Source organism: Saccharopolyspora sp. NPDC050642 (assembly GCF_040654735.1).
GTDB classification, from domain to species: domain Bacteria; phylum Actinomycetota; class Actinomycetes; order Mycobacteriales; family Pseudonocardiaceae; genus Saccharopolyspora; species Saccharopolyspora elongata.
This window is the reverse complement of sequence record NZ_JBFAIN010000043.1, coordinates 1-54,870: the sequence shown is the minus strand read 5'-3', so window position 1 is coordinate 54,870 and position 54,870 is coordinate 1. Positions and strand designations below refer to the sequence as shown.

The 54,870-nt window shown below is 69.6% G+C and carries 61 protein-coding genes and 1 tRNA gene (1 of these 62 only partly in view); 29 read left to right on the top strand and 33 right to left on the bottom strand.

Going from position 1 to position 54,870, the window contains the following annotated elements:
• A protein-coding gene (locus tag AB0H93_RS37930; protein ID WP_358580224.1) for a hypothetical protein crosses the window boundary here: on the top strand, positions 1–931 show its 3' portion. 263 nt of this gene lie to the left of the window's left edge; the window shows 931 of its 1,194 coding nt (coding positions 264–1,194); its start codon lies off the left edge, out of view; its stop codon occupies positions 929–931.
• A gap of 29 nt (positions 932–960) precedes the next feature.
• Here the strand turns inward: AB0H93_RS37930 and AB0H93_RS37925 are convergent, their stop codons facing one another.
• Positions 961–2,271, bottom strand: coding sequence for a thymidine phosphorylase (locus tag AB0H93_RS37925; protein ID WP_358580258.1), 1,311 nt, complete (start codon positions 2,269–2,271; stop codon positions 961–963).
• Between the two features lie 70 nt (positions 2,272–2,341).
• Here AB0H93_RS37925 and AB0H93_RS37920 point away from each other — a divergent pair, with 70 nt between their 5' ends.
• Positions 2,342–2,623: a hypothetical protein gene (locus AB0H93_RS37920; protein WP_358580221.1), complete on the top strand. Its 282-nt coding sequence runs from the start codon at positions 2,342–2,344 to the stop codon at positions 2,621–2,623.
• 119 nt (positions 2,624–2,742) lie between these two features.
• On the opposite strand, the gene AB0H93_RS37915 is transcribed toward AB0H93_RS37920, so the two are convergent.
• From AB0H93_RS37915 to AB0H93_RS37895, 5 genes are all read right to left on the bottom strand, one after another.
• Positions 2,743–3,123, bottom strand: a complete 381-nt coding sequence (locus AB0H93_RS37915) for a cytidine deaminase (protein ID WP_358580219.1) — start codon at positions 3,121–3,123, stop codon at positions 2,743–2,745.
• Positions 3,123–4,391 (bottom strand): ABC transporter permease, encoded by a 1,269-nt coding sequence (locus tag AB0H93_RS37910; RefSeq protein ID WP_358580217.1) that lies wholly within the window; start codon positions 4,389–4,391, stop codon positions 3,123–3,125. The genes AB0H93_RS37915 and AB0H93_RS37910 overlap by 1 nt, the downstream gene beginning before the upstream one ends.
• Positions 4,388–5,482, bottom strand: a complete 1,095-nt coding sequence (locus tag AB0H93_RS37905) for an ABC transporter permease (protein WP_358580215.1) — start codon at positions 5,480–5,482, stop codon at positions 4,388–4,390. The genes AB0H93_RS37910 and AB0H93_RS37905 overlap by 4 nt, the downstream gene beginning before the upstream one ends.
• Complete coding sequence (locus AB0H93_RS37900; RefSeq protein WP_358580213.1) at positions 5,479–7,029, bottom strand: ABC transporter ATP-binding protein; 1,551 nt, start codon at positions 7,027–7,029, stop codon at positions 5,479–5,481. Before AB0H93_RS37900 ends, AB0H93_RS37905 begins: the two co-directional genes overlap by 4 nt.
• A 169-nt stretch (positions 7,030–7,198) precedes the next feature.
• Positions 7,199–8,278, bottom strand: coding sequence for a BMP family ABC transporter substrate-binding protein (locus AB0H93_RS37895; RefSeq protein WP_358580256.1), 1,080 nt, complete (start codon positions 8,276–8,278; stop codon positions 7,199–7,201).
• 534 nt (positions 8,279–8,812) lie between these two features.
• Here AB0H93_RS37895 and sdhC point away from each other — a divergent pair.
• From sdhC to AB0H93_RS37875, 4 genes are all read left to right on the top strand, one after another.
• The gene (gene sdhC / locus AB0H93_RS37890; protein ID WP_132493609.1) at positions 8,813–9,247 is read left to right on the top strand and encodes a succinate dehydrogenase, cytochrome b556 subunit; all 435 of its coding nucleotides are present in this window, start codon (positions 8,813–8,815) and stop codon (positions 9,245–9,247) included.
• Between the two features lie 5 nt (positions 9,248–9,252).
• The gene (locus tag AB0H93_RS37885) at positions 9,253–9,672 is read left to right on the top strand and encodes a succinate dehydrogenase hydrophobic membrane anchor subunit (protein WP_358580210.1); all 420 of its coding nucleotides are present in this window, start codon (positions 9,253–9,255) and stop codon (positions 9,670–9,672) included.
• Positions 9,673–9,745: 73 nt separating this feature from the next.
• Positions 9,746–11,536, top strand: a complete 1,791-nt coding sequence (gene sdhA / locus AB0H93_RS37880; RefSeq protein WP_358580208.1) for a succinate dehydrogenase flavoprotein subunit — start codon at positions 9,746–9,748, stop codon at positions 11,534–11,536.
• Positions 11,536–12,336, top strand: a complete 801-nt coding sequence (locus AB0H93_RS37875; RefSeq protein ID WP_358580205.1) for a succinate dehydrogenase iron-sulfur subunit — start codon at positions 11,536–11,538, stop codon at positions 12,334–12,336. The genes sdhA and AB0H93_RS37875 overlap by 1 nt, the downstream gene beginning before the upstream one ends.
• Before the next feature lie 100 nt (positions 12,337–12,436).
• Here AB0H93_RS37875 and AB0H93_RS37870 read toward each other — a convergent pair whose 3' ends face one another.
• The gene (locus AB0H93_RS37870; protein ID WP_132493613.1) at positions 12,437–12,664 is read right to left on the bottom strand and encodes an SCO4848 family membrane protein; all 228 of its coding nucleotides are present in this window, start codon (positions 12,662–12,664) and stop codon (positions 12,437–12,439) included.
• Between the two features lie 92 nt (positions 12,665–12,756).
• Between AB0H93_RS37870 and AB0H93_RS37865 the strand changes: the two genes are divergently transcribed.
• From AB0H93_RS37865 to AB0H93_RS37855, 3 genes are all read left to right on the top strand, one after another.
• The gene (locus tag AB0H93_RS37865; RefSeq protein WP_358580201.1) at positions 12,757–14,037 is read left to right on the top strand and encodes a D-alanyl-D-alanine carboxypeptidase family protein; all 1,281 of its coding nucleotides are present in this window, start codon (positions 12,757–12,759) and stop codon (positions 14,035–14,037) included.
• Positions 14,038–14,115: 78 nt separating this feature from the next.
• On the top strand, positions 14,116–15,588 hold the full coding sequence (locus AB0H93_RS37860) for an FAD-dependent monooxygenase (protein WP_358580199.1): 1,473 nt from the start codon (positions 14,116–14,118) through the stop codon (positions 15,586–15,588).
• Entirely contained in the window at positions 15,585–16,211 is a 627-nt protein-coding gene (locus tag AB0H93_RS37855) for a TetR/AcrR family transcriptional regulator (RefSeq protein WP_358580197.1), read from the top strand. The genes AB0H93_RS37860 and AB0H93_RS37855 overlap by 4 nt, the downstream gene beginning before the upstream one ends.
• A gap of 69 nt (positions 16,212–16,280) precedes the next feature.
• Here the strand turns inward: AB0H93_RS37855 and AB0H93_RS37850 are convergent, their stop codons facing one another.
• On the bottom strand, positions 16,281–17,234 hold the full coding sequence (locus AB0H93_RS37850; protein ID WP_358580194.1) for a YafY family protein: 954 nt from the start codon (positions 17,232–17,234) through the stop codon (positions 16,281–16,283).
• Between the two features lie 103 nt (positions 17,235–17,337).
• Between AB0H93_RS37850 and AB0H93_RS37845 the strand changes: the two genes are divergently transcribed.
• Complete coding sequence (locus AB0H93_RS37845) at positions 17,338–18,063, top strand: alpha/beta hydrolase (protein ID WP_358580192.1); 726 nt, start codon at positions 17,338–17,340, stop codon at positions 18,061–18,063.
• 83 nt (positions 18,064–18,146) lie between these two features.
• Here AB0H93_RS37845 and yhjD read toward each other — a convergent pair whose 3' ends face one another.
• The 4 genes from yhjD to AB0H93_RS37825 all read right to left on the bottom strand — a co-directional run bounded on the left by yhjD (position 18,147) and on the right by AB0H93_RS37825 (position 23,461).
• Positions 18,147–19,211, bottom strand: a complete 1,065-nt coding sequence (gene yhjD / locus AB0H93_RS37840) for an inner membrane protein YhjD (RefSeq protein ID WP_358580190.1) — start codon at positions 19,209–19,211, stop codon at positions 18,147–18,149.
• Between the two features lie 62 nt (positions 19,212–19,273).
• Positions 19,274–20,317, bottom strand: a complete 1,044-nt coding sequence (gene trpS, locus AB0H93_RS37835; protein ID WP_358580188.1) for a tryptophan--tRNA ligase — start codon at positions 20,315–20,317, stop codon at positions 19,274–19,276.
• A 61-nt stretch (positions 20,318–20,378) separates the two neighbouring features.
• Complete coding sequence (locus AB0H93_RS37830; protein WP_358580185.1) at positions 20,379–20,597, bottom strand: hypothetical protein; 219 nt, start codon at positions 20,595–20,597, stop codon at positions 20,379–20,381.
• Between the two features lie 278 nt (positions 20,598–20,875).
• Positions 20,876–23,461: a bifunctional FO biosynthesis protein CofGH gene (locus AB0H93_RS37825; RefSeq protein WP_358580183.1), complete on the bottom strand. Its 2,586-nt coding sequence runs from the start codon at positions 23,459–23,461 to the stop codon at positions 20,876–20,878.
• A 173-nt stretch (positions 23,462–23,634) separates the two neighbouring features.
• Between AB0H93_RS37825 and AB0H93_RS37820 the strand changes: the two genes are divergently transcribed.
• Together AB0H93_RS37820 and AB0H93_RS37815 are read left to right on the top strand one after the other, a co-directional pair.
• Positions 23,635–25,128: a S8 family serine peptidase gene (locus AB0H93_RS37820; protein WP_358580180.1), complete on the top strand. Its 1,494-nt coding sequence runs from the start codon at positions 23,635–23,637 to the stop codon at positions 25,126–25,128.
• Between the two features lie 155 nt (positions 25,129–25,283).
• Positions 25,284–26,519, top strand: coding sequence for an FAD-dependent oxidoreductase (locus tag AB0H93_RS37815; protein ID WP_358580178.1), 1,236 nt, complete (start codon positions 25,284–25,286; stop codon positions 26,517–26,519).
• A gap of 16 nt (positions 26,520–26,535) precedes the next feature.
• Here AB0H93_RS37815 and AB0H93_RS37810 read toward each other — a convergent pair whose 3' ends face one another.
• Positions 26,536–27,105, bottom strand: coding sequence for a TetR family transcriptional regulator (locus AB0H93_RS37810; RefSeq protein WP_358580175.1), 570 nt, complete (start codon positions 27,103–27,105; stop codon positions 26,536–26,538).
• Between the two features lie 90 nt (positions 27,106–27,195).
• Here AB0H93_RS37810 and AB0H93_RS37805 point away from each other — a divergent pair, with 90 nt between their 5' ends.
• The 4 genes from AB0H93_RS37805 (at position 27,196) to AB0H93_RS37790 (ending at position 30,208) form a co-directional block, all read left to right on the top strand.
• Positions 27,196–27,771, top strand: a complete 576-nt coding sequence (locus tag AB0H93_RS37805) for a dihydrofolate reductase family protein (RefSeq protein WP_358580172.1) — start codon at positions 27,196–27,198, stop codon at positions 27,769–27,771.
• Between the two features lie 172 nt (positions 27,772–27,943).
• A complete protein-coding gene (locus tag AB0H93_RS37800; protein ID WP_358580169.1) occupies positions 27,944–28,387 on the top strand; it encodes an SgcJ/EcaC family oxidoreductase in 444 nt (147 codons plus the stop codon).
• Positions 28,388–28,572: 185 nt separating this feature from the next.
• On the top strand, positions 28,573–29,913 hold the full coding sequence (locus AB0H93_RS37795) for a serine/threonine-protein kinase (RefSeq protein ID WP_358580167.1): 1,341 nt from the start codon (positions 28,573–28,575) through the stop codon (positions 29,911–29,913).
• 28 nt (positions 29,914–29,941) lie between these two features.
• Positions 29,942–30,208, top strand: a complete 267-nt coding sequence (locus AB0H93_RS37790) for a hypothetical protein (protein ID WP_358580164.1) — start codon at positions 29,942–29,944, stop codon at positions 30,206–30,208.
• On the opposite strand, the gene AB0H93_RS37785 is transcribed toward AB0H93_RS37790, so the two are convergent.
• The 4 genes from AB0H93_RS37785 to AB0H93_RS37770 form a co-directional block, all read right to left on the bottom strand.
• Positions 30,186–30,614 carry a hypothetical protein gene (locus AB0H93_RS37785; RefSeq protein WP_358580162.1) on the bottom strand — a complete coding sequence of 143 codons (429 nt, stop codon included), beginning with the start codon at positions 30,612–30,614 and terminating at the stop codon, positions 30,186–30,188. The two genes, AB0H93_RS37790 and AB0H93_RS37785, sit on opposite strands and share 23 nt — an antisense overlap.
• A 168-nt stretch (positions 30,615–30,782) precedes the next feature.
• A complete protein-coding gene (locus AB0H93_RS37780) occupies positions 30,783–31,577 on the bottom strand; it encodes an exodeoxyribonuclease III (RefSeq protein WP_358580160.1) in 795 nt (264 codons plus the stop codon).
• Positions 31,578–31,652: 75 nt separating this feature from the next.
• A complete protein-coding gene (locus tag AB0H93_RS37775) occupies positions 31,653–32,999 on the bottom strand; it encodes a HAMP domain-containing sensor histidine kinase (protein ID WP_132486281.1) in 1,347 nt (448 codons plus the stop codon).
• On the bottom strand, positions 32,996–33,673 hold the full coding sequence (locus AB0H93_RS37770; RefSeq protein ID WP_358580156.1) for a response regulator transcription factor: 678 nt from the start codon (positions 33,671–33,673) through the stop codon (positions 32,996–32,998). The genes AB0H93_RS37775 and AB0H93_RS37770 overlap by 4 nt, the downstream gene beginning before the upstream one ends.
• 150 nt (positions 33,674–33,823) lie before the next feature.
• On the opposite strand from AB0H93_RS37770, the gene AB0H93_RS37765 reads away from it, so the two are divergent.
• Positions 33,824–34,309, top strand: a complete 486-nt coding sequence (locus AB0H93_RS37765; protein WP_358580154.1) for a hypothetical protein — start codon at positions 33,824–33,826, stop codon at positions 34,307–34,309.
• A 24-nt stretch (positions 34,310–34,333) separates the two neighbouring features.
• Here AB0H93_RS37765 and AB0H93_RS37760 read toward each other — a convergent pair whose 3' ends face one another.
• Entirely contained in the window at positions 34,334–35,161 is an 828-nt protein-coding gene (locus tag AB0H93_RS37760; RefSeq protein WP_358580151.1) for an SAM-dependent methyltransferase, read from the bottom strand.
• Positions 35,162–35,363: 202 nt separating this feature from the next.
• Between AB0H93_RS37760 and AB0H93_RS37755 the strand changes: the two genes are divergently transcribed.
• From AB0H93_RS37755 to AB0H93_RS37745, 3 genes are all read left to right on the top strand, one after another.
• A complete protein-coding gene (locus tag AB0H93_RS37755; RefSeq protein WP_358580149.1) occupies positions 35,364–36,230 on the top strand; it encodes a helix-turn-helix transcriptional regulator in 867 nt (288 codons plus the stop codon).
• A gap of 241 nt (positions 36,231–36,471) precedes the next feature.
• Positions 36,472–36,705 (top strand): DUF397 domain-containing protein, encoded by a 234-nt coding sequence (locus tag AB0H93_RS37750; protein WP_132486291.1) that lies wholly within the window; start codon positions 36,472–36,474, stop codon positions 36,703–36,705.
• A 66-nt stretch (positions 36,706–36,771) separates the two neighbouring features.
• Positions 36,772–37,128 carry a hypothetical protein gene (locus tag AB0H93_RS37745; protein WP_132486293.1) on the top strand — a complete coding sequence of 119 codons (357 nt, stop codon included), beginning with the start codon at positions 36,772–36,774 and terminating at the stop codon, positions 37,126–37,128.
• 308 nt (positions 37,129–37,436) lie between these two features.
• Here AB0H93_RS37745 and AB0H93_RS37740 read toward each other — a convergent pair whose 3' ends face one another.
• From AB0H93_RS37740 to AB0H93_RS37720, 5 genes are all read right to left on the bottom strand, one after another.
• The gene (locus AB0H93_RS37740; protein WP_358580146.1) at positions 37,437–37,910 is read right to left on the bottom strand and encodes a hypothetical protein; all 474 of its coding nucleotides are present in this window, start codon (positions 37,908–37,910) and stop codon (positions 37,437–37,439) included.
• Positions 37,911–38,166: 256 nt separating this feature from the next.
• Positions 38,167–38,871 (bottom strand): HAD family acid phosphatase, encoded by a 705-nt coding sequence (locus AB0H93_RS37735; RefSeq protein WP_358580143.1) that lies wholly within the window; start codon positions 38,869–38,871, stop codon positions 38,167–38,169.
• 26 nt (positions 38,872–38,897) lie between these two features.
• Entirely contained in the window at positions 38,898–39,830 is a 933-nt protein-coding gene (locus tag AB0H93_RS37730; protein WP_358580141.1) for a ribokinase, read from the bottom strand.
• A 13-nt stretch (positions 39,831–39,843) separates the two neighbouring features.
• Entirely contained in the window at positions 39,844–40,824 is a 981-nt protein-coding gene (locus tag AB0H93_RS37725) for a nucleoside hydrolase (protein WP_358580139.1), read from the bottom strand.
• A 165-nt stretch (positions 40,825–40,989) separates the two neighbouring features.
• Complete coding sequence (locus AB0H93_RS37720) at positions 40,990–41,733, bottom strand: GntR family transcriptional regulator (RefSeq protein ID WP_358580137.1); 744 nt, start codon at positions 41,731–41,733, stop codon at positions 40,990–40,992.
• A gap of 204 nt (positions 41,734–41,937) precedes the next feature.
• Here AB0H93_RS37720 and AB0H93_RS37715 point away from each other — a divergent pair, with 204 nt between their 5' ends.
• The 5 genes from AB0H93_RS37715 (at position 41,938) to AB0H93_RS37695 (ending at position 45,540) form a co-directional block, all read left to right on the top strand.
• Complete coding sequence (locus AB0H93_RS37715) at positions 41,938–43,071, top strand: adenosine deaminase (RefSeq protein WP_358580135.1); 1,134 nt, start codon at positions 41,938–41,940, stop codon at positions 43,069–43,071.
• Positions 43,072–43,202: 131 nt separating this feature from the next.
• Positions 43,203–44,318 (top strand): sialidase family protein, encoded by a 1,116-nt coding sequence (locus tag AB0H93_RS37710; protein WP_358580133.1) that lies wholly within the window; start codon positions 43,203–43,205, stop codon positions 44,316–44,318.
• The gene (locus AB0H93_RS37705; protein WP_358580130.1) at positions 44,315–44,614 is read left to right on the top strand and encodes a MoaD/ThiS family protein; all 300 of its coding nucleotides are present in this window, start codon (positions 44,315–44,317) and stop codon (positions 44,612–44,614) included. Before AB0H93_RS37710 ends, AB0H93_RS37705 begins: the two co-directional genes overlap by 4 nt.
• 198 nt (positions 44,615–44,812) lie before the next feature.
• Entirely contained in the window at positions 44,813–45,127 is a 315-nt protein-coding gene (locus AB0H93_RS37700) for a hypothetical protein (RefSeq protein WP_358580127.1), read from the top strand.
• Positions 45,128–45,258: 131 nt separating this feature from the next.
• Entirely contained in the window at positions 45,259–45,540 is a 282-nt protein-coding gene (locus AB0H93_RS37695) for a hypothetical protein (RefSeq protein ID WP_358580125.1), read from the top strand.
• A gap of 312 nt (positions 45,541–45,852) precedes the next feature.
• Here AB0H93_RS37695 and AB0H93_RS37690 read toward each other — a convergent pair whose 3' ends face one another.
• Together AB0H93_RS37690 and AB0H93_RS37685 are read right to left on the bottom strand one after the other, a co-directional pair.
• Entirely contained in the window at positions 45,853–46,176 is a 324-nt protein-coding gene (locus AB0H93_RS37690) for a hypothetical protein (RefSeq protein WP_358580122.1), read from the bottom strand.
• 267 nt (positions 46,177–46,443) lie between these two features.
• Entirely contained in the window at positions 46,444–46,740 is a 297-nt protein-coding gene (locus tag AB0H93_RS37685; RefSeq protein WP_358580120.1) for a hypothetical protein, read from the bottom strand.
• A 476-nt stretch (positions 46,741–47,216) separates the two neighbouring features.
• On the opposite strand from AB0H93_RS37685, the gene AB0H93_RS37680 reads away from it, so the two are divergent.
• Positions 47,217–47,633 (top strand): hypothetical protein, encoded by a 417-nt coding sequence (locus AB0H93_RS37680; protein ID WP_358580118.1) that lies wholly within the window; start codon positions 47,217–47,219, stop codon positions 47,631–47,633.
• A 285-nt stretch (positions 47,634–47,918) separates the two neighbouring features.
• On the opposite strand, the gene AB0H93_RS37675 is transcribed toward AB0H93_RS37680, so the two are convergent.
• Positions 47,919–48,317, bottom strand: a complete 399-nt coding sequence (locus tag AB0H93_RS37675; protein WP_358580116.1) for an SSI family serine proteinase inhibitor — start codon at positions 48,315–48,317, stop codon at positions 47,919–47,921.
• Positions 48,318–49,079: 762 nt separating this feature from the next.
• Between AB0H93_RS37675 and AB0H93_RS37670 the strand changes: the two genes are divergently transcribed.
• The gene (locus AB0H93_RS37670; protein ID WP_358580113.1) at positions 49,080–49,343 is read left to right on the top strand and encodes a hypothetical protein; all 264 of its coding nucleotides are present in this window, start codon (positions 49,080–49,082) and stop codon (positions 49,341–49,343) included.
• A gap of 127 nt (positions 49,344–49,470) precedes the next feature.
• On the opposite strand, the gene AB0H93_RS37665 is transcribed toward AB0H93_RS37670, so the two are convergent.
• The 6 genes from AB0H93_RS37665 to AB0H93_RS37640 form a co-directional block, all read right to left on the bottom strand.
• Positions 49,471–49,773 (bottom strand): hypothetical protein, encoded by a 303-nt coding sequence (locus AB0H93_RS37665; protein WP_358580111.1) that lies wholly within the window; start codon positions 49,771–49,773, stop codon positions 49,471–49,473.
• Positions 49,774–50,055: 282 nt separating this feature from the next.
• The gene (locus AB0H93_RS37660) at positions 50,056–50,505 is read right to left on the bottom strand and encodes an RICIN domain-containing protein (protein WP_358580109.1); all 450 of its coding nucleotides are present in this window, start codon (positions 50,503–50,505) and stop codon (positions 50,056–50,058) included.
• A gap of 353 nt (positions 50,506–50,858) precedes the next feature.
• Positions 50,859–51,764, bottom strand: coding sequence for a hypothetical protein (locus tag AB0H93_RS37655; protein ID WP_358580107.1), 906 nt, complete (start codon positions 51,762–51,764; stop codon positions 50,859–50,861).
• Between the two features lie 212 nt (positions 51,765–51,976).
• Positions 51,977–52,051 (bottom strand) — tRNA-Val (locus AB0H93_RS37650).
• A gap of 68 nt (positions 52,052–52,119) precedes the next feature.
• Positions 52,120–52,299, bottom strand: coding sequence for a DUF4177 domain-containing protein (locus AB0H93_RS37645; protein WP_358580105.1), 180 nt, complete (start codon positions 52,297–52,299; stop codon positions 52,120–52,122).
• Positions 52,300–52,361: 62 nt separating this feature from the next.
• A complete protein-coding gene (locus AB0H93_RS37640) occupies positions 52,362–52,670 on the bottom strand; it encodes an SH3 domain-containing protein (RefSeq protein ID WP_358580102.1) in 309 nt (102 codons plus the stop codon).
• A gap of 153 nt (positions 52,671–52,823) precedes the next feature.
• On the opposite strand from AB0H93_RS37640, the gene AB0H93_RS37635 reads away from it, so the two are divergent.
• Positions 52,824–53,177: a VOC family protein gene (locus AB0H93_RS37635; RefSeq protein WP_358580099.1), complete on the top strand. Its 354-nt coding sequence runs from the start codon at positions 52,824–52,826 to the stop codon at positions 53,175–53,177.
• Between the two features lie 7 nt (positions 53,178–53,184).
• On the opposite strand, the gene AB0H93_RS37630 is transcribed toward AB0H93_RS37635, so the two are convergent.
• A complete protein-coding gene (locus AB0H93_RS37630) occupies positions 53,185–54,093 on the bottom strand; it encodes a TIGR03620 family F420-dependent LLM class oxidoreductase (RefSeq protein ID WP_358580096.1) in 909 nt (302 codons plus the stop codon).
• Between the two features lie 99 nt (positions 54,094–54,192).
• Between AB0H93_RS37630 and AB0H93_RS37625 the strand changes: the two genes are divergently transcribed.
• Entirely contained in the window at positions 54,193–54,750 is a 558-nt protein-coding gene (locus AB0H93_RS37625; RefSeq protein ID WP_358580094.1) for a helix-turn-helix domain-containing protein, read from the top strand.
• Positions 54,751–54,870 lie beyond the last annotated feature (120 nt).

Genomic DNA, 54,870 nt, shown 5'->3' with positions numbered 1-54,870 from the left:
CGTCGACGGCCTGGTCGACAAGCTGGCCAAGCCGTTCGCGCAGCTGGACGGGCGCCTGGACGGGGTCGCGGGCCGGATGGACGGCGTTTCCGGCCGGATGGACGGCCTGGAGGACAAGCTCGGCCACATCCACAAGCGTCTCGACGAGCTCGGCCTGCACCTCGACAAGCAGGACGGCCGGCTGGAGACGCTGCCGACCGCGGTGCACGGGCCGGTGCGCGAGCGCATCGACTCGCTGGAGACCAGCCTGCGCGGCCGCTTCGCCGAGATCGACGAGGGCGTGCACGAGCACCTCGACGGCACCCGCGAGGCGCTGCAGCGCGCGGTCACCGACTCCACCGCCAACGCCCAGAACACGCTCTCCGAGGCGGTCTCCGGCACCCGCGAGCAGCTGGACGCCAAGCTCGACCAGCTCGCCGCGCGTCCCGCCGTGGACCCGACCGACCGGCTGGACAAGCTGGCCGAGCGGCTGGAGCAGCTCACCAACCGGCTGGACCAGGTCTCCGGGCACCTCACCCAGGTCGAGGACAACGTCAACACCCGGATCGACTCCGTCGAGCAGGGCTTCACCAGCCGCCTGGGCACCGTCGAAGAAGGCGTCAAGAACGGCCTCGGCGAGCTCGGCGGCACGCTGTCGAAGAACCTGTCGCAGCTGTCCGGCACGCTGGCCGCACGTCCCGACAGCGACTCGCTGGGCGCCCTGGTCCGCGAGGCCAACGAGGAGAGCGAGCGGCGGCACGCCGGTCAGCTCGACGAGGCGATGGCGACCTTCGCGGAGCTGATCCTCGGCGGCAGCGCGCCTTCCGGCCCGCCGCCGCCCACCACGCTGCCCCGGCAGCAGCGCCGCGGCCGGTCCAAGAGCGCGAAGCGCGACCCGGACAAGGCCCTGACCGCAGACGGCGACGAGGACTTCACCGCCGAAAGCGCCTAGTCCGGACCGCGCGCCGGCCGTCCCCTGGATCAGGGTGGTCCGGCCGGTGCGCGGTCCGCGACCACCCGATCCAGGATCAGCGGCGTCGACACCTCGTCGGCGCCGCTGATCTCGTATGCACCCACCAACGCCTCCCGGGCGCCGGCGACGGTTTCCGGCCGGTCGGTGTGCAGTTCCAGCAGCGGTTGGCCCGCCGTCACGCGATCGCCCGGCTTCGCCAGGCACAGCACTCCTGCGGCGTGCTGGACGTCGTCCTCCTTGCGGGCCCGGCCAGCTCCGAGACGCCACGCCGCGATCCCGACCCCGTACGCGTCAAGCCTCGCCAGCGTCCCGGTTTCCGGTGCGGTGACGACCTCGACGTGCTCGGCTCTCGGCAACGCGGCCTCCGGGTCGCCGTCCTGGGCCCGGATCATCCGGCACCACAAGTCGTACGCCCGCCCGTCGGCCAGCACCTCGGCCGGGTCCACATCGGACAGACCGGCGTGCTCGAGCATCTCGCGGGCCAGTGCCAGCGTCAGTTCCACGACGTCCGGCGGCCCGCCGCCCCGCAGCACCTCCACCGCCTCCGCCACTTCCAGCGCGTTGCCGACCGCGCGGCCCAGCGGAACCGACATATCGGTGATCAACGCGCTGGTGCGCAGGCCGTTGGCCGTGCCGATCTCCACCAGCGCGGTGGCCAGCTCCCGCGCCTGGTCCAGGTCCTTCATGAACGCGCCCGAACCGCACTTGACGTCCAGCACCAGCGACTGCACGCCCTCGGCGATCTTCTTGCTCATGATCGAGCTGGCGATCAGCGGGATCGACTCGACCGTGCCCGTCACGTCGCGCAACGCGTAGAGCTTGCGATCGGCGGGGGCCAGTCCTTCCGTCGCGGCGCACACCACCGCGCCGACGTCGTCGAGCCGGTCGCGGATCTCGTCGGGCGACAACCGGGCGCGCCAGCCCGGGATCGACTCCAGCTTGTCCAGCGTGCCGCCGGTATGGCCGAGCCCCCGGCCGGACAGCTGCGGCACCGCCGCGCCGCACGCGGCGACCAGCGGCGTCAGCGGCAGCGTGATCTTGTCGCCGACGCCGCCGGTGGAATGCTTGTCCACAGTGGGCCTTCGAACCCCGTCCAGCACCAGCGTTTCGCCGGAGGCGACCATCGCCGCCGTCCAGCGCGCCGTCTCCGCCGGAGTCATACCGCGCAGCAACACCGCCATCGCCAGCGCGGCCATCTGCTCGTCGGCGACCTGACCCCGGGTGTACGCGTCGATGACCCAGTCGATCTGCGCATCGCCGAGCACCTGCCCATCGCGCTTCGCGCGGATCACGTCAACAGCGGAATGCACCGCAACCACCTCCACGGCTCGCAACAACTTCCCGCCTATATAGAGGAACGAACCCCGCCAACAGATACACCTCGAAAGGGTGATCATCGCCAAAACCCGCACGCACGACCGAGAATGTGCAACTTACCCGCGTGCACTGCGGATTTCGACGGCCAGTCGGAGCACGTTCCCGAAGCGCCGCTACGAACTCCCCAGAGGAGCTGCGTTCCAGATCGAACATCTGCCGGGAAGTCACGAGGCCCTGCTCTGGGCGGCGGACATCGTGGCTGGTGCTGTCCGGACCGGCAAGGAAGGATCGAACAGCTGCCGCGAGCTCCTGGATGCTCGGCTCTACCAGATCGATTTGGCGATCGACTGCTGACGACCTCCGGGCATGCGCAAGGCCAGGGTCCTGGTCTGCCCCCAGGAAGCACCTGGCCTTGCGACTCGCCCGACACCCGCGGTGCGGCGCTCTCCGTACACGCCTTGCGCAACGGCCGCCTAAAGCTCGAAGGCGTCGGGGAGGACTTCGCTCATCGGCAGGACTCCTCGGGGCGTGTCGACCAGGCAGTCCGGGCCGCCCAGTTCGAAGAGGAGCTGGCGGCAGCGGCCGCACGGCATCAGCAGGTCGCCCGTTCCGCTCCGGCAGGCCACCGCGACGAACCGGCCTCCGCCGGTCAGCCGCAGTTGGCCCGCCATGGTGCACTCCGCGCACAACGTGAGTCCGTAGGAACCGTTCTCCACGTTGCAGCCGACGACCACCCGGCCGTCGTCGCACAGCGCCGCAGCTCCCACCTGCAACTTCGAGTACGGGCAGTACGCCAGCGCCGCGGCCTCCACCGCCGCGGCGCGCAGCGCCTCCCAGTCCACAGTGGTCGTCACTAGTCCTCGCCCCTGCGGTATTGCAAGCCGTCCGCCGCGGGTGGTCGTAGTCGTTGTGATGCCGCCGCGAGGATCACCAGCGTGACGAGGTGCGGGGTGTAGGCCGTCAGTTCGTCCGGGAGCTCGTCGGTGAACCAGTACACCGAGTACGTGACCGCCGCGAACACCAGGGCCACCCCGGCGCCGAACCACATCCGCCGCCACAGCTGCACGGCCACCACCACGATCAGCAGCAGCGTCGCCGCGTACAGCAGCGCGTGCACGCTGGTCTCGCCGCTGCGCAGCTGCAGGCCGTCGGCGTAGCCGAACAGCGCCGCGCCGCCCAGCAGGCCGCTGGGCCGCCAGTTGCCGAAGATCATCGCCGCCAGGCCGATGTAACCCCGGTTGTTGGTCTGGCCCTCCAGGTAGCCGGCCTGCCCCGGGTTGAGGATCAGCGCCGCGCCGCCGATCCCGGCCAGCGCGCCGGAGATGATCACCGCGAGGTACTTGTAGCGGTAGACGTTCACGCCGAGCGACTCCGCCGCGACCGGGTTCTCGCCGCAGGACCGCAGCCGCAGCCCGAACGGCGAGCGCCACAGCACCAGGTAGCTCACCGGCACCAGCAGGTACGCCAGCATCGTCAGCGGCGAGACCTCGGTGACCAGGCCGCCGAGGATGCCCGCGAGGTCGGAGATCCCGACCCGCTGCAGGTCCTCCAGCTGCTGCAGCCAGGTGCCCAGCGGCTGCGCCGAGTAGGTGTCGAACTTCGGCACCGGCGGGGATTCCCGCGGGTTCCGCGAGATCGGCTCGAACAGCAGCGTCGACAGGTACTTCGCGGTGCCCGCGCCGAGCAGGTTGATGGCCACACCGGACACGATGTGGTTGACCCCGAAGGTCACCGTCGCCACGGCGTGCACCAGGCCGCCGAGCGCGCCGAACACCGCGGCGGCGACGAGCCCGGCCAGCGGTCCCCACTGGTAGCCGGCCCAGGCGCCGCCCCAGGTGCCCAGGATCATCATGCCTTCCAGGCCGATGTTGATGACCCCGGCTCGCTCCGCCCACAGCCCGCCGAGGGCGGCCAGCAGGATCGGGATGCCCAACCGCACCGCAGCCTGCACGGTGCCGGACGAGGTCAGCTGCGGCACGCCGGTCTGGTACGAGGTGATCGACACCGCCAGGAAGCCGACCGCCACCCACAGCAGGACGCGGGCCCAGCCGGGCATCCGGCGGCCGAGGACGCCCGATTTCCGGTCCGCCGGGGCCGATGATTTGGTCGCGACCGCGGTCATGCCCGCTCACCTCCGGTTCCGGCGGCGGCCGGGGCGGCCGCGGTGCCCAGCGCACGCCCCACCCGCCGCTGCTCGGCGGCGAGTTCGCGGCGGCGCACCAACTCGTACGCGACGACGACCGACAGCACGATCGCGCCCTGCAGGATCGTCACGATCTCCTTGGGCACCCCGATGTTGTCGAGCGTCAACGAGCTCTTGTCCAAGAAGGACCAGAGCAGCGCGCCGAACGCGACGCCGATCGGGTGGTTGCGGCCGAGCAGCGCGATGGCCAGGCCCGCGAAGCCGTACCCGGTCGGGAAGTTGAGCGTGAAGGTGTGGTCGCGGCCGAGGATCTCCGGCAGGCCGGCCAGTCCCGCGACGGCGCCGGAGATCAGCATCGCGGACATGACCATGCGCTTGGAGTTCACGCCACCGGCGGTCGCCGCGGTCGGCGACAGGCCGGAGGCCCGCAGCTCGAAGCCGTAGCGGGTCCGGTCGATCAGCACCGCGTAGCCGACGCCGACGGCGGCCGCGAGCAGCACGAGGCCGAACATGGTGCCCGCGCCGCCGAGCGGGACGCCGGGCACCTGGCCGCTGTCCGGGATGATCTTGGTGCCCTGCGTGTTCCCGCGCAGCTCGCCGAAGGTCGGGACGAGGTAGGCGACCACGCCGATCGCCAGCATGTTGAGCATGATCGTGGAGATCACCTCGGACACCCCGCGGTAGACCTTGAGCAGCGCCGCGATGCCGCTCCACGCGGCACCGACGACGGCGCCGACCACCACGATCACCACGGCGTGCAGCCCGAACGGCAGGCTGATGGCGCCGCCGACGATCGCCGCCACGCAGGCGGCCAGCTTGTACTGGCCTTCGATGCCGATGTTCAGCAGGTTCATCTGGAACCCGATCGCGGCCGCGATCGCCACCAGGTAGTACGCCCCCGCCGTGTTGACGATGTCCACGGAGGTCGTGCCGCGGGCGACCTGCGCGATCATCTCCGCCAGCGTCGCGAGCGGGTTCGCGCCGGAGACCAGCAGCACCACGCTGCACAGCACCGCGGCGAAGACGATCGCCAGCGCCGGTGGCAGCAGCCGTGCGCGCCACGTGTTCATGCCGCCTCCCCTGCACCGGTCATCGCCGCACCGAGGTCCTCCGGGGTGACCGAGCGCGGGTCGGCCGTCGCGACCAGCCGCCCCCGGAACATCACCCGGATGGTGTCGGACAGGCCGATCAGCTCGTCGAGATCGGCCGAGATCAGCAGGACCGCCAGGCCGGCCGAGCGGGCGGCGCGCAGGTGGCCCCAGATGCCCGCCTGGGCGCCGACGTCCACGCCTCGTGTCGGGTGCGCGGCGATGAGCAGCGCCGGGTCGCCGGAGAGCTCCCGGCCGACCACGAGCTTCTGCTGGTTGCCGCCGGACAGCGCGGCCGCGTCCACGTCGATGCCGGGCGTGCGGACGTCGAACTCGTCGATGATCCGCTGGGTGTCGGCCTTCGCGCCCGCCCGGTCCAGCCAGACCCCCCGGGCCGTCGGCCTGCGGGTCTGGTAGCCGAGGATCCTGTTGACCCACAGCGATTGCTGCAGCAGGAGGCCCTGCCGGTGCCGGTCCTCCGGCACGTAGCCGATGCCCGCTTCCCGCCTCGCCAGAGTGGACAGACCGGTCAGGTCGCGGTCGCCGAGCACCACCCGGCCGGCGGTGACCGACCGCATGCCCATGATCGCCTCGACCAGCTCGGTCTGGCCGTTGCCCTCGACGCCGGCGATGCCGACGACCTCGCCGGCCCGCACCGTCAGGTCGACGTCCGAGAGCACCGCCCGGTCCTGGTCCGATGCGGACAGACCGGTGACGACCAGCACCTCGCGGTCGGTCACGGTGGATTCGCCGTGCTCGGGCACCGGCAGCTGGCTGCCGACCATCATCTCGGCGAGGCCGCGGCTGCTGACCTCCGCGGCCGGCACCGTGCCGACCGTGGTGCCGCGCCGCAGGACGGTGATCGTGTCGGCGATCGCCCGGACCTCGTCGAGCTTGTGCGAGATGAACAGGAACGTGAAGCCCTGTTCGCGCATGGTGCGCAGGGTGTCGAACAGCTCGTCGACCTCCTGCGGGACCAGCACGGCGGTCGGCTCGTCGAGGATGATGATCCGCGCGCCCCGGTACAGGACCTTGAGGATCTCCACCCGCTGCCGGTCGGCCACGCCGAGCCCTTCGACCAGCGCGTCCGGGCGCAGCTCGAAGCCGGCCTGCTCGGCGAGCTCCAGCACCCGCCGCCGCGCCTTCGCGCCGATGCCGTGCTCGCGCTCCGCGCCGAGCACGACGTTCTCCAGCACGGTCAGGTTGTCGGCGAGCATGAAGTGCTGGTGCACCATGCCGATGCCGGCCCGGATCGCCTCGGCGGGCGTGCGGAACCGGATTTCCTCGCCGTGCACGCGGATGGTGCCGGAGTCCGGCGCCTGCATGCCGTAGAGGATCTTCATCAGGGTGGACTTGCCGGCACCGTTCTCGCCGCACAGCGCGTGCACCTCACCGGCGCGCACCATTAGGTTCACGTCGGAGTTGGCGACCACGCCGGGGAAGGTCTTGGTGATGCCGGTCAGTTCGACGGCCGGTGCCCCGGCCGCGCCGGGTGGGCCGCCGGATTCCGGCGCAATCGAGGTGTTCATGGGGCTCCGTGGGACGTCGACACCGGCAGCGAAGCAGAAGGACGCACAACAATGGACGGTTTCGGCGAGAACGTGACGATCTTGGCGCGAACCCGCCAACCGATCCGTTGACGGGCGAGGGGCACCCCCGACGCGTCGTTCGCGCCGGGAGTGCCCCTCGCCTCGGATGTCACGGCTTGTCGGAAACCTTGATGTCGCCGCGGGCGATGGCCGCCTTGTAGGCGTCCACCGTGGGCACCAGCTCGTTGATCTTGCCACCGGAGGTGGAGTAGCCCACGCCGTCGATGCCCAGGTCGAACTTCTTCGGCAGCGAGCTCAGGTCGTTGCGCGCGACCGCCGCGATGTAGTCGTACACCGCGAAGTCGACCCGCTTGAGCATGGAGCTGATGATCACGTCCTTGTACTCCGCGACCGTCGGCTGGTTGTACTGGTCGGAGTCCACGCCGATGGCCTGCGCGCTCGAGGACTTCACCGACGAGAACACGCCCTTACCGGAGGCGCCCGCCGCGTGGTAGATCACGTCGGCGCCGGACTCCAACTGGCTGGTCGCGACCTCGGATCCCCGGTTCGGGTCCTGGAAGCCGCTGAAGTCACCGGCCGGCGACAGGTACTTGCTCTCGATCTTGATGTCCGGCGCGGCGGCCTTGGCGCCCGCCACGTACCCGGCCTCGAACTTCTCGATCAGCGGCGTCTTCACGCCGCCGACGAAGCCGATGTGGCAGTTCTTCGACCGGTGGGCGGCGATCACGCCGACCAGGAACGAGCCCTGCTCCTCGGCGAACACCAGCGACGTGACGTTCGGGATCCCCTGCACGTCCTCGTCGATGATCGCGAACTTGGTGCCCGGGAACTCCGGCGCGACCATCTTGATCGAGTCCGCGTAGGAGTAGCCGACCGCGATGACGGGGTTGTAGCCCTCGCGCGCCAGCTGCCGCAGCCGGGTCTGCTTGGCGTCCTCCGGCTCACCGGCCCCGGCGTCGAGCTCCTTGATGTCGCTGAAGCCCATCTGCGCCTTGGCGCGGTCCAGGCCGGCGACCGAGGCGTCGTTGAACGAGGCATCCCCGCGGCCACCGATGTCGAAGGCCAGCCCCACCCGCATCCCGGCGGCCTGCGGGGCGGGCTGCTGCTGCTCGTTGCCCGAAGTGGTCGGTGCGGCCCCGGCCGGCGGCGCGCTCAGCTGGCACCCCTGGCCCTGGGCGTTGTTGGTTCCCCCACCCCCGCTGTCCTTGGCACAACCCGCCAGCGCCATGGCGCCGGTGAGCAGCACTGCGACCACTGTGGCGCCGTTCCGGCGCACTCCTCCGGCACCCGAGCGCCTTCCCCAAGTCGGCGTTCGCCGCATGCCGTTCCCCTTTCCTGTCGGTCCCACCGCGCCCCCATCGCCGCTCCGGCTTTGACCGGAGGTCCGCGGCGCCGGGTGAACTCCACACGAAGGTGTTGTCTCCGGTGAATTGTTCTTCCGGGGCGCGGCGCACGCCATTCGGTGACGTGGCTCTCGAAATTAAGTCTTGACGCTGCCGCTTGGGCATTGCTCGCATGTCACGAAATGGTTTCTACATCGATCAACCGAGATGGGGCGCTTGTCTGGTCGATCACAGACGGCGCAGGCGAGTAGGCCGGGGCGATTCGTCGGGTCTAGCATCCGATGAGTCAAGGCCCCAGTTCGTGGCCGGTGACGGGCGTGCACCCAATGCCAATTGGGACCAACTGCAACTCGGGGCCGGTCGCCCCTTGTTCCCGAACGGGGCCGTCAGTCCACCAGCGAGGTTGGAGGCCTTCCACCATGGCCAGCACCACCGCCTCCGCGGCCGAGGCCCCGCAGCGCGCCACCGCACCGCGCGCAAAGGGCCGCCTCTACCGCGGCGATCTGGGCATGTGGTCGTGGGTCGCCCACCGGATCACGGGCGTACTCACCTTCTTCTTCTTGTTCGTACACGTCCTGGACACGGCCCTCGTCCGGGTTTCGCCGAACGCGTACGACACGGTCATCGAAACCTACAAGCACCCCGTGATGATCCTGTTCGAGCTGGGTCTGCTGGCGGCTGTGCTGTTCCACGCGTTCAACGGCATCCGGGTCATGCTGGTCGACTTCTGGGCCAAGGGCACGAAGTACCAGAAGCCGATGCTGTGGACGGTCGTGGTGCTCTGGCTGGTGTTGATCATCCCGGCCGCGATCAGCCTGATCAGCCGCGCAGTCACGGAACTCTTCGGGGGTTGAGCAAAATGACCGTCACCGACGCATCGCTTTCCGTGGAGAAGCCGCGCACCCCGTCGCGCCCCGCCGCGCGCCGCAACAACTTCGAGCTCTACAGCTGGTTGTTCATGCGGCTGTCCGGTGTGCTCCTGCTGTTCCTGGTGCTGGGCCACCTGCTGATCATGCTGTTCCTGGACGGCGGCGTTCACAAGATCAACTTCGCGTTCGTCGCCGGCCGCTGGGCGTCCCCGTTCTGGCAGTTCTGGGACCTCACCATGCTGTGGCTGGCGGGCCTGCACGGCGGCAACGGGCTGCGCACCGTCATCAACGACTACTCCCGAAAAGACGGCACACGCTTCTGGCTGAAGATGCTGTTGTACGTCTCGGTCTTGCTGACCGTGGGTCTGGGCACCTTCGTTCTCTTCACCTTCGACCCGAACATCGGCTAGCGCCGCAGACGACCACAGCGTGGCGAGATCGACGCCCCACCCGCGGGTCCCGCCACCGCCCGAGGAGGCGACCATGCAATTCCACAAGTACGACGTGGTCATCGTCGGCGCCGGCGGCGCCGGCATGCGCGCCGCGATCGAATCCGGCCAGCGGGCCCGCACCGCCGTGCTGACAAAGCTCTACCCCACCCGTTCGCACACCGGTGCCGCCCAGGGCGGCATGTGCGCGGCGTTGGCCAACGTCGAAGAGGACAACTGGGAGTGGCACACCTTCGACACCATCAAGGGCGGTGACTACCTGGTCGACCAGGACGCCGCCGAGATCATGGCGAAGGAAGCCATCGACGCGGTCCTCGACCTGGAGAAGATGGGGCTTCCGTTCAACCGGACCCCGGAAGGCAAGATCGACCAGCGCCGGTTCGGCGGTCACACCCGCGACCACGGCAAGGCCCCGGTCCGCCGCGCCTGCTACGCCGCGGACCGCACCGGTCACATGATCCTGCAGACGCTGTACCAGAACTGCGTCAAGCACGGCGTGGAGTTCTACAACGAGTTCTACGTCCTGGACATCATGCTCAGCGACGGCCCGGACGGCCAGCAGGTCTGCTCCGGCGCGATCGCCTACGAGCTGGCCACCGGCGAGATCCACGTCTTCCAGGCCAAGTCCGTCATCTTCGCCACCGGCGGCTTCGGCAAGGTCTTCAAGACCACGTCGAACGCGCACACCCTCACCGGCGACGGCATGGGCATCATCTACCGCAAGGGCCTGCCGCTGGAGGACATGGAGTTCTACCAGTTCCACCCGACCGGCCTGGCCGGCCTGGGCATCCTGATCACCGAGGGCGTCCGCGGTGAGGGCGGCATCCTGCGCAACGCCGACGGCGAGCGGTTCATGGAGCGCTACGCCCCGACGATCAAGGACCTGGCGCCGCGCGACATCGTCGCCCGGTCGATGGCCCTGGAGGTGCTGGAAGGCCGCGGCGCGGGTCCGAACAAGGACTACGTGCTGCTGGACGTGACGCACCTCGGCGAGGAGCTGCTCGAGGCGAAGCTGCCGGACATCATGGAGTTCTCCCGCACCTACCTGGGTGTGGAGCCCACCAAGGAGCCGGTGCCGGTCTACCCGACCGCGCACTACGCGATGGGCGGCATCCCGACCAACATCGTCGGCGAGGTGCTGCGGGACAACGAGAACGTCATCCCCGGCCTGTACGCCGCCGGCGAGTGCGCGTGCGTCTCGGTGCACGGCTCGAACCGGCTGGGCACCAACTCGCTGCTGGACATCAACGTGTTCGGCCGCCGGTCGGGCATCGCCGCGGCCGAGTACGCGCTCGGCCACGACCACGCCGAGATCCCGGAGGAGCCGACCAAGCTCGTGGAGGGCATGGTCGACCACCTGCGCACCGCGCACGGCGGCGAGCGGGTCGCCACGATCCGTACCGAGCTGCAGCAGACGATGGACGCCAACGCCTCGGTGTACCGCACCGAGGAGACCCTGAAGACGGCGCTGTCGGACGTGCAGGCTCTCAAGGAGCGCTACGGCCGGATCTCCGTGCACGACAAGGGCAAGCGGTACAACTCCGACCTGCTGGAGGCCATCGAGCTGGGCTTCCTGCTCGACCTGGCCGAGGCGCTGGTCAACGCCGCGCTGGCCCGCAAGGAGTCCCGCGGCGGCCACGCTCGCGAGGACTACACCGCCCGGGACGACGTCAACTTCATGCGGCACAGCATGCAGTACAAGGTCCTGCCCGAGGAGGAGGACCCGAACGCGCCGCTCGGGTTGACCGGATTCCAGGCCGACATCCGCCTGGACTACAAGCCCGTCGTCGTCACCCGGTACCAGCCGATGGAGCGTAAGTACTGATGACCGCCGCTACCACGAAAAAGAACAACGACCACCTCACAGCGTCTGATCTTCCGGCTGACGCACCGCCGATCCCGGACGGCGCGACGATGGTCACCGTCAAGATCCTCCGGTACAACCCGGAGGTCGACGAGGACCTGCACTGGGAGTCCTACCGGATCCCGGCGCTCCCGTCGGACCGCGTGCTGAACCTGCTGCACTACATCAAGTGGTACGTCGACGGCACGCTGACCTTCCGCCGGTCCTGCGCGCACGGCGTGTGCGGGTCCGACGCGATGCGGATCAACGGCGTCAACCGGCTGGCCTGCAAGGTGCTGATGAAGGACCTGCTGGCCAAGGGCGGCGAGACCACGCTGACCATCGAGCCGATCAAGGGCCTGCCGGTCGAGAAGGACCTGCTGGTCGACATGGAGCCGTTCTTCGAGGCCTACCGGGCGGTCAAGCCGTACCTGATGACCACTGGCAACGAGCCGACCCGGGAGCGCATCCAGTCGGTCGCCGAGCGGGCCCGGTTCGACGACACCACCAAGTGCATCCTGTGCGCGGCGTGCACCACGTCGTGCCCGGTGTACTGGTCGGACGGCAACTACTTCGGCCCGGCGGCGATCGTCAACGCGCACCGGTTCATCTTCGACAGCCGCGACGAGGGTGCCGAGGAGCGACTGGACATCCTCAACGACGTCGACGGGGTGTGGCGCTGCCGCACGACCTTCAACTGCACGGACGCCTGCCCGCGAGGCATCCAGGTCACGAAGGCGATCCAGGAGGTCAAGCGGGCTCTGATGTTCCGCCGCCGCTGACCCCCGGCAACACCGACGGCGCCCGCCTCCCCGGAGGCGGGCGCCGTTCTGGTTTCGCGATTTCGCCTGAGATCGGGCGCTCTTCGCGCCCCGGGGCCGGTCAGCGGCGGGTGGCTCGGAAGGCTCGCCAGCCGAGGACTCCGATGATCGTGCCCAGGACCAGGGAGACGATCGCGATCACGAAGTGGACGATCAGGTAGGACGTTGGCGAGCCGCCTTCCCAGGAGCGGTCGCTGTTCCAGATGTTGCGCATGAAGTTCGGCCACAGCAGGTACGACCAGACGCCGAAGGCCAGCAGGAACAGCGCAACGCGGCGGGAAATTGTCACGGCCCCCAGTATCCGCTGTAACCTGCTTCACTCACCTGCCCGGGTGGCGGTCAGCATCCCGCCGCGCACCGGGATTGGTTAGCCTGCTGCGTGTGCCTTCGAGTGCCTGCGGCCCGCTCCGCATGAAGTCCGTGCTCCGCGTGGCCGTTTGCACCATCGCGGCCGCGCTCGTGCTGGGGACCGGCGGCACCGCCGCGGCCCAGCCGCCGGCCGCGTGCCCCAACATCGCCCCGCCGCCCCCGGTGGACACCTCCGAGGTGCCCGCGCCGGGCATGCCGGTGCCCGAACCGGTGCCGGTGCCGGAGAACCCCGTCGGCGGCGACCGCCTGGCGGAGTGCGGCCTGGTCATCGCGCAGGGGCTGCCGGAGCCGCCCGCCGAGGTCACCGCCGCCAGCTGGGTGCTGGCCGACCTGGACAGCGGCGCCGTGCTGGCGGCGAGGGACCCGCACGCCCGGCACCGGCCGGCGTCCACGATCAAGGTGCTCACCGCGCTCACCGCGATCCACGCGCTGCGGCTGGACGACACGATCGTCGTCACCCAGGAGGACGCCGACCAGGAGGGCAGCCGGGTCGGACTGAGCCCGGGCGTCACCTACACGGTGCAGCAGGTGCTGACCGGCCTGATCATGCGGTCCGGCAACGACGCCGCGCACGCGCTCGCCATGAAGATGGGCGGCGTGGAGGTCACGCTCGACAAGGTCAACGCGCTGGCCCGCGAGCTCGGCGCGCTGGACACCCGGGTCGCGACGCCGTCCGGCTTGGACGGCCCGGGCATGAGCACCTCGGCCTACGACCTGGCCGTCATCTTCCGCGCGGCGATGAGCGAGCCCGCGTTCGCGTCGATCGCCGCGATCCACAACACGCAGCTGCCGGGCAAGCCGGACGGCCCGCCGCTGGAGGTCTGGTCCGACAACCAGGTGCTGCTGAACTACCCCGGCGGCATCGGCGGCAAGACCGGGTTCACCGATGATGCGCGGCACACGTTCATCGGTGCCGCCGAGCGCGACGGGCGCCGGCTGGTGGCGGTGCTGATGCGCGGCGAGAACCAGCCGATCCGGCAGTCCCAGCAGACCATGCACCTGCTGGACTACGGGTTCGGGCTCAGCGACGACGACCCGGTGGGCCGGCTGGTGACGACGTCGCCCGAACCGCCCTATGTGGACGCCGCCGACGCCACCGCCGCGCAGGCGCAGGGGGATTCGCCGGTGAACGGGCAGCCGCAGGCGTCGTCGATGTTCGGCACGGTCGGCGGGCCGTTGACGCTGATCGTGATCCTGGCCGCTGCGGCGATCGGCGTCCTGGCGCTCCGCGCGCGTCGCGCGCGGCTCGCCGCCGCCGCGCGCCGCAAGCACAACGGCAACGACCACCCCTGACGGAAACCGCTTCCGGCGCGGCGCCGAGTGTGCTCCAATTAGTTAACGGCATCGGTTCGTTAATTAATTGGAGCGGCCATGGAGACGACATCCGTTCTGGTGGTGGGCGCCGGCCCGGCCGGCCTGGCGCTGGCCTGCGGGCTTCGGCAGCACGGCGTCGCGGTGCGCGTGATCGACCGAGCGGCCGGACCGGCGAGCACCTCGCGGGCGAACATCCTGCACGCCCGCGGAGTCGAGGTGCTGAACCGGCTGGGAGCTCTCGGAGACCTGCCGGACCGCGCGCTGCACGCCGTGCGGATGACCCTCCACGTCGGGGCGAAGCCGCTGGCCGAGGTCAGTTTCGGCCAGATCGAGGGCAACCAGCTCTCGGCCCTGCTGGTGTCGCAGGCCGAGGTGGAGGCCGTCCTGCGGGAGCGGCTCGCCGAGCTCGGCGGCATCGTCGAATGGGGCCGGGAGCTGACCGACCTCGACCAGCGGCCCGACGGCGTCACCGCGAAGCTGCACGACGGCGGCCTGAGCGCCGACTACGTGGTGGGTTGCGACGGCGCGCACAGCACGGTCCGAAAGCTCAGCGGCATCGGTTTTCCGGGCGTCCCGCTGGTCGACCAGTGGCTGCTGGCCGATGTCCGCGCCGACTGGGCCCTGGACCGCACCGGTTCATCCGGGTGGTTCCACCGGGACGGCTTGTTCTTCGCGATGCCGATGCGCAACGGCGCGGACGACGCGTGGCGGCTGATGGCCGATGTCCGCCCGGGCACGGACTCCGACGACGTCCTCGACCGGTTGCAGAAGCTGCTGCCCGAGCGCACCGGCCGGAGCGACGCGCAGATCCGCGACGTGACTTGGACATCGACCTTCCGCATCCACCGCCGCCTCGCCGACCGCTACCGCGACGGGCGCGTGCTGCTCGTCGGCGACGCCGCGCACATCCACAGCCCGTTCGGCGGCCAGGGCATGAACACCGGCATCGGCGACGCCGAGAACCTGGCCTGGAAGCTCGCGCTGGTCGCGGAGCGCCGCGCCGGCTCGGCACTGCTGGACACCTACCAGACCGAGCGTCGGCCGCTGGCCGAAGACGTGCTGCGCAGCACCACGGCGAACACCAAGCTCATGCTGGCCGACGGCGCGGTCGCCCGGTTCGCCCGCGATCGGCTCATCACCCCGTTGGCGAACCTCGCCGTGGTGCAACGGCGCGCGACCTGGCTCGCCTCGCAGCTCTGGGTCAGCTACCGCAAAGGCCCGCTCGGCTCGCAGCGAGGTCCCCGGCCGCGGCCCGGTGACCGCGTGCCCGACCTGGCGTGCCGGGGCGACCGCGGACCGACCCGGCTGCACTCCGAGCTCGGCGGGAAGTGGGCGCTGCTCGCTCCCCCGGGGACGAGTTTGGAAGTCCTTGCACCACTGGGAGAACATGTCGTACACCTCGCACCGGACCGGCCGCAACGGGACGTCTGGTTGATCCGGCCCGACGCGCATCTCGCGTGGCGCGGGACGGAATTGCGCTCCCTCGCGCGATGGCTCGACAACGCGCTCGGCAACGGAAGGATGACATGACCAACCGTCGCGGACGGCCGCGCGATCCCGCAGCGGACAAGGCGATCCTGCAGGCCGCGCTGGACCTGTTCATCGAGGGCGGCGTCGAAGGCACCAGCATCGAGCAGATCGCCAAGCGGGCCGGAGTCGGCAAGCTCACCGTGTACCGGCGCTGGGACTCCAAGGAAGCGGTGATCGCCGCCGCGATCGAGTCCGCCCGCGACGAGATCCCCGAGACGATGCCGGCGGAATTCGCCGACCTGCCCGTCGCCGTGCTGGTCGAGCAGGCGCTGCCCGGGCTCGCCGAGGCGGTCGCCGACCCCCGGCTGCGCGCGATGGTCGCCCGCGTCTTCGGTTCCAGCGTCAGCCACCCGGCGCTGATGGCGACCTACTGGGAGAACTACGTCGTGCCGCGGCGGCGCATCACCCGCGCATTGCTGGAGCGCGCGCAGGCCGATGGGGTGCTCGACGCCGCCGCGGAGCCGGACGTGCTGATCGACATGATGGTCGGCGCCGTGCTGTTCCGCCTCATCCAGCCCGAACCGCTGGATACCGCCGGAGCCCGCGAGTACCTGGAGTCGGTCTACCGCCGGGCCGGGCTGCTCGACGCTCCGATCGAAACTCCGGTTCGAGAACGGCGATGAGATGCAGTTTCAATTGAAACCGTGCACGACGTTCTCTCCGGTTGACCACAGTTTCAATTGAAACTGTGGTCAACCGTCCACAGCCGAGTCATGACCTGCCTGGGCCATCAGCCGGACCGCGAGCTCGCGCACGGCAGAGCGCAGTTCGTCCGGGCGGCGGATGACGAACGGCCAGCCCAGCCCGGCGAGCAGCTGCGCCATGCCGTCCAGGTGCTCCACGCGCGTCGACAGCAGCACGCCGTCGGCGGTTTCCGCGAGAGTGCCCACGGAGGGCGGAATCCGGGCCCGGGCCCGTTCCGGCGTGGTCTTCAGCAGCACCTCGACCTCGTGCGCGTACGGGACGCCGGCCAGCGACGTCGTGACCTGCCGCACCGGGTCGGCGTCGGGCGGCATCTCGAAGGTTTCGGCGCGCAGCTCGGCCGACCGGATCCGGTCGACCCGGAAGGTGCGGACCTCGCCGCGGCCGTGGTCGTACCCGGTCACGTACCAGCGCCCGGAGTGGAAGACCAGCCCATGCGGGTCGAGCTCGCGCTCGCTGGCCGCGCCCTTCCAGGACACGTAGCTCAGCCGCACCCGGCGACGATGCCGCGCCGCCTCGGCCAGGGTCAGCACCGCCGCGGTCGCCGGAGCCGCGCCTTCCCTCGTTCCCATCGTGAAGCCGAGCGTCTCCTGCAACGACTGGACGCGGTCGCGCAGCGCGGGCGGGAGGACGCGCTGCACCTTGGCCAGCGCGGTCTCCGCGGCCGGCCCGGGAAGACCGAGGCGACGCCCGGTCAGCAGGCCGAGCACGACGGCGGTGGCCTCGTCGTCGGTGAGCATCAGCGGCGGCAGCTTGTACCCGGGCATCAGCCGGTATCCGCCGTAGCGGCCGCGCTCGGCCACCACCGGAATGCCCAGCTCCACGAGCCGCTCGGCGTACCGGCGGACGGTGCGCTGGTCCACGCCCAGGCGCTCGGCCAGCGCAGGTCCGCCGACCCGCTGATTCGCCTGCATCAGCTCCAGCATCGCCAGCAATCGGCTCATCGGATGTGACACACGTCTCCCGGAGAGTTAATCAGGGCGAATTCTGACCGGTATCGAGCCTAATGTCCAACGCATCGAATCCCGTGAGGAAAGGAGCGCCGCGATGGCGACGATCGTGCTGGTTCCCGGCTTCTGGCTCGGCGCGTGGGCTTGGGAGGACGTGACGCGGGAGCTGCGGGCGCTGGGCCACGACGTCCACGCGGTGACGCTGCCCGGGCTCGCCGACCGCGCCGCCGAAGCCGGCCCCGAAGTCGGCGTCGAGACCCACATCGCGGACCTGGTGGGACTCGTCGAGGACAACGACCTCCGGGACGTCGTGCTCGTCGGGCACAGCGGCGGGAACGTGCCCGTCACCGGCGCCGCCGACCGCGTTCCGGACCGGGTCGCGCGCGTCGTCTACGTCGACGCCGGCCCGATGCCGAGCGGCATGGCCGTGCTCGATTCCAACCCGCCGGAGGTCCAGGAGGAGTGGCGCAAGGCGGTCGAGGCCGAAGGCGACGGCTGGCGCCTCCCGCTGCCCGAGTTCGGTGCGGAGGACCTGGCCGGGCTGTCCGACGAGCAGCTGGCCCGGATGCGCGCCATGAGCACGCCGCAGCCGTTCGCCACCGTGACGCAGCCCTTGCAGCGGCCGGACGCCGTCCCGGACGTGCCGATCTCGGTGATCGCGTCCACGTTCACCCCGGAGGAGGTCAAGTCCCTCGTCGACGCCGGGATCCCGATGTTCGCGCTGCTGGCCGGGGCCGACTTGCACCACCTGCCGACCGGGCACTGGCCGATGTTCTCGCGCCCCGCCGACCTCGCGGCGATGCTGTCGGACATCGCCGGCTGACGTCCCGCAATTTCCATTGAAATCGCGGAAGTTGTCCACAGCCTCCGGCGTGTCGTGCCCCGACTCGCCGGAGGTCCGCAATTTCAATGGAAATCGGACCTCTGATTTCCATTGAAATTGCGGCGGTCAGCGCTGCGGCGCCAGGCCCAGCCGGCGACGGCTCCGAGACTCACCAGGCCCATCGTGGCGCGCACGCCCGACCGCTCCCGCACCTGGACGACCGGACGGATGATCGCCGGGCCCGGCGGCTGCGGCGGCGCCACCTCCAGGTTCTCCCGGGCCGATGCCGTCCACGCCGTCACGAACAGGATGAACCGCGAGGTCAGGTTCGCGAACACCAGCAGACCGAGGATCGGGCCGAACGCCACGCCCGCCGGCGAACTGGTGACGCTGTTCAGGTAGACCACGCCGACCTGCTTGAGGATCTCGAACCCGACAGCGGCGAACAGCGCACCCCACACCGCGCTGCGCAGCGTGACCGGCTTCCGCGGCAGCCGCGAAAGCACCCACAGGAACACCAGCCAGCTCGCCAGCAGCGACAGCACTATCGACAGCGCTCGCAGCGCGAACACCGCGGCCGGGCTGTCCTCGATCCCGACCAGCTCGAAAAACCACCGCCCGACCCCGCTGCCGAGGGCGCTGATGCCCAGCGAGACGGCCATCGCCGCGCCGAGCCCGACCAGCGATCCCAGGTCGGCGGCCATCCGCCGGACCATCGACTGCTTGCTGGGCTCCTGCGTCCACTGCGCGGTCAGCGCCTCCCGCAGGTTCGTCATCCAGCCCAGCCCCGAGTACAGCGCGGCGAGCAGGCCGATCACACCGACCGTCCCGGCCTGGCTGATCGCCTGCTCGACGACGCGGTTGAGCATGTCGCTCATCGCCGGGCTGGGCACCGCCGTGGTGATCGACGTCTGCAGCCGGCCGAGCAGCTCCGGGTTCCCGCTCAGCACGAAACCGGCCGAGGCGAAGGCGATCATCAGCAGCGGCACCAGCGCGAGCACGCTGAAGTAGGTGATCGCGGCCGCGTAGTAGTCGCCGTACTGCCCCTGGTAGCGCTCGAACGCGCGGATGATCCGGTCCAGCCACTCGTGGCGGCGGCGCAGCAGCGCCAGTCGTCCCGGCTTCGCTTCCTGCTCCTGACCGGCCACGGTGCGCCTCCCGCCGCAACGGCATCCCCCGAACGGTGGCAGGCTACCCGTGGATGATCAGTTCAGCCCATCGGCGGAAGGAAGCCCACCCGATCGAACACCGTCCGCAGCGTCTCCGCGGACACCGCCCGCGCCCGCTCTGCACCCCGGTGCAGGACCTTGTCCAGCTCGGTCGGGTCGTCGAGGTACTCGCGGACCCGCTCCTGGAACGGGGTGACGAACTCGACCACGACCTCGCCGAGTTCCTTCTTCAGGTCGCCGTAGCCCTTGCCCTCGTAGGCGGCCTCCAGGTCGGCGATGCTGCGGCCGGTGAGCGCCGAGTAGATCACCAGCAGGTTGCTGATGCCCGGCTTGTTCTCGACGTCGTAGCGGATCTCCCGCTCCAGGTCGGTGACCGCGGAGCGGATCTTCTTCGCCGAGCGCTTCGGCGACTCCAGCAGCTCGACGACCCCGGCGGGCACCGACTTGCTCATCTTCGAGGTCGGGTCCTGCAGGTCGTAGATCTTCGCGGTGGCCTTCGGGATGTGCGCGGCCGGCACCGTGAAGGTCTTGCCGTAGCGGGAGTTGAACCGCTGCGCCAGGTTGCGGGTGAGCTCCAGGTGCTGGCGCTGGTCCTCACCGACCGGGACCGCGTCGGCCTGGTAGAGCAGGATGTCCGCGGCCTGCAGCACCGGGTAGGTGAACAGCCCGACGCTGACGTGGTCGGCTTCCTGGCGGGCGGACTTGTCCTTGAACTGCGTCATCCGGCCGGCCTCGCCGAATCCGGTGAGGCATTCCAGGACCCAGCTGAGCTGGGCGTGCTCGGGGACGTGGCTCTGCACGAACAGCGTCGACCGCTCGGGGTCGATGCCGATGGCGAGCAGTTGCGCGGCGGACAGCCGGGTGCGCTGGCGCAGCAGCTCCGGGTCCTGCGCGACGGTGATGGCGTGCAGGTCGACGACGCAGTAGAAGGCGTCGTGGTCGTCCTGCATGGTGACCCATTCCCGGAGGGCACCCAGGTAGTTGCCGAGGTGGAACGAGTCGGCGGTGGGCTGGATGCCGGACAGCACGCGCGGCCGCGCCGCGGGCTGGTCGCTGGTCTGGGTTGCGGGGCTGTCGCTGCTCACGTGGTGATTCTCGCAAGCCCCGCGAAGCTGGTGGGAGCGACCTCTCCGGTTTTCCGGCGGGTCAGCTCTTGCGCTGGTTCTCCGGTTGGATCTTCTTCTTCCGGAACATGCCCGCGACCATGCCGACCACTCCGAGCCCGATCGCGGTGAGGCCGACCGGGGCGCTCAGCGAATCCAGGGGGCCGGCCGCTTGAGCGGTCGACTCGGCGGCAGCGGCACCGGCGGTCGCCAGGAGCGCGGCGGCGGCCGCGGCACCAAGCACGGAGGCTCGCGTTGCCACGCGAGATATTCGGCTACGCACGGGCGTGCCCTCCCTGCGACAGTTGACCCGATCAGGTCAGGACTCGTCTGAGTTCGGTGGCGGACCGTACCGATCCCTCATTACCGTCGTGGTCGCTTTGCGTAAACCGGCCACGACGCAATGATCATATTTTCCGGCTCGCGGCCGCTGCCGCCGGGTCCGCCGATCATGGAATCGCGCAGGCCAGCGGCCGGGATCATCCCGAGGGGTGACCCCGGCCGAAAATTCACCTGTGTTCTACGACACACCTGATCGAGCTATGCCGGGCTGATGCCCAGCTGAACCCGACCAATTCGCTCGTAAGTGGTACTGCGCTGCCGCGCCGAGCGGCCCGCCCGCGCGGCCAGTTCGTGCAGCTCCTCGACGCTGCGCTCCGAGCCGTGCTCGGAACCGGCCATCCGGCTGATGGTCTCCTCCATCAGCGTTCCGCCGACGTCGTTGGCGCCGCCGTTGAGCACCTCCGACGTGCCTTCGTCGCCGAGCTTCACCCACGAGCACTGGACGTTGTCGATCCGGCCGTGCAGCAGGACGCGCGCCATCGCGTGCACCGCGCGGTTGTCGCGGCGGGTCGGGCCCGGGCGCGCCAGCCCGGCGAGGTAGATCGGCGCGTTGCGGTGCACGAACGGCAGCGGGACGAACTCGGTGAACCCGGCGTTGCCGTGCTCGGCCGCGGCGTCCTGCACGCCGGCCAGGGTGCGGAGGTGGCCGAGCCAGTGCTCCGGGGTGTCGACGTGGCCGTACATCATCGTCGACGAGGACGGGATGCCCAGCCGGTGCGCGGTGCTGACGACCTCGATCCACTCGGCGGCGGGCAGCTTGCCCTTGGTCAGCACCCAGCGCACCTCGTCGTCGAGGATCTCCGCCGCGGTGCCGGGAATGCTGCCCAGCCCGGCCTCCTTCAGCTCGGCGAGCCAGTCGGCGATGCTCGCCCCGGCCTTCGCCGCGGCGCTGACGATCTCCATCGGGCTGAACGCGTGGACGTGCATCTCGGGAACCCGCTGCTTGATCGCGCGCACCAGGTCGGCGTAGCCGGACACCGGCAGCCGCGGGTCGATGCCGCCCTGCATGCAGATCTCGGTCGCCCCGGCCCGCCACGCCTCGTCGGCCCGGTCGGCGACCTCCTCCGGCGAGAGCCGGTAGGCGTCGGCGTCGCGCTCGCGCTGCGCGAAGGCGCAGAAGCGGCAACCGACGTAGCAGATGTTCGAGAAGTTGATGTTGCGGTTGACGACGTAGGTGATGTCGTCGCCCACGACGTCCCGGCGCAGCCCGTCGGCGATCCCGGCGAGCGCGTCCATCGCGGCTCCGTCGCAGGTCATCAAGGCCATCGCGGCGGCGGTGCGGCTCTCGTCGAGCAGCGCGGCGGGATCGGCCTCGGCCAGCCGCAGGCCCTCGCGCACGTCGGCGTCCAGCCGCTCCGGTGCCGCGTCGGCGGGCAGCTGCCTGCGCAGCTCGTCCCAGTCGCCGTAGACCGTGTCGAAGTCGCCGCGGCGATCGTCGGTTCGACCGGTCGTGTCGATGCTGCGGTGCAGGTCGGTGCGGCCGATGGACTCGAACCCGCCATCCGGCTCCTGCCACTCCCGGCCGACCGGCGCGGCGTCCGCGGCGGCGAAACCGTCCGAATCGGACAGCGCCGCGACGTGACCGGCCACCCGCAGGTCCAGCCACTGGGTGCTGTCCCCGGCCAGCCCGGCGCGCACGTAGCGCGGGTAGGCGGTGAGGCGCTCGCGCATCTCGAAGCCGCCCTCGCGGGTCTTCGCGGCGAGCTCGTCGATCTCCGGCCACGGCCGTTCCGGGTTGACGTGGTCCGGCGTCACCGGCGAAACCCCGCCCCAGTCGTCGATCCCGGCGCGCAGCATCAGCAGCTGCTCGTCGCCGATGAGGTTCGGCGGCGCCTGCACGCTCACCCCGGAGGGCATCAGCAGCCGCGCGACCGCGATGGTGGCGGCCAGGTCCTGCAGGTCGGCGTCGGGCATGCCGCGCATCGCGGTGTCCGGCTTGGCCCGGAAGTTCTGCACGATGATTTCCTGGATGTGCCCGTACTGGCGGGCGACGCCGCGCAACGCGAGCAGCGACTCGGCGCGCTCGGTCCGGGTTTCACCGATTCCGATGAGGATTCCGCTGGTGAACGGCACCGCGACGCGGCCGGCGTCGGCCAGCACCCGCAGCCGGACGGCGGGCTCCTTGTCCGGGCTGCCGAAGTGCGGGCCGCCCTTCTCCCGCCACAACCGCTCGGACGTGGTCTCCAGCATCATGCCCATGCTCGCCGCGACCGGTTTGAGCCTGGTCAGCTCCGACCAGCTGAGCACGCCGGGGTTCAGGTGCGGCAGCAGGCCGGTCTCCTCCAGCACCGCGATGGCGCAGGCCCGCACGTAGTCCACTGTGGAGGAGTAACCGCGCGCCTCCAGCCACTCCCGGGCGGCGGGCCAGCGCTCCTCGGGCCGGTCTCCCAGGGTGAACAGGGCCTCCTTGCACCCCGCCGCCGCGCCCTGGCGGGCGATCTCCAGCACCTCGTCGCGTTCCAGGTAGGCGGACTCCACGCGGTGCGGAACGGTGGCGAACGTGCAGTAATGGCAACGATCCCGGCAAAGCCGGGTCAACGGGATGAACACGTTGCGGCTGTAGGTGACCACGCCTTCGTGTCCCTCGGCCACCAGGTGCGCGTCCCGCGCGCGACCGGCCGCCGACAGCAGTCTTTCGAGGTCATCGCCGCGGGCGTGCAGCAGGACAGCGGCTTCGGCGGCGTCCAGCGAAACGCCGTCCGTGGCGCGGCGGAGCGCGCGGCGCATCGCCGAGGCGCTCGGAGTGGGTTCCGGCGGGGCAAGTTCCAGATCTGCAACCGACACCAGCCGACTCTAAGTCTCCGAGCACGCACCACCCAACCGTCGTAGACGTGCCACACACCTCACTATCGGCTATTGAATTACTCCGTTCTGCCCTACCGGTACTCGCCAAATCAGGCGCAAAATCCGACGAATACCACTGGGTGAATCACACTCTGTCTCCATAGGAGGGACACGTGTCACGCACTAGAAGGAGCGGCCGGGCGATGCGCATCGCCGGCTCGGCGCTCGCGCTGGCGTTGCTGGTACCCGCAGGCATCGTCGGCGCAGCCGAATCCGCGCCCGCGGCCACCGCCGCGCCGGTTCACTTCGTCGTGCTCGGCCCGACCGGCGACGGCCTGCAGCAGACCGAGGAATCGGTCCGCGCGGTCGGCGGAACCGTCGTGCAGAGCTGGCCCCAGATCGGCGTGATCGTCGCGACCTCGACGGATCCCGGTTTCGCCGCCGCAGTTCGCACCCAGCCGGCCGTGGAACAGGCCGGTGCCAGCCGCAACCTCGCCGAGCAGCTGCCGCCCGCGCAGTCGCAGCGGCTGGAGGCGCTGGAGGGCAAGGTCGGCGCCGTGCCCTTCGCCGCCGTTCCCGGCGAAGAACCGCTGGAGCCCGAGCAGTGGGACATGCGGCAGATCAAGGCCGAGCAGGCCAGCGCGGTCTCCCAGGGCAGCAAGGACATCACGGTCGGCGTGCTGGACTACGGCATCGACCCGACGCACCCGGACCTGAAGCCGAACCTGGACGTCACCAAGTCGGTGAGCTGCGTCAACGAGGGCGTCCCGGACACCAGGCAGGAGGCCTGGCAGCCGCAGGACCCGACGCAGGACCACGGCACCCACACCGCGGGCACCATCGCCGCCGCGCGCAACGGCGTCGGCATCGCCGGTGTCGCCCCGAACGTGACGCTGGCCTCGGTGCGGGTCATCGACGACGGCGGCTTCATCTACCCCGAATACGCGGTCTGCGGCTTCATCTGGGCCGCCGAGCACGGCTTCGACGTCACCAACAACTCGTACTTCGTCGACCCCTGGTACCTGTGGTGCGACAGCGACCCGGACCAGAAGGCCGCGGCCGAAGCGGTGCGCCGCGCCGTCGCGTACGCGCAGGTCAAGGACGTCGTGAACGTGGTCTCGGCGGGCAACAGCAACTGGGACCTTTCCAAGCCGATCCGCGACACCAACAGCCCGAACAACGGCGGACCGACCCAGGACCGCAAGACCGGGCACGAGTGCCACGTCCTGCCCGGTGAGCTGCCGGGCGTGGTCTCGGTGTCCGCGGTGGGCTCGGACGCGGTGAAGTCGTACTACTCCAACTACGGACTGGGTTCGATCACGGTCACCGCCCCGGGCGGCGACAAGAACCAGATCCCGCAGACGCCGTCGCAGAACGGCCGCGTGCTGTCCACTGTGCCCGGCGGCGGCTGGGGCTGGATGCAGGGCACCTCGATGGCCGGGCCGCACGCGGCCGGCGTCGTCGCGCTGCTGCGCAGCACCCACCAGGAATGGAACGCCCAGCAGGTGGTCGGCGCGCTGACCAACCAGGCGGACGCCCTGGAGTGCCCGACCAGCTACGACCCGGACGGCGACGGCAAGCCGGACGCGGTGTGCTCGGGCGGCAAGGGCGGCGCCGGTTTCTACGGCGCGGGCCTCATCGACGCCCTGGACGCCGTCCAGAAGTAAGCCGCAAAGAGTGACACCCGAAGGGCGCCTTCGGCCGATCCGGTCGAAGGCGCCCTTCGCTTTGCCGCATTTCGCACGATCTGGGGTTGCCTGGGCGAGTTGGCGGCAGGACGCTGGCGGTCCGGAGGGTTGTCGCTCGGGAGTGAGGCGCTGTCGTGGCTGATTCGGAGACCTTCGTGATCGTCGGTGCCGGCATGGCCGGGGCCAAGGGCGCGCAGGCGCTGCGCGATCTGGGATTCGACGGGCGCATCGCCCTGCTCGGCGACGAACCGCACCGCCCGTACGAGCGTCCGCCGCTGTCCAAGGCGTACCTGATGGGCAACGAAGGGTTCGACAGCGCGTACGTGCACGACGAGTCCTGGTACGCCGACAACCGGGTGGATCTGCAGCTGGAGGTGTCGGTGCGGCGCATCGACCGGGCGCTGCGGCAGGTGGAGCTCACCGACGGCGGGCGCCTCGACTTCGACAAGCTGCTGATCGCGACCGGGGCCAACCCCCGTTCGCTGCCGGTGCCCGGCATCGACGCCGAGGGCGTCCTGCACCTGCGGCGGGTCGAGGATTCCGACCTGATCAAGCGGACCCTGGCGGGCATCGAGCGGCTCGTGGTGGTCGGCGCGGGCTGGATCGGTCTCGAAGTCACCGCCGCCGCACGCGAAGCGGGCGTGGCCGTGACCGTCGTCGAGACGACGGAGCTGCCGCTGCTGCGGGTGCTCGGCCCGGAGGTGGCCGAGGTCTTCGCGGCGCTGCACCGGGACCACGGCGTGGACTTCCGGTTCGGCACCGCGGTCAGCGAGATCCTGGTCGACGGCGATCGCGCGGCCGGGGTCCGGCTGACGGACGGCGCCGAGGTCCCGGCCGGGGCGGTGCTGGTCGCGGTCGGCGTGGAGCCGGAGGTCGCGCTCGCCCGGGATGCGGGCCTGCGGGTCGACAACGGCATCCTGGTCGACGCCTCGCTGCGCACCGGCGACCCGAACATCGTCGCGGCGGGCGACGTGGCGAACGCGTTCAACCCGTTGCTGGGCAAGCAGATCCGCGTGGAGCACTGGGCGAACGCGCTCAACCAGCCCGCCACCGCGGCGGCGTCGATGCTGGGGCGCGACGGCAAGTACGCGGAACTGCCGTACTTCTTCACCGACCAGTACGACCTGGGCATGGAGTACCTCGGCCACGTCGACCCGGGCGGCTACGACCAGGTGGTGTTCCGCGGCGACGTGGCGGCCCGCGAGTTCATCGCGTTCTGGCTGGCCGGCGGCCGGGTCCTGGCGGGCATGAACGTCAACATCTGGGACGTCCAGGACCAGATCAAGACCCTGATCATCTCGGGAACGACGATCGACCCGAACGCGCTCGCCGATCCGGACACGCCGCTCAACGAGCTCATCGCCCGCTGATCCTCGCGCCGCCGGATCACGACTCCGCGACGGAGCGGTTCACGAACGCGGCGATCAGGTCGTCCACGTCGAACCGCGCCAGGACGCCGGGCACCGTCAGGTGCTCCAGGATCACGCCGGTCATCGCGTAGTAGAGCAGCATCGTCGACGTGTCGTCGCCGGGAAACCCGGATTCGCGGCGGCCCTCGATGTTCGCGGTCAGGTTGGCGCGCAGCGTTTCGGTCAGCGCCTCCTGGAGCTCCGGGCGCCGGATCGCCTCCAGGCGGAGTTCCAGCAGCGCGAGCCAGCCGGTGCGGTCGTCCGAGATGTGGTGGAACAGCGCGCGCATCACCTCGGTGAGCAGATCCGGCGACGGCGGGCGGTCGAGGTCGTACTGCCCCGGATCGAGGGTCATCCGCTGGTGGATGTGCGCGCCGACCTGGTTGAGCAGGTCCGCGCGGTTGGCGAAGTAGTTCGACGCCGTCCCCTTCGGCACGCCGGCCTCGACGTCGACGGCGCGGAAGGTCAGGCCGCGCGCGCCGTCCCGCGCAAGCACCTCGATCGCCGCGTCGACCAGCGCCGTTCGCCTCGCGGTGTTCTGCACCATCGCTCCTCCTGAGCAACCCGCTTGCAATCACTACAGACATAGTACTAATCTTAAAGCACTACAAACGAAGTGGTTCTCATTGGAGGCACCGTGCGAAAGCTGACCTACCTGATCGCGGCGACCATCGACGGCTTCATCACCGGCCCCAACGGCAAGCCGGACTTCTTCCTGCACGAAGGCGACCACGGCGATTTCATCCGGGCCGAATACCCGGAGATCATGCCGACCCACATCCGCCCGCTGATCGGCCTCGCCGACGCGCCGAACAAGCATTTCGACACCGTCCTGCAGGGCCGCAGCACCTGGGACGTCGGCGTGCAGGACGGGATGACGAACGCCTACCAGCACATGCGCCGCAACGTCGTGTTCTCCCGCAGCGTCGCGGAAAGCCCGGATCCCACGGTGGAATTCGTCGCCACCGACCCGATCGAGCGGGTGCGGGAGCTGAAGCGGGAAGAGGGCATGGGGATCTGGCTCTGCGGCGGCGGAAAGCTGGCGGAGGCCCTGCGCCCGGAGATCGACGAACTGATGATCAAGCTCCACCCGATCGTCGCCGGCTCCGGAACCCCGCTGTTCAGCAGGGAATTCTCCCCCGAGCTGTTCGACCTGGCCGAAACCAAGGTGTTCGACAGCGGGGTGATCCACCTGACCTACACCAAGCGCTGACCGGGAAGGGCCGATCCAGGTGGACGCCCGCCCGACCACGAGCAGCCGACCATCGTGAGCGGAAGTGGTCACCCCAACGACCACTTCCACTCACGACATCACAAACGGTGGCGGTGACGATCAGCACAAGGGCATGGACCTCTAGTTTTGTGGAGGTTTCAAGCTCGTGTTCATGACCGCTAACGCCACGCAGCCTCCCGTCATCGAGGACACCACCACCGACCACGAGCGGGACGTCGTCGCGATCGAGCAGCTGATCGCCGACGTCGAAACCGCCTTCAACACCAACGATCCCGACCTGCTGACCGCTCACTTCGCCCAGAACGCATCGGTCGTCAACGCGGTCGGGATGCTGATGTCCGGCCGGGACACCCTGCTCGAAGCCAACCGCAAGGGCCTGGCCGGATTCCTGCGCGACGAGCACGCGCGCTACGAGGTCGGCGACATCGTCTTCCTCCGCCCCGACGTCGCCATCGCGCACAAGAACGCGTGGGCCACCAAGGCCGATGGCGAGCTGATCGACGTCGATCCCGCGATGATCGCCCTCTACGTCCTGGTCAAGGAACAGAACCGCTGGTGGATCGCGGCCCGGCAGAACACCCTCACGCAGTCTTGACCTGCCATCCGAAGAAACCGTCGGCCCGAGCGGACCGGAAACTCCACTCGGACCGGCGGTTGGTGACCGACGCGATGGGCCACCGCCTTCGCATTGGACAGGGCCGAGCGAACGGGCATGGCACCGATGCCGGTGGCGGTACTGTGATCAACTGTCGTGCCGAGCGCGACGGGCGGGAGACGGTCATGACTTCGAGACGGTCCGGTGACGTGGTCGGTGGACGCTACCGGCTGGCCGCCGAACTGGGGTCCGGTGGTTTCGGGCGGGTCTGGCGGGCCCGCGACGAGACCCTCGACGTCGACGTTGCGATCAAGGAAATGCAGCTGCCGCCGGGGATGTCGGAAACCGAACGGGCCGAGCGGCTGGCGCGCGCCACTCGCGAGGCCCGCAACGCCGCCCGGTTGCGCAAGCACGACGGCATCGTCGCGATCCACGATGTCGTCGTCGAGGACGGCCTTCCCTGGATCGTCATGGAACTGGTCGACGGCTGCTCGTTGAGCGAGCACATCGAGCAGCACGGGCCGCTTCCGGCGGACAGGGCAGCCGAAGTGGCTACGGTGCTGCTGACGGCGATGGGCGCAGCACACCGGGAAGGTGTTGTGCACCGCGACATCAAACCGGCCAACGTCATGCTCGCCGAGGACGGGAAGGTCCTGCTCACCGACTTCGGGACCGCGATCCGCCACACCGACACCGCGCTGACCGCCACCGGGATGTTCATCGGCTCGGCGGAGTACACGGCGCCCGAGCGGTTGCGCGGCACCGATGGACTTCCCGCCAGCGATCTGTTCTCCCTCGGCGTGACCCTCTACCAGGCCGTCGTGGGCGTCTCGCCGTTCCGGCGCGATACCCAGGAAGCGACGCTGGCCGCAGTACTGTTGGAGGAGGCCCCGGCACCGCGACGAACCGGACCGCTCACGCAGCTCATCACCCGGCTGCTGGACAAGGACCCGGACCGCAGGCCGACGGTCGCCGAGGCGCTGACCATGGCAGGTGAGCAGCCCGCCACCAAGGTCCACGTGCAGCGCGGCACCAAGATCCTCCCGACTCGCGAAACGCCGAAGAGGTGGCAACCAAAAGGCATTGCCGCGCTGATAGCGATCATCACCGGCCTCGGCATCGCCGGACTCCCCGATGCCGGCCACACTTGGGGTTACTTCGAGAGCTACGAGGACAATGACTTTGCCAGCGTCGCCGTATTGAGCGTCGCCGTTGCCGATGTCGTCATCGTCGGCTTGCTGTGTGCCGGTCTCGCTCGATTCCTGCCGACGGGTATCGGCAAGACCGTCACCGTCGTCGTCGTTGTCGTCGGGCTCGTCTTCGGTTGCGGTGCCGCAGCTTTCGCGTTCAACGGCGTCGGAGAGACCTTCCGGAACACGATGGAGCTCTCCGGCCAGGAATCCGCGACGGCGTCGCTGGTCCTGATCACCATCGTCGTCCTCATAGCGATCGGACTGGCCTGGGAGTCCCGGAAATCGCAACGCCCGGGTCACCGCGAAACGATCAGAAGTCGAACACGACCGTGACCGACGGCGCTGGTTGGCCTCCGCAGGCATGGCACGTTCCTGGGACGAGGACGGGGAACCCGTCGACCTCGCGCGGTGGGATGAGCTGTTCAGCGACCTGGAGTACCGCTACGTCGGCAATACCGAGATCAGCGCCGACGGCGGCACGCCGCATACCGTCCTGGCGATCTGGGTCGGGCACGCCGTCGATCCCGGCGAGCCCGACATGATCTACGAAACGGCGGTCGCGCCGATCGTCGGAGGCACCAAGCCGATCCGCCGGTGCAGAACGCTCATCGACTGCTTGCGGCTTTGAAGTACTGGTTCGAGGGTTTGAGGAACACCAGGACGAGGAACGGCGGCATCGCGACCAGCACCATCAACAACTCGACGCTGGCGATGGTCGCGCCCGGCTGGCCGAGGAGAGACCCCAGCTGGAAATCGACGGCGATGAGCATCTGGCTGATGCCGAAAAGGCCGTAGAGCAGCCAGACCACGGCGAGGATCGCGAGCGTGGTCCGAGCCCAGTTCCGGCCGGCGCGCATCAGGAGCGCGAAGATCACCCACAGCGCGGCGAGCGCGAGGGTGCCCAACGTGTTGACCACGTTGAAGATGAGCGGGCCTTGCCAGGCATCGAGATACCTGATGACTTGCAGCGCGACGACCACGAAGCTGATGACGGTCATCATCGCCGAGAGGGCCGGCACCACGATGCCGATCAAGGTCGCGAACGTCACCGTCCCGGGCGCTTTCGGTCTGTCGAACTGCTGCTGTGGCGGAAGCTGTTGGTGATCCGCCGGCTGGGACTGCTGCTGCGACCAAGAGTCTTGAGGCGCTGTCACGCGAAGAGAGTAGGCCACCTACAACGATCAAGGAGGCGCCTTCTCGGCTCAGACGTCGAACACCGCGGTGACCGGAGCATGATCCGACCAGCGCTGGTCGTAGCTCTCGGCCCTCTCCACGTACGCATCCGTGCAGCGGCTCGCCAGGTCAGGCGAACTGACGACGTAGTCGATGCGCCAGCCGGAGTCGTTGTCGAAGGCCTTGCCTCGGTAGGACCACCAGGAGTACGGGCCCGGGCCTTCCGGGTGGAGGTTCCGGACCACGTCCTCGTAGCCGCTCTCGAAGAGCTCCGTCAGCCAGGCCCGCTCCTCCGGGAGGAAGCCCGCTTCCTTCTGGTTCGCCTTCCAGTTCTTCAGGTCGATCTGCTGGTGCGCGATGTTCCAGTCGCCGCAGACCAGCACCTCCCGGCCCTCCGCCGCGGCTCGTCCGCGCAGGTCCTCCAGGTACGCGCGGAACTCCTTCATGAAGCGTTCCTTCTCGTCCTGGCGCGGGGTGCCGACGTCGCCGCTGGGCAGGTACAGGCTCGCGACCACGAGGCCCGGCAGGTCGATCTCCGCGTAGCGGCCGCTCTCGTCGAACTCCGCCGAGCCGAAGCCGATGCGCACGGCCTCCGGTTCCGCGCGGCTGTAGACCGCCACCCCGGCGCGGCCCTTCGCCGAGCTCGGGGCCAGCACGGTGTGCCAGCCGGCCGGTTCCCGGACCTCCGGCGCGAGCTGTTCGGGCTCCGCGCGGGTCTCCTGCAGGCAGATCACGTCGGCTCGGGTGGCGGCGAGCCACTCCACGAAGCCCTTCTTCGCGGCGGCGCGCAGGCCGTTGACGTTCACGGTCGACACAGTCAGCACGCCAGCGAGGGTAACCACCGGCACCGACGATCAACCCTCCCGGGCACCCCGCCCCGGCGGAACGATCTTCGTGGGTCAGGCCAGCCAGAACGCTTCGCGGGTGCGTCGGCGGCGGTCGCGGCGGCGGGTGGGTTTCGGCGCCGCCGGGCGCTGCCACAGCCACATGCACACCCGGGCGCCGCCGAGGCTGGAGCGGTCGACCGCGAGCCGCCCCCCGGTGGACTCGGCGACCCGGCGGGCGATGTCCAGGCCGAGCCCGGTCGATCCGGCGCTGCTGCGCCCGCGCTGCACGGCGTCGGAGGACTCCGCCACGCCGGGCCCGGCATCCTCCACGATCACCCCGACCACGCCGTCCTTCTGCTGCACCGACACCACGAACTCGGTCCGCTCCGGGGTGTGCCGGAAGACGTTGCCCACCACGGCGTCCACCGACGCGGCGAGCTCCGCTCTCGGCACCGGGACGTGGACCTCGCCCTCCGCGCCGCGCAGGCTCCACGGCCGCTGCTGGTCCTCGGCCAGCGCCGACCAGAACCCGAGCCGCTCGCGCAGCAGCTCCGCGACGTCGCAGTCGGCTTCCTCACCGGGCCCGGACCGGCGGGCGCTGGTGATCACCAGGTCCACCTCGCGTTCCAGCCGGTCGATGGCGACCCTGGTCTGCTCGGCCGCCTGATCGTCGCCCAGCGCCTCCGCGTTGAGCCGCAGCGCCGTCAGCGGGGTGCGCAGGCGGTGCGAGAGGTCCGCGGCCATCTCGCGCTCGGCGGCGAGCAGCTGGCGGACCCGGTCGGCCATGGTGTTGAACGCGCGCCCGGCTTCCACCAGTTCGGGCGGGCCGCTGGGATGCACCCGGACGCTGAGGTCGCCGGCGCCGAGCGCGGACGAGGCCTCCGCGAGCCGGGTGGTCGCGCGCACGACGCGGGCCGCCAGCCGGTCCGCGACCAGCAGCGACCCGACGACCAGGACCAGCCCGACGGCGCCGAGCACGAGCCAGGCCCGCAGCACCCCGCGGGTCTGGTCCGCGGCGGGCACGAACACCTCGGCCAGCGCGGTGCGGCCGCCGTCCAGCGCGATGGGCTGCACGAACGCCGTGCCGCCGGCCACTTCCACGCTGGAGGTCCGCACGTCGGACATCGCCAGGTGCACGTCGCCGGCTCCGACCCGGCCCGAGCCGACCACGCCGCCGTCCGGCAGGTACACGGCGACCCGCCCGGACTGCCCGGCGCGCGTGCTGGCGACGGCCTTGCCGACCAGCGCGTGATCGGTCGTGGTGGCCAGCACCGGTGCCAGCGCGACGGCTTGCCGTTCGGCGTCGGACATCGCCTGGTCGCGGGCCATCTCCTTGATCATCAGGCCGAGCGGGATGAGGAACGCCAGGGCGACCATCGAGGTCACCGCCAGCGCCACCAGGACGATCGTGCGTCTCATTCCGGTTCCACGAGCTTCACGCCGACGCCCCGCACGGTGTGCAGGAACCGAGGTTCGGCGGCGCTCTCGCCGAGCTTGCGCCGCAGCCAGGACAGGTGGACGTCGATGGTCTGGTCGTCGCCGTAGGACTGCCGCCACACCTGGGCGAGCAGTTCGCGGCGCGGCACCACCCGGCCGGGCCGGGCCGCGAGGTAGGCCAGCAGGTCGAACTCGCGCCGCGTCAGCTCCAGCTCGGCGCCGTCCAGCGTCGAGACCCGGCTGCCCAGGTCGATGCGCAGCCCGGCGACCTCCAGCAGTTGCGCCGGTTGCGGGCCGCGGGCGCGGCGCAGCACCGCTTCGATGCGGGCGTTGAGGTGCTCGCTGGAGAACGGCTTGACGATGTAGTCGTCCGCGCCCGCGCGCAGCAGGCGGACGATCTCGCCCTCGTCGTCGCGGGCGGTCGCCACGATCGTCGGCACGTTGGAGACGCCGCGGATCATCTTCAGCGTCTCGCCGCCGTCGAGGTCGGGCAGGCCGAGGTCGAGGATGATGACGTCCGGTGGGTGCTCGGCTACTTCGCGCAACGATGCCAGGGCGGTTCCGACGCTGCGAACCACCCAGTCCCGCGCGGTCAGGTCCCGGATCATCGCCGCCCGCACCACCGGATCGTCCTCAACCACCAGAACCACAGCCATGGCGGGGACGATACGGGGACTGTGAGAGTTCTTCGCCTTCCGGTCCGCGGGCGGGCTGCGCCGCACCGCGAGCGGCGGCCGGCGTTCGGCGTCGCCGAATCCCGCACCCCAGGGAGGCATTACGCGCCGCAGTCGGGTAAACCCGTGCGCATGAAACGAGCGGTCGCCTACATCGGCGTGTGGTTGGCCGCGACCACCGCCGCAGTCACGCTGTCCTGGCTCGGCGTCCGCGACGTCATCCGCGGCGCGGTGTTCGAGCCGCCCGACGCGATCCCGCTGGTCCAGCCGGCCACGACGGCACCGCCCCCGCCGCCGACGACGACGGCGGAGCCGAGCCCCGAGCCGATATCGACCACAGTGGACACTCCGACGCCGGAGCCGACGCCGAGCCCGTCGCGGACCACCGACTCCGGCGAGGTGCGCACCTACGAGGCCAAGGGCGGCAAGGTCGTGCTCTCCGTGCACGCCGACGGCGCGAAGCTGGTCTCCGCGACGCCGCGCCCCGGCTACACGGTGCAGACCTGGGACCAGGCCGTCGGCTGGCTGCGGGTGGAGTTCACCGCCGGCCAGCACGGGTCGTCCGTGATCGCGACCTGGCACGACTCCCCGACCTCGGTCCAGACCATCGAGTACTGACGCCCCGAAAGCGCCTGCGGACGGTCAGGGTTTGCGGGCGACGCCGCCGATCAGCAAGCGGTGGAAGGCGTTCACCGGCGCCGCCGGCCCGTCCGGCCACCACGTCGCCACCGGCACCAGTCCCGGTGCCAGCAGTTCGAGCCCGCCGAAGTAGCGCTCGATCTCCTCGCGGGACCGGAACCAGCCGCTGCCCATCGCGCCGAGGTACGCCTCCTCCATCAGGTCGGCCAGCCGGGTCGCCTCGGCGTCCTCGGGGCGGCAGAAGTGGCTGATCCCGACGTAGGAACCGGCGGGCAGCGCGTCGATGTAGCGCGCCATCAGCCCCTGCGGGTCGTCCTCGTCGGCGATGTGGTGCAGCGTGCTGAACAGGAACAGCGCGATCGGCCGGGACCACTCCAGCGACCTGGCGACGGCCCGCTCGGCGAGCAGGCGATCCGGATCCGTGATGTCCGCAGCGACGAAGTGCGTGCTGTCGTTCTCCACGAGCAGGGCGCGGCCGTGCACGATCGCGGTCGGATCGTTGTCGACGTAGACGACGGCAGCGTCCGCGTTGACCCGCTGCGCCACCTCGTGGGTGTTCTCCAGCGTCGGCAGCCCGGATCCGCAGTCCAGGAACTGGTCGATGCCGACGGTTCCGGCCAGGTACCGGGTGACCCGCTGCAGGAAGGCGCGGTTGTCCTTGGCCAGCGCGCCGGGTTCCGGGGTGACTTCGGCGAGCGCGTCGCGCAATCCGCGATCGGCGCTGTAGTTGTCCTTGCCGCCGAGGATCGCGTCGTAGACGCGCGAACTGCTCGGCCTCGTGGGATCGATGCCAGACGGCACGCCCCCGCGCCCTTCGCCGGTTCGTGTCATGCCACTCCCCAACCCCGAATTTCCGCCCCCGACAACCCCAGGTTAGGGGATCAAGGGCCGATAACGTACGTGCGGGTAGATACCGCCAATCCGGGTAAGCTGCTCGACCTGCGGCCGGATTCCACTACTATGCCCACGCGTAACGTTCAACCACTGGATCGCGACAGTGGGTCGTAGAGCCCATTTCCACAGGAGGTTCCGCGTGGCTCCGGACAGTGCCACGGGAAGCGGCCCCACCGCCCGCCGTCTCGTGCTGGGCAGTCAGCTGCGCCGGTTGCGCGAGGCGAGCGGAATCTCCCGCGAGGACGCCGGATACGCCATCCGCGGGTCCGGATCGAAGATCAGCCGCCTGGAGCTCGGCCGCGTCGGCTTCAAGGAACGCGACGTCGCCGACCTGCTGACCCTCTACGGCGTGACGGACCAGTCCGAGCACGAGTCCTTCCTGGACCTCGTCCGCCGGTCCAACGAACCCGGCTGGTGGCACCGGTTCAACGACCTGATGCCCTCGTGGTTCCAGGACTACGTCGGGCTGGAGGAGTCGGCCTCCCGAATCCAGACCTACGAGATCCAGTTCGTGCCCGGCCTGCTGCAGACCGAGAAGTACGCCCGCGCGGTCGCCACCCAGGGCCGTCCGGAGTTCCCGGAGGACGAGCTGGACCGGCGCGTCCGGCTGCGCATGCAGCGCCAGAAGCTGTTCACCCAGCCGAAGGCGCCGCGGTTGTGGGCGGTGATCGACGAGTCGGTGCTGCACCGGCCGATCGGCGGCCGCGAAGTGCTGCGCGAGCAGATCCAGTTCCTGCTCGACGCGACGGCGATGTCCGCGGTGACGCTGCAGATCCTGCCGTTCGAGCTCGGCCGGTCGGGCGCGGAGGGCGCGTTCACGATCCTGCGGTTCGCCGAGCCGGAACTGCCGGACATCGTCTACCTGGAACACCTCTGCGGCGCGCTCTACCTGGACAAGCCGGACGAGGTCGAGGTCTACAGCAAGGTCAGCCACCGGCTCGCGGTCGACGCGCAGACGCCGGAGCAGACCCGCAAGACGCTGCTCAAGGCCCTGAAGCACAGCTGATCGACGTGCCACCGGGATCCGCACCCGGTGGCACTTCTGTGCGCGCCGGCGACTGCGCATAGCACTCATTCACTGACCGCGGGTCACTTAACTGGGAACAAGATTCCTCCGGTCGAGTGATCAAGGTCTCATTGAGATGCACGTGCATTCAATCGTGCATCTGCACCTGCTACCTTGGGTGCACGATCAACTGCACGTGCAGATGATCGTGCAGCGTTAGTCGGGGAAGGGTGGGGTTCGGATGACGAACGTCCAGAACGGTATGCCCGCGCAGCAGCTTCCCAACGTGGTGTGGCGAAAGAGCCGCCACAGCGGAGCGGTGGGCAACTGCGTTGAATTGGCACCGTTGGTCGACGGCGGCATCGCCGTCAGAAACTCGCGCTACCCCGAGGGTCCAGCACTGGTCTACAGCCGGGATGAGATCGCCGCATTCCTGCACGGGGCCAAGGACGGCGAGTTCGACGACCTCGTCTGACGAGCCGTCCCGACGCTCCGCGCGGAGCCATGGTTGAAGCCCTTGACGACGAAACTCGGTGGCGCCATGAACGAGATTACCAACGGTCTGCAAGCCCTGGTAGCCCGCGATTTCCAGTTCGCGCACCCGCGCGACGCCGACGGCGGCCTGGTCGCCGTGGTGGGAATCCGGGTCCACCGCGGGGTTTTCGACATCGTGCAGCTGTTCAGCGAGCACGAAGCCGATGCCGCGCGGATCCCCGGTGACGAGCCGGACGTTCTCTTCCCGAGCAAGGTCCTGTGGCGAACCACCGGTCCCGCGCGCGAAGTGATCGCCGAGCTGCTCGCACTGTCCGAGCCGGCCCCGGACCTCGGCGCCCAGCCCACGGGCTGCTGGCTGCCGACCCACGCGGGCCGCTCGACCTGGCTGGCCGCCTCCGCCTGACACCGGCCAGCCGCCAAGACCCCGCCCCGACCCCGGCGCCGGAGTCCTCAGTGGACTTTGCCTGGCACCGGGACCCCCGAAACGATCGAGTTCCCGCGCGACGGCGCCCCGCCGCGGGAACTCGATCGGGGTTTTCGCACGAGGCGAGCACAACGACACCGCCCATCGCAGGCTCCTTCCGCAGCCTGCGACGAAACGCCCTGCCGACCGAGGACATCCACCGGCTCTCCGCCCCCCGTTGAGCCGGCGACGATGACCCGTGAGCGGCTTGGGAGCACCCCAACCCACTGGGCCTGAGCAGGAAGAACTCAGTTCGCCTCGGCTGCGCGCCCATTGCGAGCGCGCACGTGGTGGACGACGACGACGGCGGTGGCGGCCAGGAAGACGACCTGCATCGCGGTTCGCGGGACGAGTTGGTCGTCCGCGGCGGTGAGGATTCCTTCCAGCGCCGCGTAGACGTTCGCGGGGAACATCGCGATGAGCATGAGCCCGAGCCCGCCCGCGGCCCACGGCGCGGTGCGGTGCCGCAGCAGCCCCGCCGCGCCCACCAGCTCCAGGATCCCGGTGACGGTGACGAGCAGGCCGGGCGCGGGCAGCGCCGGCGGCACCATGCTGATGAGCTGCTCCCGCATGCCGACGAAATGCGCGATGCCGGTCGCCACGAACATCGCGGCGAGCCCGCCGCGCACGGCGACCGGCCAGGGCCTCAGGCCGCGGACGCCGACGGCGCCCGCCACCAGCAGCACCAGCGTGACGGCCAACAGGATGATCAACGGAGCCATCTCGGCCTCCCCAGGAGAAAGCAAACTTGTCAGCGACAAGATGCCTGCCCGGGCCGAATCTTGTCAATGTAAAGATTCGTCGTCCAGGTAGCGGCGCAGGAGGCTGGAGCCTTCGAGCATCGCCCTCGTCCGCGTAGTTGCGGACGAGCCGGGTGGAGATCCCGGCAGCCCGGGCCAGGTCGATCGCAGCGGCGCTGCCGGGTCGCTGATAGACCCAACCGACCGCCAGGACCACAGTGGACGGAATCCCCAGGGATCAGTCCAGCTCGTACATCGGGTTGGGCAGCTTCACGCCGCGTTCGGCGTGGCCGCCGGCCAGGTCGGATTCCTGGTCCCCGACGCTCAGGACGATCCGGTAGCCCTGCCGCTCGATGTCGGCGCGGGCGCCGCTCTTGTACGGCACCACCGACGGCTCGTGGTCATCCACCGGCCGCAGGTACAGGGCCGCCGGCGCCGGGAAGCCCTCTTCCTGCAGGTCCAGCAGGCTGGCTTCGCGCATCTCCGGGTTCTCCCGGCGGCCGGTGACGAAGAAGACCGCGACGCCGCGGGAGTCCGCGAAGCGCGCGAGGTCCCGCGTCGCCGCGATCCCGGCGGGCCCGCGGGCCAGCACGAACTCGTCCGACGACTCCTGCTCGAAGCCGAAGTCGATGCCCAGCCCGTACTCGTAGGTCGACACGCTGGTGTCGTCAATGTCCAGCACGATCGCCGGTTTCGGCACGCCCTCCGCCAGCCGCTGGGCCAGGTAGTCCTGGCCGCGGCGATCGGCCTCGGCGATGTCGGCCTCCCACTGCCCCGAATCGTGGTAGTCCACGATGGACCGCTTCACGTCGGTCAGGTTCGGGCCGGGCTCGGCCTTCGCGCCTTCGGCGCCCTGCGCGGCGGCGCACCCGGTGGCGAGCACGCCGAGCAGGGCGAAGGACGAGGCGATCCCGGGGAATGCGGAGGACTTCCGACCGGACACGATGCGGAACCTCCTGGCGGCGGCGACTACTTCGGCAGCCCGGCCCCGCTCAGCACGCGGTCGAGCGTGGGATAGGACGCTTGCGCACCGGAGTGTTGCACGCTGCAGGCCCCCACGCGGGTCGCCCACCACACGGCAGTGGGAAGCGAATCACCCTGGCTCAGCCGCCATGCCGCGGTGGCGGCGAAAGCATCACCCGCCCCGGTGGTGTCGACCGCGTCGGCCGGCGCACCGGGGATTTCCTCGGCATGACCGGCATCCGCGACCGCCGCGCCGTCCGCGCCGAAGGTGACCACCACCGAACGCGCACCGACCCGGAGGAGCCCGGTCGCGTGCCCGACGTTCTCGGCGGGCACCGGAAAGCCGTTGCGCCGCAGGATTTCCCGGGCTTCGTGCTCGTTGACGATCAGCGGGTCGGCGAGCTCCAGCACCTCGGCGGGCAGGTCGACCACCGGGGACAGGTTCAGCACGAACCGCACCCCGGCCGCCCGCGCGGCGCTGGCAGCGGCGACGACGGTTTCGACCGGCACCTCCAGCACGACCGACACCACCCGCGCCGCCGCGATCAGCGGCTGAGCGGCCGCGATGTCGGCCGGCGACAAGCGCGCGTTCGCCCCGGCGGACACGATGATGCTGTTCTCGCCGGTGTCCGAGACGGTGATCAGCGCGGTGCCGGTGACCGATTCGGCATCGCGGTGGGTGTGCTCGGTGCCGACGCCATCGGCGCGCAGGGCGGCCAGCAGCATTTCGCCGTGCGCGTCCGCGCCGACCCTGCCCACCAGCGCCGTTCGGGCGCCGAGCCGCGCCGCGGCGACCGCCTGGTTGGCGCCCTTGCCGCCTGCGCTAGTGGCCAGCGCTGTGGCGTGCACCGTTTCGCCCGGCAGCGGATGGCGTTGCACGCGAGCGGTCAGGTCGACGTTCAGCGAACCGACCACCACGACGTCTTCGGTGCGCGTCATCGCGAATCCCCTCTCACGCCACGCGTCGCGTCGGTGTGGGGTCGTCGCACAGCCGATCGGCCAGCAGCTCGGCGAAGTCGCCGCCGGTCTCCAGCACCACGCGCACGTGCGCATCGTCCTGGGCCGGGAAGTTCCGGTACTGCCCGCGGACGTCGGCGACGGTCGCGCCGCGCCCCGGCCCCTGGCTCGTCTCCACGTCGACCGCGACGACCGGCGCCAGCACCGGGGAGACGTCGCCGACCGCGATGGCCGCGGCCAGCGGATCGTGGCAGGCCGCGCTGCGTTCGCCGAACACGTTCCGCTCGTAGAAGTCGAAGTACTGGTCCAGCATCTGCGCCGCGAAGGCGGTGACCGGCGTGCCGGTCTCGCGGAGCCGGCGCTGGTGCCCCTCGGTGATCCGCTCGCCCATGGTCGCGTCCAGCGGCACCAGCGTGATCGGCCAGCCGGCGGTCAGCACCGTTCGCGCCGCCTCCGGGTCGTTGCTGATGTTCGCCTCGGCCGCCGGGGTGGCGTTGCCCGGGTGCCGGATCGCGCCGCCCATGATCGTGACGTGCTTGACCAGCCCGGGCAGTTCGGGATCGAGCAGCACGGCGGTGGCCAGGTTCGTCAGCGGCCCGACCGCGAGCAGGTGCAGCGTGCCGGGGTTCTCCCTGGCGAGGCGCACGATGAGTTCCGCGGCGGGCTCGGCGATCGGCCTGCCCGTCGGCGCGGGCAGGTCCGTGTTGCCGAGGCCGTCCGCGCCGTGCACGTACGGCGCGAAGTGCGCGTTCCCGAGCCAGTTGTCGCGGGCACCGACGGCCACCGGGATGTCCGGCCGCCCGGCCAGTTCGAGCACCCGCAGCGTGTTGTCGGCCGCGGTGACCGCGTCGATGTTGCCGAAGACCGTGGTCACAGCCCGGATGTCGACGTCCGGGTCCCTCAGCAGGTAGAGCAACGCCAACGCGTCGTCGATTCCGGTGTCGCAGTCGACGATCAGGGTTTCCTTGGACGCCATCGGTAGCGCGCCTTTCTGCTGGGAGCGGAGTCTCGCGGGACTCGTGCGCGTTTCGGAGCGCTATGGCGATCCAGAACGCGCACGAGCGTTGCCCCGGGAAGCGGAGCGGGTGATCGCGTCAGATCGAGACGGGCCCGCGGAGCTCCGGCTGTGGTTGTTCGGTGTTCATCGGGATTGGCGCACCGGGATGCCCGGCGCGCCGCTGGGCAGCACGTACTTGGCGGCGATCAGCGGGGTCCGCTCCATCGAGACGACCTGCGTGACCAGCACGACCGGCGTGTCCGGCGACCGGTCGAAGACCTCCCCGCGGCGCCGCCCGAGCACGGTCGCGTTGATCGTGCTGGCGCCGCTGAGCGGCAGGTGCGGGTCGATCGAGCCGATGACGTGCAGCATCGTGCTCGGCCGGGCTTCGGCCGCCGCCAGGGCTCCGGGCAGCGCGGGATCGACGGCGGCCAGCGCCTCGTCGTGCACGCTCCACTCCTCCACCAGGCAGGACGGCACGCCGTCGACGTCGACGACGCTCTCCCAGAACCTGATCTCGCAGCTGGCCGGCACCGGCAGGTGCTGCATCACCAGGTCGGTCGGCTGCTCGATGTCGCGCACCAGCGGCCGCACCTTGGTGCTGTCCGCGCCCAGCAGGCCCTCGAACGGTTGCAGCCGTTCGAAGCCCCGCCGGGCCGGGCGGTCGCTGACCGTCCGCCCCACTCCCCGCCGCACGGTGATCACGCCGTCCTCCTGGAGGAGGATCAACGCTTCCCGCAGCGCCGGCCGGCTCACGCCGAGCTCGGTCGCGAGGTCCGGCTCGGACGGCAGCGTCGAACCCGGCGGATAGGTGCCCTGCCTGATGGCCTCGGCGATCCGCTCGTAGAGGTCCACGACCGGTCGACGCTGAGGTCGTCTGGAAGCCACGCCGCACCTCCTGCCGGATTGATGTCAGACAAGTTAAGAGAGATGGTCCCGCACGTCAACTCCGGCAAGCCGGAGAAGAACCGGAGACCACACCTTGACGTACGTCACCTTCGGAGGGTAGATCCTTCCGCCAACATGCCTAACATGTCAGACAGGAAATCCCGGCCGAGTTCGCCGGGAACACCGAACCCCAGGAGGGAACAAGTGCCCGACTCGCCGACCGCCGACCAGCTCCGCCGCGCCCCGAAGGTGCTGCTGCACGACCACCTCGACGGCGGGCTGCGCCCCGAGACGGTCGTGGATCTGGCGGAGCAGCAGGGCTACGGCGCACTGCCGACGTCCGACGTCGCCGGGGTCACCGAGTGGTTCGCCGCCGCGGCCGGGGCCGGCTCGCTGGAGGAGTACCTGGAGCGGTTCGTGCACACCGTCGGCGTCATGCAGACCGCGGACGCGATCAGCAGGGTCGCCGCCGAATGCGCCGAAGACCTGGCCGCGGACGGCGTCGTGTACGCCGAGGTCCGCCACGCACCGGAGCTGAGCACCCAGCAGGGGCTGTCGCTGGACGAGGTCGTCGAGGCGATGCTCGACGGGTTCCGGCGCGGAGCGGCGCGGGCGCGAGAAGCGGGCAACCGCATCCGCATCGGCGTGCTGCTGTGCGCGATGCGCCAGGAGGCGCGCGCCCGGGAGATCGCGGAACTCGTCGTGCGGTACCGCGACGCGGGCGTCGTGGGCTTCGACATCGCGGGCCCGGAGGCCGGCTTCCCGCCCACCCGCTCGCTGGAGGCGTTCGAGTACCTGCGGCGGGAGAACTGCCACTTCACCATCCACGCCGGCGAGGGCTTCGGGCTGCCGTCGATCTGGGAGGCCATCCAGTGGTGCGGCGCGGCCCGGCTGGGCCACGGCGTGCGCATCGTGGACGACATCGACATCGCCGAGGACGGCACCGCCCGGCTCGGCAGGCTGGCGTCGTTCGTGCGGGACCGGCGCATCCCGCTGGAGATGTGCCCGCGCTCGAACGTGCACACCGGCACCGTCGCGTCGGTCGCGGAACACCCGATCGCGCTGCTGCGGCGGCTGGGCTTCCGGGTCACGGTGAACACCGACAACCGGCTGATGAGCCAGACGTCGATGACCCGCGAGTTCACCGAGCTGGTCGAGAACTTCCAGTACTCGCTCGACGACCTGCAGTGGTTCACGGTGAACGCGATGAAGTCGGCGTTCATCCCGTTCGACCAGCGCCTGGCGCTGATCAACGAGGTGATCAAGCCCGGCTACGCGGCCCTGCGCTCCGAGTCCCTGTTCGGCCTGGTCGCCGACCACGAACCGGCGCTGGCCTGACGCGCGGGAGCGCTTCGGGTCGGCACGGCGGCCCGAAGCGCTCGCGAGCGTTCGACAGGACATCGCCGGTCAGCGGCCCTACATTGACCGGCGGTGGGCCCGCTGCTCGCCGCTGACCAGGGAGTGTCCCCATGAGCCGTGTTCGAGTTCTCGTCGGCACCCGCAAGGGCGCGTTCATCCTGACCGCGGACGGCACGCGCGAGCGGTGGGACATCAGCGGCCCGCACTTCGGCGGCTGGCAGCTGTACCACCTCAAGGGCTCGCCGGCGGACCCGGACCGGCTGTACGCCTCGCAGTCGCTCGGCTGGTTCGGACAGCTGATCCAGCGCTCCGACGACGGCGGCCGGACCTGGGAGCCGGTGGGGAACCGGTTCTCCTACGACGGCACGCCCGGCACGCACCTCTGGTACGACGGCACCCCGCACCCCTGGGAGTTCGAGCGGGTCTGGCACCTCGAACCGTCGCCGACCGACCCGGACACCGTGCACGCCGGGATCGAGGACGCCGCGCTGTTCCGCACCACCGACGGCGGCAAGACCTGGCACGAGCTGCCCGCGCTGCGCGAGCACCGCTCCGCCGCCGGCTGGCAACCGGGCGCCGGCGGGATGTGCCTGCACACGATCATCCACGCGCCGGACGACCCGAACCGGATGTTCACCGCGATCTCGGCTGCGGGTGCCTTCCGCACCGACGACGGCGGCAAGAGCTGGCAGCCGATCAACCGCGGCCTGCACTCGGAGGGCATCCCCGATCCGGACGCCGATGTCGGCCACTGCGTGCACCGCATCGCGCTGCACCGAGAGCGCCCGGACGTGCTGTTCATGCAGAAGCACTGGGACGTGATGCGCAGCGACGACGCCGGCGATTCCTGGTACGAGATCAGCGGCGACCTGCCGTCCGACTTCGGCTTCCCGATCGACGTGCACGCCCACGAGCCGGACACGGTCTACGTCGTCCCGATCCAGAGCGACGAACAGCACTACCCGCCCGAAGGCCGGCTGCGCGTCTACCGCAGCCGGACCGGCGGCCACGAATGGGAGCCGCTGACCAACGGCCTGCCGCAGAGCCACTGCTACGTCAACGTGCTGCGCGACGCGATGGCCGTGGATTCGCTGGACGAGTGCGGCATCTACTTCGGCACCACCGGCGGCCAGGTGTACGTGTCGCCCGACGCCGGGAACAACTGGCAGCCGATCGTCCGGGACCTCCCGGCGGTCCTGTCCGTCGAGGTGCAGACGCTGCCATGATCCGGGTCGCGCTCCCCGCCCACCTGCGGACGCTCGCCAAGATCGCGGACCGCGAGATCGAGCTGGACGTCGCCGGCCGGCCGACGCAGCGCGCGGTGCTCGACGCCCTGGAGTCCCGGTACCCGATGTTGCGCGGCACGATCCGGAACCAGGAGACCCAGCTGCGCCGGGCCTTCATCCGGTTCTTCGCCTGCGAGGAAGACCTCTCCAACGAGCCGCCGGACGCGCCGCTGCCGCCGGCGGTGGCGGCGGGCGAGCAGCCGTACCTGATCGTCGGCGCGATGGCCGGCGGCTGAGGCGCCGGATCAATCCGAAGTCCACAGTAGACTGGAATATTCCGGGCACCGCTCAACTAATGGGTGGTCGCCCGAACTTCCCGGCGTGTTGGCGTGTCGATCTACGACACCGGTGGAAGGTTTGCCGCGTCATTCGCCCGCCCCGACGATTCGCGGCCGGCCCTGACACCACCGGAAAAATCCAGATCGGAGTCTGACATGCGCAGTTCAACCCGTGCCCTGTTCGCCGGGGTCGCGGCCGTCGGCCTGCTCACGATGGGGGCTTCCCCGGCGCTGGCCGCCAAGGGCAAGAACAAGGAGTCCGACAACGACTCCACTGTCACGGCCGCGGCCCAGGGCGGCAAGGGCGGGAATGGCGGCAACGGCGGATTCGGCGTGAACATCTGCCCGGCGATCGGCATCCTCGCGAAGGCCGAAGCCCACTGCGGCGCCGGCAACGGCGGCAGCGCGAACGGCGGCGACGCGTGGGCCGAGGCGGAGGACGACAGCCAGGACACCGAATCCGACGACTGACACCGGAATCGCGGCCCGGCGCTCCCGCCCGAACGGGAGCAGTCCGGCCGACCGAAGTCTTCGCCCCGAACCGGAACGCCAGGCCTGCTGCCGATGACGAGTTCGGGGCGACGACGTGGAACGGAGTACTAGTGATCATTTCTGCACGCCTCCTCGGCACCGCCGCCGCGCTCGGCGTCGGCGTGCTGGCGGCCGGTCTGGCGACCCAGCCCGTCGCGCAGGCCGAGCGGAGCACCAGCGAAAAGCCGGGCAGCGAAGGCGAATCCGGCCAGGGGTTCAGCATCTGCCGACCGCTCTCCCTCACCGGCGGCCAGATCACGGCCGAGTGCTCGGTGGCACCGAACGGCACGAGCTCCAACGGATCCGCGGATGCCGACGCCAAGAAGCACGGCGACGACGAGGACGAGGACTGACGCCCGAAAACAGTTCGCAGCACTAGAAATTAATGTGTGTCGGCCTCCACCAGGAGGCCGACACATTTTCATGAATACCGAGGACCCGAACTGTCCATTGTGGTCCAGACCTCGCACGCCCGGATCGCCCGATCCGGGCGGCTTCGCCGGTTCGGCCGATCGCGGGCGAACCGGCGGCCTTACTCTCGAAAAGCGGGCAGGCCGTGGGATTTATTCGGACGTGGCCTGCCCGCTACCAGCGAGAACCTCGGGCGCGACACGTCGGCCGCGCAGCGACCGACGCGGCTTCCGCACCCTAGGAAATTCGCAGGATCACTCGTCGTCCTTGGAGTACTTCCGGTCCTTGCTGTCGTCTTCCGCGGTCGCTTCGGCGTCGCCGCCGTTGGCGCTGCCGCCGTTGCCCGCGCCGCAGTCGGCCTTCGCCGGAGCCAGCACGGCGATGGACGGGCAAACGTTCACCCCGAAGCCACCGTTGCCGCCGTTGCCGCCGGCACCACCTTCGGCCGCAGCGGTCACGGTGGAGTCGTCGTCGGACGCCTTCTCCTTGCCCTTGGCGGCCAGCGCCGGGGACCCTCCCATCGCGATCAACCCGACTGCGGCGGCCCCGGCGAACAGAACACGAACAGACCTGCGCACTGTGAACTCCAATCTGATGAACACCACTTTGGTTGAACGGCTCCACCAGCACTGCCCGGAAGGGATTCGGCGGTACCGAAATCAACGCGTGGACCCTTTCACCAGAGCCCGCGGAACGCCTCCAGCGACATGCAGATCGACGCACCAGTCACCCGTAGGTGCGACCGGAATTCGTTGCTCCAACAAAAAAGAGCGTGCCGACCGGCACGCAGACCGGTCGACACGCTCTCATCGGGACGTGCGGGCTGGGGGTCGCCCGCGTCCTGATCAGTCCTCGCTGTACGCGCTGGAGTCGGCGTCGCCACCGACCCCGTTGCCACCGTCGCCAGCGGAGCAGGAGCCCTTGCCCTCGCCGAGAACGCCGACGCCGATGCCACACAGGACGTTCACACCGATGCCACCGTTGCCGCCCTTGCCGTCGCCACCCTCAGCCTCGGAGGCGGTAACCGAGTGGTCGTCCTTCCCACCCTTGCCGTGCCCACCACTGGCGAAGGCAGGCGAGCCCATGGCCAGCATCGCAGCAGCAGCAGCGGTCACACCGAGAAGGCGAATCGAAGTACGCATTCGTATAGCTCCCATCCATGTTGGACATTCGCCGGATCGGCAGGTTGAGTTCCCGGAATTCCGGGAATTTGGGGTGCACCGACCGACACGACAAACATTGCCATTGATTTGGCCGGTCCGGCATGTCGGGCCACACCAAAGAGAATCACTCGCCACCCATGAGGATGCACGATCACGCAGTGCGTCCGGCGCGCCGAGAATCGGTCCCGCACAACTCAACTGATCAGATGAAGGAGATCGACCACGAGGAAAAAGATCAAGAAGTAGAATCTCGATCCCGATCACAAAATGATCAAGAAGGAACGATGTGAAAACCATTGCCCCACAAGCGACTTGCGCAAGTCGGTCTCCAGAAATCCAGACCGTGGAGGTCGCACGTTGGGGCCATGCGGGGACGGCCCGCCGGGCACGGCGCACGGGTCGCCCCTAGCGTTCGTAACTGCTCAGGATCCAAATCTCGTTTCAGGAGGCAAGTCATGGGAATTCGCCGCGAGACGGCAGTGGTGCTGGCCGCGCTGGGAACTCTGACCGCCGGCGCCTCGGTGGTCGCCGCGACGGCCTGGGCGGCCGGGCCACCGCTGACCGTCGAGGTGGGCGAGTCCAGGTGCCTGCACGCGGCCGACGTCCCGTTCGTGGCGGCAGCACTGAAAACCGCCGGGCAGGAGGGTTCCGCGTCGGCCGCGGTGCGGCTGACCGTCCGCAGCGCCACCAACGACGGCCAGAAGCACTCCTACGTCGTCACGGTGGACGGGGAACAGCGGGCCAGCGGCTCCGTCAGCGGAAACGGCATGTCCATCAACAGCGTCGGCATCGACAACGGCAAGAGCTCCCGGGTGGTCGTGGCGACGGGCCCGACCGTCATCTTCGACCGGACCATCTCGGGACGCTGCTGACCGGGATCAGCAAGCAGCAGAAAGTAGGGGAGCGGGAGGAATTCCGCTCCCCTACTTTCTGCTGCGGCTGGGAATCACATCGCCGTAAAAGGAACCAGTGGCTTCACCGGGCCTGCCGGTGAAGCCACTGCGAGTGCGGCGCAGGCGGGCCGAAGGGCCAGAGTCACGCCCTGCGAATGCGATCCCACCTTGGTTCCGCCGCGTGGCGTGCGCGACCACGGGCGGCGACTTTCACGCTGCACTCCTTGCCTTTCGGCAATCCCTGGGGTGCGGCGGCACGGGTGATCAGAAGTCGAACACGGAACCGGTCGCGGCCTTCAGCGCGCAAGGATTGGCCAGCAACACCTGGTAGCCGACCGGCTGACCGCGCCAGGTGCCCTCCGCGGACGCGTTCACCGGTCGGCTCTCCTTGGTGCAGCTCTTCGGCTCACCCAGGTCCAACCGCTCGAACTTCCCGTCCACCCGCTGCAGCTCCGTGCACGCATCGGTCGCGCGCGGGTGCTCTCCTCTCGCCGGATCGCAGGTCAGCGTGACCGTCCGGGATTTCTGGGATTCCGTCACCGTCAGCTTCAAGGTGCTCTGCCCCGCACCGTCGGACGTGGCCGAAGCAACTCCTGGAACCAGCACCGCAGCAGCGAAGACGACGCTGACCACACCGCGTCCGAGCAACCGGGAATCGGTCATTTCCTGCATCCTCCGTCCGAACAGAAAAGAAAACCCCCGTCCTCCTTACCGCACGCCGAACGATCTCTCCGCGCGAAGTCCAAACGATCACCTATCGGGCTCCCTCGAAGCGGTCGTCGCTACGGCCAGCCACCGTCGAGCGGCGATCTCGCACCCGGCCGATCAACCGCGACGATCTACCCGCTCCGATTCGGCGACGGCATCGGGCCGCTCGGCGACACCGCGTATGCCCCATTAACCCGCCGGTGTCTCGGACCCGAAAAGAAGCGACGGTGTTTCACGTCGATTTCTCTTATTTCGAGCGAACATCGGCCGTGACGACGCTCGAGCCACGCAAATCGAATGCACCCCCGGAACCGCGGACGGAACGTAGCCGCAACGCGCCCCCAACCGGGCACGGCCTGTCGATCGCGTGATCGTCTCGACGCAGTGGAGCGGCGGGCTGCTGCACTGCGCAATGCCTTGCTCCTTGCACAGATCTCCGTCAGGTGGCCCGTTGCGCGAGCGCACCGATCGAGATCATCAGATGAGGTGAGCGACCAAAATCTCGGGTTGCACGGCTTTGCGGCCACGCTATGTTTTAGATGACCCCGCTGCGGCAGGGTTTCAAAATCCCGACGGGAATCCGCTGCCGATTCAGCACGACGCAAAGTCGGCAAAGGATTCCTTGCGGCGTCATCCACTAAAGTAAGTACGAAGGGGTTTTAGGTTATGCTTTCTGCCAAGCGCGTCATTGCTGCAACCGCTCTGGGACTCCCCCTCATGCTCGGTGCCCCGGGAATGGCGCTGGCCGACGGCGGTCACGGGCACGGCAAGCCCTGCCACAGCCAGAAGTGCCACAAGAAGAGCGATGACCAGACCATCGACCAGGACCAGCACGCCAGCACCGACCAGGCCAACGTGAACGTGCCGACGCAGTACACGTTCAACGTGGGCAGCGGTGAGGCGAACTCGGTCAGCTGGAGCAACCAGTCCAACGACGCCGACACCGACCAGACCGAGGTTGGCGTGCAGGAAGACTGGTGACGATAGCGGCCCCCTCGCTTTCGCAGTCCTCCCGCATCTGAAAAGGCTTGGCCCGGCGATTCCCTCGCCGGGCCAAGCCCTTTTTCATCCCCACCCGCCGCCGCGGTGCTCGCCCGGATGCACCGGACTAGTCCTCGACCTGCAGCTCGCCCTCGGACTGCTCGGAGCTGTTGTAGTTGTTCTGCTGGGTAAAGGTCAGCGCCGACTGCTCACCCTTGCCGCCGTTGCTGACCTGGGTGATCGGCGAGACGTTGATGTTGTTCTGCACCGTGTGGTTCTGCTCGGCCTGCTCCTGGGTCTGCTTCACGATCCAGGAGGCCTTCGGCGGGCTCCCCGACGGACCGTTGGCGGCCAGCGCCGTGCCGGAGGCCATCAGCAGCAGCGGCAACGCCGCAGCGGCCGCGGCGAGCGCCTGCTTCGCAGTACTCATCAACCGATTCCCTTCGTAGACCAATCGATTTCGCGCCGTCCAGGGCACCCCGCGGCGATCGGAATTGCGAAGCACCCGGGCACCTTGGAATCCGCACCCCGAAATGGGGGGCAACGGAAACCTACCGGCGAATTGAGATTCGGCGGCGGACCGAAACATCTTGATCACTCCAAATGGTGATCACCGGACCCGTGCGCATGAAGAAACCCGCTGACCCGGCGGCTGCGCGCGTCGGATCAGCGGGTCGCTATCCCGGCCCCGGCGGGGCCGGCCGGATCAGCTTCAGGCGTCGAAGCGGAAGACGTTCGTGTTGCCGAACGACTGCCAGCGCGGTTCGAGCTTCAGCCAGCTCCCCGCCGGAGCGTGCGGCTCAACGGCCACCGCGACGTCCTGGTCCAGCTTCGGGCTGATGATCCAGCCGTTTTCATCCCGCGCGAAAACCCAGTCCTGGCTCGGGTTTCCGTGCTGGCACGGCAGGGAGAGGACCTGCGGCCCGCCCTCCGCGTTGGCCTGCACGCAGCGGTTCGTCTGCTGGTTCCGAATGGTCCAGCTGCCGTCGAATCGGTCGGAGACGACCCACTTGCCGGCGTCGCCGAGGACACCGAACGGAGCGGTCTTGACCACCGAGTCGCTGCCGAAGTCGACCCACCGGGACCCGTCGACGACACTGCTGATCTCCGCCCCGGGGTACGCCGGGGCAGGAGCCGAAGCGGCCTGGGCTCCCGCCGGCACGAGAGAAATCGCAGCCAGAGCACCGATGGCACCGAACATCCAGCGAGCACGCGTCATTACAAACCCCTCCAGACAGAAACTTCTTCGGGATTGGCGATCGGTTTTCCGACCGTCCGAATAAGATCTCTACCAGCACCGGAGGGAAATATCGCACCGGGTCACTACAACGTGTGGCCACTGCGCGACATCGGTAACGACGCCTAGATCAAAGCAGATAACGGTCCTCAATGGACACGTTTTGGCAACGGTCAAAAACGCGAAAAGTGAGTCTTGTTTCAGATTAGCCGGGACGCCGGCGCACGGCTACCCGATCGCGTGAGGTGACGAGACCGGGCGGCCGCGCGGTGCCGCCGTCAGGAGTACCGGATGTCCGGGAAGTCCCGCTGTGCCTGGAGGAACTGCTCCTCCCACTCCGCGGGCCAGCCGAACGCCTCGGTGGCGAGGCCCTTCAGGTTCACCCCGGCCGCGCCGCTCATGAAGTGCACGAACTCGCCCCAGTTCATGTCGCGGGCGAATTCCTCGCCGCTGGCCGGGAAGTAGCGCCCCAGCAGGTCGAAGTAGCGCACCATCACCTGGGCGCCGCCGTGGTCGCGCCACAGCGGGTGGAACCAGTCGCGGAACCAGTGCGTGCCGGCGCGCGGGAAGTCGTCCACGTGGTCATCGGCGGTCTTCCGGTTGTAGAAGTCCTCGGCCTCGGCCGCCATTCCGAGCGACTTGTAGACGTCGTAGATGTAGAACTCCATCCACTTGCTGTCGCCCCACAGGCCGAATGCGGGCGAGCCGTGCTTCCCGGCGGCGATGCCCTCGACGACGTGCCCCGCCTCGTGCGTCACGATCTCGTACTGCGGCGTGGACCAGTCGTCGCCGCCGACGTCGCTGACGTTGCGGAAGTCGTGCGACACGTCGTAGACGGTCGACGGGTGGCCGCCGTAGTACTTGCCCTCGTGGTGGATCGAGTACAGCCGGTCGGCCGTCATCTGGTTGCCGGAGTTGCCGTAGGTCTGCTGGGAGTACTGCCACATCGAGGTCAGGTACGGCATCAGCCATTCCCGCGCGGCCGGGTCGACGTCCTGGTCGAAGTAGAGCGCCACGGTGTCGTTGTGGTCGATCAGCCGCAGGTTCTGGTCGTGCTCGAACCAGTGCTCCTGCCAGGTGGCGGGCGGCGGATCCGCCATCGGCGCAGGATTCCCCGCGCTGGCGACGCCGGGGGCCATCGCCGCCAGCGCCAGCACCATTGCCGTGATCGCCCTGCTGCGCATGTCCCACCTCGGGGCTCGGGGATGTTGGTCTGAACCAACGTAATCAGGGCGATGCGCGCTGTCACCGACAGAACGGGACAGGTTCCCCATCGGGCAACAAGTCGACACGTCGACCCAGCCGGATCCACAGTGGACGCCGAGATGACGCGGCCGCGAAGACCGCCGGAATGGCGAAACCCTGCCGGTGGAGATCACCGACAGGGTTCGAGTGGTGGTGCGCGATACTGGGATTGAACCAGTGACCCCTACCGTGTCAAGGTAGTGCTCTCCCGCTGAGCTAATCGCGCCGAGCGGCTCGGCCGCTTGCAGGGTTCAGCTTAGCTGACCCGCGAAAGCGGCCGTGCACCACCCCGCCTCACACCTGGCGCTCGAAGGTGACCAGGAGCCCTTCGACGCCACCCGGGCCGACCCGCCCCTTGACGTCGGCCCCGGTGATCGCCTTCAGCTGCCAGCCCTCGGCGGCGTGGTCGTTGAGGACCCGCTCCAGCTTGTCGCCCGACATCTTGCCGCCGAGCCACTTCTCCCGGAGCTCCACGACCTTGTACTGGTTCGAACACGTCCCAGGAGTCCAACGATGCGCACCGCGCGCCGGTTCCGTCAGGGATCGCAGGAGCTGCCCGGCACGGGCGCCAGGAACTCGGCGGCCGCCCAGCGCGCGCCGCCCAGATCGCGGAAGCCGCCGACCACGTTGGGCGTCGCCGTCACCTCCTCGCCGTTGCCCAGCCTGCCCACCCGGTCCTCCCCGGAACCGGGCCCGGAGCGGACGTTGAGGACGTCGGCGGTGACGTGGAAGGTGCACGGCCCGGGCTCCCCGACGCCGAACCCGACCTGGCCGGTGCCGGCCAAGTAGCTCACCCCGAGCACACCGGCACCGATGAGCAACAACGGACGAGGCAACAGGAACACGGCATACCTCCTGGTCCGGCACGGTCAAACCAGCTATAACCGGCCCGGCTGCGAGCGCGGAACCCCGGGCACCCGTCGGCACGCCCGGTTCAGCGGCTCGGGTGTCGCCCGCCCGGCACCCGTGCGCAGGCGGTAGTCCGGTTGAATCCCGGCATGCCCGCACGCTTCAAGGACCTCGCACTGGACGCGCTCGACCACCAGGCGTTGGCGGATTGGTGGTGCCGAGCGATCGGCTACGTCCGCCGGGACAGCCTCGCCGACGCCGGCGATCGCCCCGCCGAGTGGCCGGTGCCGATCGTCGATCCGGCCGGCGTCGGGCCGCTGATCTGGCTCAACCCGGTGCGCGAGCCGAAGAACGGCAAGAACCGGATGCACCTGGACGTCGTCGGCGACCGCGACGAGCTGCTCGCGCTGGGCGCGACCCTGGTCCGGGCCCGGGACGAGGAGATCGAATGGGACATCCTCGCCGACCCCGAGGGCAACGAGTTCTGCGCCTTCGCCCCCTGAGCGCCCACTACCCCTGGACGAGCGCCGCCAGCTCTCGCCACTGGGGCATCGGCAGTTCGCCCGGCGTCGCCGTCAGGACCTGCAGGCAGACGTGGTCGGCACCGGCCTGGAAGTGCTCCCGCACCCGCTCGGCGATGCTCTCGATGTCGCCGCCGGCGACGATCGCGTCGACCAGCCGGTCGCTGCCGCCGTCGGCGAGGTCCGCTTCGCCGAAGCCGAGCCGCAGCAGGTTGTTCCGCTGGTGCGGGGCCTGCAGGTAGCCGCCGACGTGCTCGCGCTGCGTCCGGCGAGCCCGATCCCGGTCCGGGTCGAGCACGACGGCCTGTTCGACCGCGAGGTACGCCTCCGGGCCCATGCGTTCGCGCGCCATCACGGTGTGCGAGACGGGCACGAAGTAGGTGTGCGCTCCCCAGGTGCGGTCGGCGGCAAGGTCGAGCATCTTCGGCCCCAGCGCGGCGAGGAGTCGTCGAGGCGGCACCGCTGCCCCCGCGGCGTTGAGCGGAACCTCGTCCAGGTTGTCGAGGTAGTCGCGCATGCTCGACACCGGCTTGCCGCTGAAGGGGATGCGGTAGCCGGCGAGCGCGGTCGGCGAGCTGGGAACCCGGTGCCCGCCGAGACCGAGCACGAACCGGCCGGGGTGCTGCTCGCCGAGCGAGCGTTCGGCGGCCGCCATGGCGATCGGATCCCGCAGGTAGATGTTCGCGATACCGGTCGCCACGGCGATTCGCTTCGTCGCGTCGAGCAGCAGCGCCGCCTGGGACACCGCATCCCGGCCGAACGCCTCCCCGAACCACACCGCGCCGTAGCCCAGTCCCTCCAGTTCCGCGGCGGCCTCGCGGACCCGCGCGGCGGGGTGCGGATCGAATGCGAACGTCCAGATCCCGAGCCGGCCGGGGTCGTGCTGCGCGTGGGACATGTTCTGCCACCCTCCGATTAAGCTGAGGCATCCTCCGGTTATTCGGAAGAATACGGAGGGGTCCTCCGGTTGGCAACGAGATTCCCGATGGGTGAGCACATGACGACCGAGCGACGACCGATGCGGGCCGACGCGCGCCGGAACTACGAACGACTGCTCGCGGAAGCCGAGGCCGCCTTCCGCGAGCGCGGAACCGACGCTCCGCTGGAGGAGATCGCGCGCAGCGCCGGAGTCGGCATCGGCACCCTCTACCGGCACTTCCCGACGCGGGACGCGCTGCTCGAAGCACTGCTGCACGACCGCTTCGCCACGCTGTGCGAGTTGGGCGCAGACCTGCTGGGCGCGAAGTCGCCGCGGACCGCGCTGGTCACCTGGCTGCGGGAATTCGCGAAGTCGTCGAACAGGTACCAGGGGCTGCCCGCCTCCGTGATGGCAACGCTGAACGACGCGGAGTCCCAGCTCTACGCGTCCTGCCACGCGATGCAGGAGGTGGGAGAACAGCTGCTCGCGCGCGCCCAGCAGGCCGGTGAGGTCCGCCCCGATCTCCTGGCGAGCGAACTCCTGCTGCTGGTGGCGTCGATCTCGTGGGCGAGCGAGCACAGCCCGAACAGCATCGACCGCTTCCTGACCCTGCTCGTCGAGGGCATCGGTCCCTGACCGGCAGGGGGACGGAGGGACCGCAATTTCCATTGAGGTGATCTCAGTGGAATGGGATGGCTGATGGCCTGGGGAGGTGTGGGCGTGGGGTCCTGGTAGAAGAGGTCTCACCACAAGATC

Bases quoted from the DNA above. Each gene is read 5' to 3' on its own strand.
- AB0H93_RS37625 (WP_358580094.1), top strand. From the start codon at position 54,193: ATGACGACCGAGCGACGACCGATGCGGGCCGACGCGCGCCGGAACTAC.
- AB0H93_RS37885 (WP_358580210.1), top strand. From the start codon at position 9,253: ATGACCGTCACCGACGCATCGCTTTCCGTGGAGAAGCCGCGCACCCCG.
- AB0H93_RS37905 (WP_358580215.1), bottom strand. From the start codon at position 5,482: ATGAACACGTGGCGCGCACGGCTGCTGCCACCGGCGCTGGCGATCGTC.
- AB0H93_RS37900 (WP_358580213.1), bottom strand. From the start codon at position 7,029: ATGAACACCTCGATTGCGCCGGAATCCGGCGGCCCACCCGGCGCGGCC.
- AB0H93_RS37685 (WP_358580120.1), bottom strand. From the start codon at position 46,740: ATGCGTACTTCGATTCGCCTTCTCGGTGTGACCGCTGCTGCTGCTGCG.
- AB0H93_RS37630 (WP_358580096.1), bottom strand. From the start codon at position 54,093: ATGTCCCACGCGCAGCACGACCCCGGCCGGCTCGGGATCTGGACGTTC.
- AB0H93_RS37910 (WP_358580217.1), bottom strand. From the start codon at position 4,391: ATGACCGCGGTCGCGACCAAATCATCGGCCCCGGCGGACCGGAAATCG.
- AB0H93_RS37895 (WP_358580256.1), bottom strand. From the start codon at position 8,278: ATGGCGCTGGCGGGTTGTGCCAAGGACAGCGGGGGTGGGGGAACCAAC.
- AB0H93_RS37740 (WP_358580146.1), bottom strand. From the start codon at position 37,910: ATGGCTCCGTTGATCATCCTGTTGGCCGTCACGCTGGTGCTGCTGGTG.
- sdhA (WP_358580208.1), top strand. From the start codon at position 9,746: ATGCAATTCCACAAGTACGACGTGGTCATCGTCGGCGCCGGCGGCGCC.
- AB0H93_RS37635 (WP_358580099.1), top strand. From the start codon at position 52,824: ATGCCCGCACGCTTCAAGGACCTCGCACTGGACGCGCTCGACCACCAG.
- AB0H93_RS37730 (WP_358580141.1), bottom strand. From the start codon at position 39,830: ATGACGCGCACCGAAGACGTCGTGGTGGTCGGTTCGCTGAACGTCGAC.
- AB0H93_RS37710 (WP_358580133.1), top strand. From the start codon at position 43,203: ATGAGCCGTGTTCGAGTTCTCGTCGGCACCCGCAAGGGCGCGTTCATC.
- AB0H93_RS37875 (WP_358580205.1), top strand. From the start codon at position 11,536: ATGACCGCCGCTACCACGAAAAAGAACAACGACCACCTCACAGCGTCT.
- AB0H93_RS37800 (WP_358580169.1), top strand. From the start codon at position 27,944: ATGACCGCTAACGCCACGCAGCCTCCCGTCATCGAGGACACCACCACC.
- AB0H93_RS37705 (WP_358580130.1), top strand. From the start codon at position 44,315: ATGATCCGGGTCGCGCTCCCCGCCCACCTGCGGACGCTCGCCAAGATC.
- AB0H93_RS37775 (WP_132486281.1), bottom strand. From the start codon at position 32,999: ATGAGACGCACGATCGTCCTGGTGGCGCTGGCGGTGACCTCGATGGTC.
- AB0H93_RS37790 (WP_358580164.1), top strand. From the start codon at position 29,942: ATGGCACGTTCCTGGGACGAGGACGGGGAACCCGTCGACCTCGCGCGG.
- AB0H93_RS37725 (WP_358580139.1), bottom strand. From the start codon at position 40,824: ATGGCGTCCAAGGAAACCCTGATCGTCGACTGCGACACCGGAATCGAC.
- AB0H93_RS37855 (WP_358580197.1), top strand. From the start codon at position 15,585: ATGACCAACCGTCGCGGACGGCCGCGCGATCCCGCAGCGGACAAGGCG.
- AB0H93_RS37770 (WP_358580156.1), bottom strand. From the start codon at position 33,673: ATGGCTGTGGTTCTGGTGGTTGAGGACGATCCGGTGGTGCGGGCGGCG.
- AB0H93_RS37665 (WP_358580111.1), bottom strand. From the start codon at position 49,773: ATGAGTACTGCGAAGCAGGCGCTCGCCGCGGCCGCTGCGGCGTTGCCG.
- AB0H93_RS37750 (WP_132486291.1), top strand. From the start codon at position 36,472: ATGACGAACGTCCAGAACGGTATGCCCGCGCAGCAGCTTCCCAACGTG.
- AB0H93_RS37655 (WP_358580107.1), bottom strand. From the start codon at position 51,764: ATGCGCAGCAGGGCGATCACGGCAATGGTGCTGGCGCTGGCGGCGATG.
- AB0H93_RS37850 (WP_358580194.1), bottom strand. From the start codon at position 17,234: ATGAGCCGATTGCTGGCGATGCTGGAGCTGATGCAGGCGAATCAGCGG.
- AB0H93_RS37675 (WP_358580116.1), bottom strand. From the start codon at position 48,317: ATGACCGATTCCCGGTTGCTCGGACGCGGTGTGGTCAGCGTCGTCTTC.
- AB0H93_RS37810 (WP_358580175.1), bottom strand. From the start codon at position 27,105: ATGGTGCAGAACACCGCGAGGCGAACGGCGCTGGTCGACGCGGCGATC.
- AB0H93_RS37680 (WP_358580118.1), top strand. From the start codon at position 47,217: ATGGGAATTCGCCGCGAGACGGCAGTGGTGCTGGCCGCGCTGGGAACT.
- AB0H93_RS37670 (WP_358580113.1), top strand. From the start codon at position 49,080: ATGCTCGGTGCCCCGGGAATGGCGCTGGCCGACGGCGGTCACGGGCAC.
- AB0H93_RS37845 (WP_358580192.1), top strand. From the start codon at position 17,338: ATGGCGACGATCGTGCTGGTTCCCGGCTTCTGGCTCGGCGCGTGGGCT.
- sdhC (WP_132493609.1), top strand. From the start codon at position 8,813: ATGGCCAGCACCACCGCCTCCGCGGCCGAGGCCCCGCAGCGCGCCACC.
- AB0H93_RS37795 (WP_358580167.1), top strand. From the start codon at position 28,573: ATGACTTCGAGACGGTCCGGTGACGTGGTCGGTGGACGCTACCGGCTG.
- AB0H93_RS37860 (WP_358580199.1), top strand. From the start codon at position 14,116: ATGGAGACGACATCCGTTCTGGTGGTGGGCGCCGGCCCGGCCGGCCTG.
- AB0H93_RS37765 (WP_358580154.1), top strand. From the start codon at position 33,824: ATGAAACGAGCGGTCGCCTACATCGGCGTGTGGTTGGCCGCGACCACC.
- AB0H93_RS37700 (WP_358580127.1), top strand. From the start codon at position 44,813: ATGCGCAGTTCAACCCGTGCCCTGTTCGCCGGGGTCGCGGCCGTCGGC.
- AB0H93_RS37745 (WP_132486293.1), top strand. From the start codon at position 36,772: ATGAACGAGATTACCAACGGTCTGCAAGCCCTGGTAGCCCGCGATTTC.
- AB0H93_RS37760 (WP_358580151.1), bottom strand. From the start codon at position 35,161: ATGACACGAACCGGCGAAGGGCGCGGGGGCGTGCCGTCTGGCATCGAT.